The sequence below is a fragment of the Sphingomonas sp. NFR15 genome, from assembly GCF_900103265.1.
GTDB lineage: Bacteria > Pseudomonadota > Alphaproteobacteria > Sphingomonadales > Sphingomonadaceae > Sphingomonas > Sphingomonas pollutisoli.
Genome location: NZ_FMWX01000003.1, coordinates 517,357 through 565,170 on the forward strand (window position 1 = coordinate 517,357; position 47,814 = coordinate 565,170).

Genomic DNA, 47,814 nt, shown 5'->3' on the forward strand with positions numbered 1-47,814 from the left:
CATCGCGATTAGCCATGACGGGGTCGGCCTTCGCCCGCCGACGGTTCCAAGGGATTCAGGCGGCGCCGTGCGTACCAATACCGAATCGATCATGCGCCCGCACGGGCATCCGCCCGGCGCGGCCATGCCGCGCCATGATGCGGTGGAGCCTCCGCTCCGCGCCGAACGCGGACGTCCGCTCGCGATCCGGATCGGCAAACGGCTGCGCGGGGTTCTCGATCGGCTGATCGCGGCATCCTCGCTGGTGCCCAACGATCCCGTGCTCGACGTGCGCGATTTCGCCTGGACCGCGCCGCTGCGCGAAAACTGGCGCGCGATTCGGGACGAGGCGCTCGGCGTCGCGCTGCAGGGCGACGCCGCGCCGAGCCTCGCGACGATCTCGCCCGATCACCGCGCGATCGCGCGCGTGGGCCAGTGGAAGTCGTTCTTCCTGTCGGGCTATGGCTGCGCGATCGACGAGAATATCGCGCGCTGTCCCGCGACGGCGGCGGCGGTGGCGCGGATACCGGGCATCAACACCGCACTCTTTTCGATCCTCGCACCCGGCACGCACATCCCGGATCACCGCGGTGTCACCAAGGGGCTGCTGACCTGCCACCTCGGGCTGATCGTGCCGCGCGACGGCGATGTGCGGATGCGGATCGGCGACCGCATCGTGCGCTGGGCCGAGGGTGAGACGCTGGTGTTCGACGATACCTACAACCATGAGGTGTGGAACGACACCAGCGGAACGCGCGTCGTGCTGCTGATCCAGTTCGCCCGGCCGCTGCGGCGCCCCGGCAGGATCGTCGCGGATCTCGTGCTGCGGCTGATCCGCCGTTCGGCCTTCGTTCAGGAGACGCGCGACAACATCCTGAGCTGGAACGAAACGATCAAGAAGACGAGCTTCTGATGTGGCCGTGGGGCACCAACCGGAAAGACAAGCTTTCGCAAACGCGCCTTGATCCCGCCATCACGCCACGCCACATGCACCGCATGTTGATCGAAACCGAAGCGACACCCAATCCCGCGACCCTGAAGTTCCTTCCGGGCCGTATCGTGATGGACAGCGGCACGCGTGATTTCGCGACGCCCGAAGAAGCCGAAGCCTCGCCGCTCGCCGATGCGATCTTCGGTCTCGGCGATGTCACCGGCGTCTTTTTCGGCCGGGATTTCATCTCGGTAACCGCGGGGCCGGGGACCGATTGGGCGCAGTTGAAGCCCGATGTTCTAGCGCTGCTGCTCGATCATTTCAGTGCCGGCATGCCGCTGTTCCGGGGTGGCAGCGCCGCCGGGATCTCGGTTCCGGCGGAAGACGACTTCGCGGAAAACCCGGAGGACGCCGATATCGTCGCGCAGATCAAGGATCTGATCGAGACGCGCGTGCGCCCCGCCGTCGCCAATGACGGCGGCGACATCGTCTATCGCGGTTTCGACAAGGGCAAGGTGTTCCTCCAGATGCAGGGCGCCTGTTCGGGCTGTCCGTCGTCCTCGGCGACGCTCAAGAACGGCATCGAGCAACTGTTGCGCTACTACGTGCCCGAAGTCACCGAGGTGCGTGCGGTCTGACGACCGGCGCACCAGAGCCTTTTTTCATCCAGCATCACCGAGGAATCTTCATGGCCGCCAAGCTGTCCGATGACGCTCTGGACACGATCTTCCGGTCCGCGCGCAGCTATAACGGCTATACCGATGCCCCCGTCACCGAAGCCGATCTGCACGCGATCTGGGATTTGATGAAGTTCGGGCCGACCTCGGTGAACATGCTGCCGGCGCGGCTGGTCTGGTGCATGACACCCGAATCGAAGGAGAAGCTCGCCGCGCTGTCGAGCGGCACCAATGCCGGCAAAATCCGCAAGGCGCCGGTAACCGTCATCATCGGCATGGATTCGGATTTTCACGAACATCTGCCGACGCTGTTCCCGCATGCCGATGCCCGTGCCTGGTTCGCGGGCGACGACAAGGCGGCGCTGCGCAGGGAAACCGCGCTCCGCAACTCGTCGCTGCAGGGCGCGTATCTGATCCTCGCCGCGCGCGCGCTCGGCTTCGATACCGGGCCGATGTCGGGCTTCGACAATGCCGCGGTCGACGCGGCGTTCTTCGCCGACACGCCCAACATCACCTCGAACTTCATCGCCACGCTGGGCGTCGGCGATCCCGCCACGGTGTTCGGGCGCTCGCCCCGGCCGCCGTTCGAAACCTTCAATCGGATCGTCTGAACCGGCTTGCGGACGCTCGTCATCGAAACCGCGACCGCCGCCTGTTCGGTCGCCCTGCTGGAAGATGGCATCGTCGTGGCCGCCGCGCACGAGGTGGTCGGGCGCGGCCATGCCGAGCGGCTCCTGCCGATGATCGCGGCGCTGCCCGATGGCGGACGCGCGGGGCGCATCCTCGTCGATTGCGGCCCCGGCAGTTTCACCGGCGTGCGGGTCGGGATCGCGGCGGCGCGCGCACTGGCGCTCGGCTGGGGTGCCAGTCTCGACGGCTTCTCGTCGTTGCCGCTGCTCGCCGCCGCGGCGTTCGTGCGCAACCCGGGTGAGCACACGCTCGCGACCATCATCGAGGGCGGGCATGGCGAGGTCTTCATGCAGACCTTCGATGCCCCGCTTCGCGCGCGAAGCGAACTGGTTTCGCTTCGCCCCGAGGCCGCGCTCGCCGCGCTTGAGGGCCGTTTCGCGGTCGGCAGCGGGGTGCGGCTGCTCGCCGCCGTCGATCCGGGGCGGGGCGATGCCGATGCGCTGCCCCGCGCCGCCGACGCGCCGTTGCTGCCCACCGCTTTCACCACGCTCGCGGCCGTCCCGCTATATGGCCGTGCGCCCGACGCGAAGCCGATCGCGGCATGAGCACGATGCTGACCCGGATCGATCTGCGCGGCGGCGGTGCCGTCGATCTCGGCACCGTCGATTCGATCATGCAGGCGGCGTTCGATCCCCGCTTCGGCGAAGCCTGGACCCGTAACCAATGCCTCGGCATCCTTTCGACGCCCGGCGTCTGGCTGACGATCGCGTCGATCGACGACGAACCCGCCGGTTTCGCCCTGTCCCGAATTATCGTCGACGAGGTCGAACTGTTACTGCTCGCGACGGTGCCCGGCTTGCGGCGGCGCGGCGTCGGATCGGCGTTGTTGCGCTCGGTCGTCGCCGAAAGTGTCGGTCGCGGCGCGAAAAGTCTGCATCTTGAAGTACGTGACGGTAATGCCGCGATCCGGCTGTATGCCGGTTCGGGCTTCGAGAAGGTCGGCGAACGCCGCCGTTACTATCGCGGTTCTGATGGCCAGGCCTTTGATGCTTTTACATTTCGTCTCGAATTAGCCTGAAACGGCCGATACGTGACGAAATTGTTGCTTGCGCTGACGGCCTTTAGCGCGAATAGAAAAAATCACGGCCGCGATAACAGTGGCTCAGACAAGGGTCGAAAGGTCATCAATGGATACGCAGTTGGAACTTCAGGAAACGCTTGTCACCCTCACGGCGGATATTGTCGCCGCCCACGTCAGCAACAATAGCGTTGCGGTCTCGGATCTTCCGGTTCTCATCGCCAATGTTCATGGCGCCTTGTCCGGTCTCGGTGGACCGGCGCCGGCCCCCGAAGTAAAGCAGGAGCCTGCGGTTTCGGTGCGCTCTTCGATCAAGCCCGACTATATCGTCTGCCTTGAGGACGGTAAGAAGCTCAAGATGCTCAAGCGGCATCTGATGACGCATTATCAGATGACCCCCGAGCAATATCGCGCCAAGTGGAATCTTCCCGCCGACTATCCGATGGTCGCACCGAGCTACGCCGAACAGCGCCGCTCGCTCGCTAAGAAGATCGGTCTGGGCACCAAGCGCCGCAAGACCGCGACGCGCTGATCCGAACGGGCGGCGGCCGGCCTGTGCCGGCGCCGCCCTTTTCGCGTGCGGGAAGAATCCGACGCGCCCCCTTTATCCGTGGCCGCGAAGCGCTTAGAACGCGGGCATGCCCCGCAAAATCGACATCGAAGCCCTGTGCAATGAAAAGGGCCTTCGCATCACCGAACAGCGGCGCGTCATCGCCCGCGTTCTTTCGGAAGCCGACGACCATCCCGACGTGGAGCGCGTCTATGAGCGCGCGTCGGCGATCGACCCAGGCATCTCGATCGCCACCGTCTATCGCACCGTGCGGCTGTTCGAAGAGGCGGGCATTCTCGACCGGCACGATTTCGGCGACGGTCGCTCGCGCTACGAGCCCGCGCCCGAGGCGCATCACGACCATTTGATCGACGTGGAGACCGGCAAGGTGCTCGAATTCGTCGATCCCGAACTCGAACAGTTGCAGAAGGCGATCGCCGAGCGGCTCGGCTTCCGCCTCGTCGATCACCGCATGGAATTGTACGGCGTCGCGATCGACCGCAAGGCCTGAGGTCACCCCTGCTGAGCCGGGAGCGCCTCGCCGCCGCCGCCGGGCGGCCCGTCCCGCTGAACATGGCCGGCAAGGTCCGGTTGTGGCGACGCATCTTGATGCTGATCGCTCTCGCGCTGGTGATGGTGCCGCTGCACTATCTCTGGCGGCTGCTGCGGCTGTCTTCGCCGTGGCCCCGCATTTTCCTCGCCGGGGCGGGGCGGGTGAGCGGCGCGCGTGTTCGCGTTGCCGGCGTGCCGCTCAAGCGCGACGTGTTCTACATCTCGAATCACGTCAGTTGGATCGACATCCCGGCGATCGCCGGGGCGAGCGGCACGGCCTTCGTCGCCAAGGCCGAGATCCGCGACGCGCCGGTGGTGGGGTGGCTCGCGTCACTCAACCGCACCGTCTTCGTCGAGCGCGAGAACCGGCTCGGCGTGGCGGGGCAGATCAACGCGCTGCGTGAGACGCTTGCCGAGAATTGGTCGGTGACGGTCTTTCCCGAAGGCACCACCGAGGACGGCCGCTCGTTGCTGCCGTTCAAGACCTCGATGCTCAAGGTGCTCGAACCGCCCCCGCCGGGCGTGATGGTCCAGCCGGTAGTGATCGATTACGGCGATGTCGGCGTGGAGATCGGCTGGCTCGGCGACGAAAGCGGCAAGGACAATGCCGCGCGCGTGCTGGCCCGGCGCGGCAGCTTCCCGGTCGTGGTGCATTTCCTCGAACCCTTCCATCCGCGCGACTTCCGCGGCCGCAAGGGGATCGCGGCGGAGAGCCGGCGGCGGATCGAGGCGGCGTTGGCGGACCTGCTCGGCCATCCCGTCCCGGTTTTCGCGGGCCACGACGCCTGGGCGCGGATGGCCGATCAAGCCCCCGTGCTGCCATGATTTGTGCGTAGGCGCCGCGACGAGTATGAAGCGCCCATCATGAAATCCCCTCCCAAGACCTTTCACGTCAAGTCGTTCGGCTGCCAGATGAACGTCTATGACGGTGATCGCATGGCCGAGATCATGGCCGAACAGGGCCTCACCGCGACCGACGACGCCAATGCCGCCGATCTCGTCGTGCTCAACACCTGCCATATCCGCGAGAAGGCGACCGAGAAGGTGTATTCGGACATCGGCCGGATTCGCAAGGAAGCCCGCAGCAAACATGGCACCGATCCGGTGATCGCGGTCGCCGGTTGCGTCGCGCAGGCGGAAGGCGCGGAGATCGTGCGGCGCGCGAAGGTCGATGTGGTGGTCGGCCCGCAGGCGTACCACAACCTGCCCGACCTGGTCGCGCGCGCCGCGCGCGGCGAGTCCGCGCTCGATACCGACATGCCCGTCGATCTCAAGTTCGGCCACCTGCCGCCGCGCCGTCGCGTTAGCCCGAGCGCGTTTCTGACGGTGCAGGAAGGCTGCGACAAATTCTGCACCTATTGCGTCGTGCCCTATACGCGTGGCGCCGAGGTCTCGCGCGGCTGGGTGCAGGTGGTCGACGAGGCGAAGGCGCTGGTCGATGCGGGCGCGAAAGAGATCACGTTGCTCGGCCAGAACGTCAATGCGTGGGAAGATGACGGACGCGGTCTGCACGATCTGATCGCCGCGCTCGCCGACATCGCCGGATTGCACCGTATCCGGTACACCACCAGCCATCCCAACGACATGGCGCAAGGCTTGATCGAGGCGCACCGCGACATCGCGAAGCTGATGCCGTTCCTCCACCTGCCGGTGCAATCGGGCAGCGACCGCATTCTCAAGGCGATGAACCGCAGCCATACCCGCGATTCCTATCTGCGTCTGCTCGACCGGGTCCGCGCGGTGCGCCCCGACATCGCGCTGTCGGGCGATTTCATCGTCGGCTTCCCCGGCGAGACCGAGGCGGATTTCGCAGACACGCTGAGCCTGGTCGATGCGGTCGGCCATGCGCAGGCGTTCAGCTTCAAATATTCGCCGCGCCCCGGTACGCCAGCCGCCGGCATGGCCGATCAGGTCGCGTCCGAGGTGATGGACGAGCGGCTCCAGCGCCTGCAAGCCGCTCTCAACCGCGATCAGGCCGCGTTCAACGCCGCCAGTGTCGGCCGCCGCTGCACCATCCTGCTGGAACGCATGGGCAAGCTGCCCGGCCAGTTCATCGGTAAAAGCCCGTGGTTGCAATCGGTTCACGTCGTCGGCAAGGCCGCGATCGGCGATCTCGTCGACGTCACGATCGTCGCCGCCGGCCCCAATTCGGTAACAGGCGTAATGATAGAACAGGGTGAGGGTGCGGATGAAGCCTTCCAGCGTGCAAAGCTCGATGTCGCCGCATAGCGACAGCCAGATGTTCCTCGCCGAGGACGCGCGCGCCGGCTGGCGGCGCACGCCGTTCGGCCTCTGGTTCTATGCCGGGCTGGGCGCGCTGCGGATCATCCTGTCGGGGCTGTCGATCGTGCTGATCCGCCGCTGATGCTCGCGTTCGCGCTGTGGAGCGTGGGCGCGCTGATCGCGGCGGCCTATTGCATCGTGCGGGGCATCGGCGATCTGCGGCGCAAGAAGTATATGGCCGGTGTGATCGGATTGGGCAGCGCCGCGATTTTCCTGCTGACGCCGATCCAGACGCATGCCGTGAACATCGATTTGTCGGCGGCGGCCGGGCGGTAACGGCGCCATTCTCGCTGACAGAGATCAGCCGCGCGCTTTCCCACTGTGCGATCCGCGCGCGATCTGCCAAACTCCCCGGCGGATGCAGCCCAGCCGCCCCTTCCGCCGCCAGCCCCCAAGCGCCCCGCGCACCGGCTGCTGGCGTCGGCGCGCTCTCCCCCTCCTGAGTGAAGGAACCGCATGAGTCGAAAGCCCGTCCCCGCCCAAGCCGGCGAGCGCAGCCGCGCCGAAGTCGTGTTCGACCGCCCGCAATTGATGGCGCAACTGTTCGGAGAGTTCGACCAGAATCTGTTGCTGCTCGAAAGCCGGCTCGGCGTGTACATCACCGCGCGCGGCAACAAGGTCGGGCTGGAGGGTACCGCCGAGGCGGTCGCGTCGGCGCGCGATGTTCTGAACGCGCTCTACAACCGCATCATGCGCGGCGAAGTCGTCGATGCCGGACTGGTCGAGGCGGTGATCGCGATGTCGGCGGAACCGACGCTCAGCGGCATCATCCGCGCCGAGGATCGCGGCGGCCCGCCGCAGATCATGATCCGCACGCGCAAGAAGACGATCGTGCCGCGCACCGTCGCGCAGGCGCATTACATGCGCGAGCTGCTCGACCACGATATCATCTTCGCGCTCGGGCCGGCCGGTACCGGCAAGACCTATATCGCGGTGGCGCAGGCGGTGGCGCAGCTCATCACCGGCAGCGTCCAGCGGCTGATCCTGTCGCGCCCCGCGGTCGAGGCGGGCGAGAAGCTCGGCTTCCTGCCCGGCGACATGAAGGAGAAGGTCGATCCGTACCTGCGTCCGCTCTACGACGCGCTCAACGACTGCCTGCCCGCCGAGCAGGTCGAGCGGCGTATCGCCAGCGGCGAGATCGAGATCGCGCCGATCGCGTTCATGCGCGGGCGCACGCTGGCGGATGCGTTCATCATCCTCGACGAGGCGCAGAACACCACACCGGCACAGATGAAGATGTTCCTCACACGCTTCGGCGAGAACAGCCGCATGGTGGTGTGCGGCGATCCCAAGCAGACCGATCTGCCCGGCGGCATGGCCGCGAGCGGGCTCAACGATGCGGTCAGGCGGCTGGAGGGCGTCGAGGGGCTATCGATCTGCCGCTTCGGCGCCAGCGACGTGGTGCGGCATCCGATCGTCGGCCGAATCGTCGAGGCCTATGAGGGCGTGGATGCTTGAAAGTAGGATATCCCGAATTATATCCGGGATATCCTGCGGAGGTTGAGATGGCGTCGCTCTATATCAAGGATGCGAAAACCGCCGCGTTGGTGACACGGCTCGCGAAACGATCCGGCATGACCAAAACCGCGCTGGTTCACGCTCTGGCAACCGCCCGCGAAGCGGAACTCGATCGTGAAATATCGCGACCATCGGTTCGGGACGTTCTCGAACAGATATGGGCCGAACATCCCGGGTTGCTGGAAAGCACCGGTCTTGAGGCCGACAAGGCCTTCTACGACAGCCTCAACGATGAGGACGAGGATTGAAGCTCTTTGTCGATGCCTCGGCGCTTGTCGCGATCATGACGCAGGAACAGGGTTACGAAACGTTGATGGACACGCTCGATCGGTATGAGGACAGATTGTATTGTGCGACCGGAACGTGGGAAGCGGTCAGGGCGATCTCAAGGATCCGCATGATCGACATCGTCGAAGCGAGCGACGCGCTTCGTGGGTGGCTCGAAAATCTTGGTTTCCAACCCGCGGTGATCGGTGACGCCGAGGAGCGATTCGCGGTCGAAGCACATCGTCTTTACGGCAAGGGCACCGGCCACCCGGCCCAACTCAACATGGGCGATTGCTTCGCTTATGCCTGCGCCAAGACGAACGGTGCCCGCCTGCTCTACAAGGGAGACGACTTCTCCCATACGGATCTTGCCTGATGCTTGAAATCGCCCTCTCCACCGAAGACGTGTGGCCAAGCCACGATTGGGACGCGCTCGCGCTCCGCGCCGCGACCGCCGCGATCGAGCGGACGCCCAATGGCGAAATCCTCACCACCGCGGCCATCTTCGAAGTGTCCGTCCGCCTCGCCGACGATGCCGAGGTCCGGCACCTCAATGCGCAGTATCGCCAGAAGGACAAGCCGACCAATGTGCTGTCCTTCCCGATGGTGCAGCCCGATCTGCTCGAAACGGTCGGGCAGAACAGCGACGACGGCGAGGTGCTGCTCGGCGATATCGTGCTCGCTTACGGTGTCTGCGCGGCGGAAGCCGAGGAGCGCGGGATCCCGCTCGCCGATCACGCGACGCATTTGATCGTGCATGGCACGCTGCATCTGCTAGGATACGACCATATGGTCGAGGATGAGGCCGAGGCGATGGAGGCGATCGAGACCGATGCGCTGGCCTCACTGGGTCTCGCCGACCCATATTTGATACGAGAGGACTGAAACGACCGCCATGTCCGACGGCCCCAGTACCGGTACGAGCCATAGTACCATCAGCACCGGCGCGCAGGCCGGCGACCCCGCCCAGCATGACGGCGGCATCTGGAAGAATCTCAAGGCGTTGATCTTCGGCGATGCGGGCGACGACTCGCTCCGCACGCAGATCGAAGAGGTGATCGACGCGCACGAGGGCGATCCCGCCCCCGACGCCACCGGCGATCTTTCTCCGCTCGAGCGGCAGATGGTGCGCAACCTGCTCCACTTCGGTGAACGCGACGCCGGTGATATCGGCGTTCCCCGCGCCGACATCGTCGCGGTCGAGGAACGCACCAGCTTCGCCGATCTGGTCAAGCTGTTCGCGGAAGCGGGGCATAGCCGCATCCCGGTCTACAAGGAAAAGCTCGATACGATCACGGGCATGGTCCACATCAAGGACGTGTTCAACATCCTCGCGACCGGTGCGCCGCATCCTGAAACGATCACCGGGCTGCTGCGCGAGCCGCTCTACGTGCCGATGTCGCGCGGCGCGCTCGATCTGCTCGCCGACATGCGGACCAAGCGCGTCCATCTCGCCGTCGTGCTCGACGAATATTTCGGCACCGAGGGTCTCGTCACGATCGAGGATCTGATCGAGGAGATCGTCGGCGACATCGAGGACGAGCATGACGAGGCGCCCGCCGCGCTCCTGGTGCCGATCGACGGCGGCGGCTGGGAGGCCGACGCGCGCGCCGAACTGGAGGATGTCGGCGAAGTGATCGATCCGCGCCTCGCCGAAGTCGATGGCGATATCGATACGATCGGCGGGCTCGCGGCGGTGCTGGCCGGGCATGTGCCCGAGGTCGGCGCCTGCATCGCGCATCCGAGCGGCTGGACGATCGAAATCACCGAGGCCGACACCCGCCGTGTCGAGCGGCTTCGCCTGCACCCCCCGCGCCCCGAGCTCGCGGACGCCTGAGCCGGCGGGCGACGCCTAGACGCGCCCGATCCGGGTCACATGCCCCATCTTGCGCCCCGGCCGCACCTCCTTGCCGTACAGGTGGAGGTGCGCGCCGGGTTCGGCGAGAATCTCGGCCCAGCCGTTCGCCTCGGCGCCGATCAGATTGTCCATCATCACGCTCGGTGCGGTGAGGCCGGTATCGCCCAGCGGCAGGCCGCAGATCGCGCGGATGTGGTTCTCGAACTGCGACGTCACCGCGCCCTCGATCGACCAATGCCCAGAATTGTGGACGCGCGGGGCCATCTCGTTGAAAACCGGGCCGTCGGCACCGGCGAAAAACTCGCACGCGAGCACGCCGACATAGCCGAGCCGGTCGGCCACGCGCCCCGCCAGTGCAGCGGCCTCGCCCCATTGCGCGGCGATTTCGGCGGGCGCGGGCAACGAGGATCGGGCGAGGATGCCATGCCGATGCTCGTTCCATGGCGGCGGATAGCTGACCATCGCGCCGTCCGCGCGCCGCGCCAGGATGATCGAGAATTCGTGGCTGAACGGCACGAAGCCTTCGAGGATCGCCGGCCGGCCGCCGATCGCGGCCCAGGCCGCTTCCGCTTCGTCGGCGCGATGGAGCCGGACCTGACCCTTGCCGTCATAGCCGAGTCGCAGCGTCTTCAGGATCGCCGGCGTGCCGATCGCGGCGACGGCGGCGTACAGGTCGTCGAGGCTTTCGACCTTCGCCCACGGCGCGGTGCGGCCGCCCAGTTCTCCGACGAAGCTCTTCTCCTCGGCACGGTCCTGCGCGACGCCGAGCGCCGCGGGGGCGGGGTGGACCGGCACTTTGGCCGCCAGATACACGATCGGATCGAGCGCGATGTTCTCGAACTCATAGGTGACGACGTCGGTGATCGCGGCGAACTCGTCGAGCACGATGCGGCTGTGATAATCGGCACGGGTGAAGCTCGACGCGGTCTGCGCGGCGACGCTCTCCGCGTCGGGCGCGAGCACATGGGTGCGATAGCCGAGCTGCGCCGCAGCCGCGGCGAGCATTCGCCCGAGCTGCCCGCCGCCGAGGATGCCGATGGTCGAGCCGGGGGGGAGGGGAGTCATGCGCGCACCACTTCAGCGTTCCTATGCTTCAACATCCGTTCGTTCCGAGCGACGTCGAGGAACCGGCATGTGCCCCCTTCGGCTTCGCTCGGAACGAACGGACCTTGCCGAAAATCACGCCGGATCGGTCGCCACGCCGTCGGTCTGTGCGGCGCGCCATGCCTGGAGCCGCGCCGACAACGCTGCGTCGCCAAGCGCGAGGATCGCGGACGCGAGCAGCGCCGCGTTCTTGGCGCCGGCCTTGCCGATCGCGAGCGTGCCGACCGGTATCCCCGCCGGCATCTGGACGATCGAATAGAGGCTGTCGAGCCCGCTCAGCGCCTTGGATTGCACCGGCACGCCGAGCACGGGCAAATGCGTCATCGCGGCGGTCATGCCCGGCAGGTGGGCCGCGCCGCCGGCGCCGGCGATGATGACCTTGAGGCCGCGGTCCGCCGCCGTGGCCGCATAATCGTAGAGACGCTGGGGCGTGCGGTGGGCCGACACCACCTTGGTCTCGTGCGCGACGCCGAGATCGCGCAGCAGATCGGCGGCGTGGTGCATCGTCTCCCAATCGGAGGTGCTGCCCATGATGATGCCGACCTGCGGTTCCATCCCGTGCCCCTAGCGAGGCGAGACGGGCAGGGCAACGCCGAACGAACCGGTCGCCGGCACTTCGATGCCTCAGAGCAGGTCGCGATATTCCGGGTGCCGCTCGATATAGGCGGCCACGAACGGGCATTGCGGAATGACCTTGAGCTTGCGGTCGCGTGCCGAATCGAGCGCGGCGCGGATCAGCCGCGATCCGACTCCGCGCCCTTCGATCGCTTCGGGCACGACCGTGTGCGTGAAGACGATCGTGTCATCCTCCATCTGATAGGCGGCCACGGCACGGTGGCCGTCGACGACGAGTTCGAACTCATGTTCGGAGCGGTTGTCGGTAACGTCAGGCATGAGGCCGTGTCGCATAAACCGCCCGCATTCGAAAGGGCGGCATCAGGCCGCGGCATGCCCCGCCTCGATCCGCGCGCGTGCCGACAGGAACGGCCCGCGCGGATCGCGCGGCGGCGCGAAATGCCCGAAGCCCACGGGCGCGGGCATATCGACATAGATGCCTTCCATCCCGCCGCGCATCCGATACGCCTCGTGCCAGAAGCCGGCCCCGCCGCTGTCGCGCAGGAACTCGCGCCACCAGGTGGCGTGCGGCTCGCTGCGCGTGAAGCGTTCGAGGCTCTCGTAATCGCGCCAATATTGGCGAATGCCGACATGCGTCAGCGAGTAGAAGCATTGCTCGTCGTGGAGCAGCCCGTCCGGCCTGTGCTGCCGGATGGCCGATAGGCCGCGCCCGATCCGTAAGATCGACAGCACGCCGCGCCAGCGGCGCACGCGGAAGCCGAGCATCACCACGACGAGATCGGGCAGGGCGGACAGATCGATCGATTCACGCTTCACCGAATTTTGCATGGCGACGGCTCCAATGTATATGCCGTACACATAGCTCGCAAAGTGTACGATGTAAACATGGCTACCACCTATCATCATGGCGATCTGCGCGCGTCGCTCGTTTCATCCGCTTTGAGCTTGCTCGAAGCCGGCGACGCCCCGCCGAGCCTGCGTGAGGTGGCGCGTGCCGCCGGCGTTTCCGCAATGGCGCCGTACCGGCATTTCGCGGATCGCGCCGCCCTGCTCGCAGCCGTCGCCGACGAAGGTTTCGCGGCGTTGCGCGCGCGATTGCTGGCGGCCGACGATGTGGCGGATTCGCGCGCCGCCCTGGTCGCGCAAGGCCGCGCCTATGTCGATTTCGCGTTGTCGCACCCGGCATTGTTCCGGCTGATGTTCTCACGCGAGAAGGTCCGTGGCGTGCCCGAGGGAGAGACGGCCTACACCGTGCTCGCCAACCGCGTCGCGCGGATCGCGCCCGATCGCGCCGAGGTGGCGACGCTCGCCGCCTGGGGGCTGGTCCACGGCCTCGCCACGTTGTTGCTCGACGCGAACGGCGGCACGCTGGACCGCGCCGCGGTGGAGGCGACGCTGGACTTGCTGGTCGATGGCATGATGTCACGGGACGCGTGATCGCTTGTACCGACCTGGCGTTACGCGTAACGTCACGCCATGAACGTCGAACGCCCCCTGACCGGTGCCGAACGCGCCCGACGATGGCGCGAATCGATGCGCGCCAAGGGCCTGCGTCCCAAGGTGTTCTGGGTGCCCGACACCTCCTCGCCCGAGTTCATCGCGCGCGCCAAGCGCGACACGGAGGCGTTGAATCGATGGTATGCTGACAATCCGGACGAAGTCGCCGACGTGATGGCGATGCACGATTGGCCCCAGGACGACCCGGCCTGAGATGGAAGACGAGATTCTGCGCGGCGACGTCGTAAGCGCCGCCATCGGGAGCGGCTTCGGCGGGAAGCCGCGGCCCTTCATTGCGGTCCAGTCTGATCGTTACCCAACCGACCGCGTGATCCTGGTCGGCTGCACCTCGGTGATTGACGCGCAGTTCCCGTTCCGTCCGGTGTTGCTGCCGCTCCCGACCAACGGGCTCGAACTGCGCTGCCAAGTGATGATCGATATCCCGGTGTCCAGCTATCGAAGCAAGATCAGCCGGAGGATTGGTCGTTTGAACGCGAGTGAACTGGCGGAGATCGACAGCGCGCTGCTGATCGTGTTGGGGTTCGCCGACGTATGATCGATCCGCTCCCCATCCTTCAATCCACCTTCGGTTTCCCCGGGTTCCGCGGCGTGCAGGAACAGGTGGTGACGCGCGTGCTGCGCGGCGCCAACACGCTCGCGGTGATGCCGACCGGCGCGGGAAAGTCGCTGTGCTACCAGCTTCCTGCCGTCGCGATCGAGGGCACGTGCGTCGTCGTCTCTCCGCTGATCGCGCTGATGCACGACCAGCTCCGCGCGGCAACCGCGATCGGTATCCGCGCCGCGACGCTCACCTCGGTCGATACCGACCAGATGGAGACGATCGCGCGCTTCCGGCGCGGCGAGCTCGACCTGCTGTATGTCGCGCCCGAACGCGCCTCGAACGAGTCGTTCCGCAATCTGCTCGGACAGGCACCGCTCGCCTTGTTCGCGATCGACGAGGCGCATTGCGTCTCGGAATGGGGGCATGATTTCCGCCCCGACTACCGGCTGCTGCGAACGATGCTCGGCGCGTTCCCGCACGTGCCCCGGCTCGCGCTCACCGCGACCGCCGACGCGCATACCCGCGCCGACATCCTCGACCAGCTCGGCATTCCGCACGACGGCATGATCGTCGCCGGGTTCGACCGGCCCAACATCCAGTACCGCATCAGCCCCAAGGACAATATCACCCGTCAGATCGCCGATATCGTCGCCGAGCAGCCCGGACCGGGCATCGTCTACGCGCAGACTCGCAAGAGCGTCGAGCAACTCGCCGAGCGACTCGCGTCGACCGGGCGGAAGGTGCGGCCCTACCACGCCGGGCTCGATCCGGCGGTGCGCGCGCGCAACCAGGCCGATTTCGTCGCGAGCGAGGATATGGTGATCGTCGCGACGGTCGCGTTCGGCATGGGCATCGACAAGCCCGACGTGCGCTTCGTCGCGCATGCCGGGCTGCCCAAGTCGATCGAGGGCTATTATCAGGAGACCGGCCGTGCCGGGCGCGACGGCGATCCCTCGATCGCGCATCTGTTCTGGGGTGCCGAGGATTTCGCCAAGGCGCGCCAGCGCATCGGTGAGGTCGAGCCGCACCGCCAGGCGGGCGAACGTGCGCGGCTCACCGCGCTCGGCGCGCTGGTCGAAACGCCGACCTGCCGCCGCCAGATCCTCCTACGCCATTTCGGCGACCCGGCTCCCGACAATTGCGGCAATTGCGACAACTGCCTCAACCCGCCCGGCGCGATCGATGCGACGGAGGTGGCGAGGAAATTCCTCTCCGCCGTGTTTCGCACGGGCCAGAGCTTTGGCGTCGGCTATATTGAAAGCATCCTGACCGGCCAGTCGACCGAGCGCAGCCTGATGAACGGGCATGAGGCGCTCGGCGTGTTCGGCATCGCCTCGAGTCCAGAGGAGGCGGCGCTCATCAAGCCGGTGTCGCGTGCGCTGCTGCTGCGCGACGCGCTGCGCACCAACGATTTCGGCGGGCTCGAATTCGGCCCCGAGGCGCGCGGCATCCTCAAAGGCGAGACCAAGGTCTCGCTGCTCGTCCAGCCCAAGCGTGAACGCCGCCGACGCGGCGCGGCGGCGGAGAACCCGGCCGGCGATCCGTTGTTCGAGGCGCTGCGCGCGAAGCGGCGTGAGCTCGCGCAGGCCGCGCAGGTGCCGCCTTATGTGATCTTCCACGATTCGGTGCTGCGCGAGATGGCGGCGCTCAGGCCCACCAGTCGCGCCGCGCTCGCGCACATCACCGGCATCGGCGCGCGCAAGCTGGAGACCTATGGCGACGCCTTTCTCGAGGTGTTACGCGGGTGAACGAGAGGAAAGGTTAGCCGCATGATACGTAAGATGGACGACTCGGTTTCGGTCGCTCCGCAAATCACTCCCGAAGACGTGGCGGATATCGCCGCCGCCGGCTTCGTCGCGATCGTCAACAACCGTCCCGACGGCGAGGATCCCGGCCAGCCCGAGGGCGCGGCGGTGCGCGCCGCCGCCGAGGCGGCCGGACTCGCCTATACCGAGATTCCGGTCACGCAGGCTGGCTTCTCGCATCCGCAGATCGATGCGATGGTGCAGGCGTTGGAAGAGGCCGGCGGGCCGGTGCTGGCGTTCTGCCGCTCGGGCACGCGCTCGTGCAACCTGTGGGCGCTCGCGCAGGCCAAACAGGGGCGTGACCCCGACGTCCTGATCGCCAAGGGTCGCGAGGCGGGCTATGATCTCAACGGTCTCCGCCCGCTGCTAGAGGCGCTGTCGGGCAAGGCGTGAAAGGAGCCTGATGGATTTCCTGCTCGGCCTGCGCTGGTATCAGATCGCCGCCGCGCTGGCCGCGGTGGCCGCGCTCGCATGGTACGCGCGCAAGCTCCGCCGTGACGAGGGCAGGCTTAAAGACGTGGAGACGGCGCGGAGCATGGCCGAGGAGCGGCTCGCCGGCTTCATCGCCCGCGCCGCGCTCGTTAGCGGCGACGGCGCCGCGGCGATCGTCGCGGGCAACGGCACGATCGCGGTGTTGCGGCATCGCGGCGTGCGCGTCGAGGCCCGCCGGCTGCTCGCCCCGCTCGCGCTCAGCACCTCGGTCGAAGGCGTGCGGATCGAGACGGGCGAGAGCGTGCTCGGCAATGTCACTCTGTTCGGCGTCCTCGAAGCCGATGTCCGCCGGATCGAGGGCATCGCGCAGGCCGGCAACGTCGTCGATCTCCGCCAATTCCGCCCGCATTGAGCGGTCGCCAACCGCGTTAACAATACTGAACGGTAGTTGCACGGTCAGTTCAGAACCGTTTCAGTCGCGAGTCGCTAGAACGTCTCCATCACATGCAAGGAGACGTACGATGATGAAGCAGAAGTTCGCCGCAGCCGCCCTCGCCGCCGCTGCGATCATGCCGATGACCGTGGCGGCACCCGCGCAGGCGCAACGTTATGGATATTACGATCGGACGCAATATCAGCGCAGCTATGACGATGGCCGCTATTATCGCGATCACCGTGGCGATCAGCGCCGCTATTACCAGGATTGCCGCCGTTCCAGCGGCACCACGGGCCTGATCGCCGGCGGCGCGGGCGGTGCGGTGCTCGGCTCGGTGCTCGGTGGCGGCACGCTCGGCACCGTGCTGGGTGCGGTCGGTGGCGGCCTGCTCGGCAAGAGCCTCGACCAGAAGCACGATCGCGCGCAGAACTATCGTAACGGCTGCTGATCCTGACGCGGGTGGCCGGTCGCCGACCGGCCACGCCGTCGCCTGATTACTTGCGCCTGCCGATTTGCAGCGCGCCCACGCAGCTCGCGCGGTCGATCGGGCTGCCGTCGGTCTGGCGGGCATCGACGTAAGTGACCACCGGCTCGCCTCTGCCCTTGGGGTAGAGATAAGCGTCGAGCACGCAGGTCGCATTGCCATATTGCAGCTTGCGCGCGTCGCCTTCGCGCACGTCGGCGGCCGGCGCGCCGAACATCGCGGTCAGCGCGGCGCCGGTCTGGCCGATCACCCGCCCCAGCGTAGCACCGCCGCCGCCCGGCACCGGTGCGAACGTCGCCGGGCGCGCGGCGGGCACGACCCCGCCGGAGCAGCCGCCGAGCGCCGCCGCCGCGAGCAGGGTCGTCGTGATTCTGGGGGGAAATCGTGTCATGCTTTCTTTCCGTGGAACAAATGCGTCGCCATCGCCGCGCCGAGCACCGGCGCCGCGAGGTTGAGGATCGGAACCATGAACAGCCCGGTCCCGGCAACCCCCAGCGTGAACCGCTCGAGCCGCGTCGACGCGCGCCAGCCACGCATCGCCGCAGCGGGCAGATGCCGCGCCGCGACCATCTCGGCGAGGTCGCGCCCGAGCAGCCAGCCGTTGACGACGAGGAACAGCGCGAGCGTACCGACGCCGGTGACCAGCAGCACGATATAGAGCGGCAGAACGACGATATTGAGAATGATCGCGCGCGCCGCCGAGGCGAGCCCCATCACCGCCGCGCGGCCCACGCCGACATGCCGCGCCTCGGCGAGCGCTTGGGGGTAATGTTTGCGCTCGACGGCGACGACGATCTCCTCGACGAATACCATCATCACGCCGATCGCGATCGCGCGGAACAACAGCCAGCCCGCCGCGAACACCGCGAGCAAGGCGGCGAACCCGGCGAGTGCCGACAGCCAGCCGTCCGCCCCTTGCGTCGCGGCGAGGTCTTGCGCCCACAACCAGGCGCCACCGCCGAGTACCGCGAACAGCGCGAAGGTGAGGGCGAGCGATTTGGCGAACACGATCAGAAAGGCACGGTCGCCGAACTGGCCGATCGAAAGGAAGAAGGCGCGGATCATCCGCCCGTCGTGCGGGCGGATCGCGCCCGCGTCAACGCGGTTGCGCGGGCGAACGCGGGGCCCTAGGCGGCAGGTTTAGCCAATTCCCCGGAGAATCCCTTGAGCGCCCCAACTTACGACGTCGTCGCGATCGGCAACGCCATCGTCGATGTGCTTTCCCAGGCCACTGACAGCTTCATCGTCGAGGCGGGCATGAACAAGGGGTCGATGGCGCTGGTGTTCTCGCCCGAGGAGGCCGACGCGCTCTACGCCAAGATGGGGCCGGGGATCGAGGCGAGCGGCGGATCGGCGGCGAACACCGTTGCCGGCATCGCCGCGCTCGGCGGCAAGTGCGGCTTCATCGGCCAGGTCGCCGACGACGAGCTTGGCCAGATCTTCGCGCACGACATCCGCTCGGTCGGGATCGATTTCACCACCGCGACCCGCGCCGGCGAGCCGACCACCGCACGCTGCCTGATCTTCGTCACGCCCGATGGCCAGCGCACGATGAACACCTTCCTCGGCGCGTCGCAATTCCTGCCCGAGACCGCGCTCGACCGCGAGATGATCGCCGCTGGCGCGATCCTGTATCTGGAAGGCTATCTGTGGGATCCCGAGGAGCCGCGCGCCGCGATGCGCGCCGCGATCGAGATCGCGCGCAAGGCGGGCCGCAAGGTCGCCTTCACCTTGTCCGACACGTTCTGCATCGGCCGCCACGGCGCCGATTTCCGCGATCTGATGGCGAAGGATCTGCTCGACATCATGTTCGCCAACGAGGCCGAACTGCTCGCGTTGATGCAGACCGACGATTTCGACGCGGCGGTCGCGGCGGCGGCGGCGCAGGTGCCGATGCTGGTGGTCACGCGCGGCGCGCACGGCGCGATCGCGGTTTCGGGCGGCCAGACCGTCGGCGTCGCCGCCGAGCCGGTCGCGCGCGTCGTCGACACCACCGGCGCGGGCGACCTGTTCGCGGCGGGCTTCCTCCACGGCCAGGCGCAGGATCTGAGCGTCGCCGAATCGCTTCGCCTCGGCGCGATCTGCGCGGCGGAGATCATCTCGCACTACGGCGCGCGCGCGCAGGTCGATCTCAAGGCGCTGATGGCGGAAAAGCTAGCGGGATAAGCCGCTACGCCTACACCACCCCCGCCCCCTTGCGTCACCCCAGCGCACGCTGGGGTCTCCTGCGGCTCTCGTCCCGCGCGAGCAACGGGGAGATGCCAGCTTGCGCTGGCATGACGGGAGTGGCGCGAACAGCCCGCGCGCTGGTAGCGCCGCCTCGCACCGCGTAGCGTAGGGGAGATGGCCGCTTTTCTCGCTTCCCTGCGCCGCCGGATTGGTGTGCGCACGATCGATGAGGCGGAATGCGTCGCCTCGGTGCTGCTGGCGATCCTCGCGGCGCACGCGATCGGCGCGACCAACGTCTCCTGGGCGGCGTTCGCCGGCTATATGGTGATGCGCGGCCATGTGCTCGAGACGGTCCAGCGTGGTCTGTTGCGCGTCGTCGGCACGCTCGCGGGCGGGCTGCTCGCCTTGACGGCGATCCCGCTGCTCGCGCCGCACTGGTGGCTCGCCGCGCTCGGCATCTTCGCGCTCGGCACGGTGACGCTGTACAAAGCGATCACCGCGAAACGCGCCTATGCCTGGCTTTTCGTCGGCCTCACGTTCGCGATGGTGCTGTACGACGCGCTTCATGATCCCGCGATCCCGCTGGTGCGCTTCGTTCAGACGCGCATCCTTGAAACGGTCGCGGGCACCGTGGCCTGCGTGGCGGTCAGCCTGCTTTCGGCGGTGACGCTGCGGCGGCTGTGGCCGGCCGAGCGCAACGCTTCGACCGGTATCGCCGGGTGGAGCTGGCCGGCGCTGCGCCACGCGGCGCAAGGCGGCCTCGCGCTCGCGCTGCTGGTGATAGTGTCGGCCTCGTTCGACGTGCCCGCGCTGTCGGCGGGCGCGATCACGGTGATGGCGGTGATGCTGGTGCCGGTGGCGGGGATCGGCACGAGTGGGTTCGCGCCGGTGAGCTGGCGGCTGTTCTACCGGCTGATCGGGGGGCTGGCGGGAGCGGCTTTCTCCGCGGGGTTCCTGTTCCTGGGCGCGGGTTCGGCGCCGCTGCTGATCCTGGGTACCGCGCTCGGCGTGGCGGCCGGGCGCCACATCGAGAACGGCGATCATGCCTACCGCTACGCCGGCACCCAGTTCACGCTGACGGTGCTGGTGACGCTCGTCCCCGACAGCTACGCCGGTGCGGTCATCACGCCGGGGCTGGAGCGGCTCGCGGGGACGCTGGTCGGCATGGCGATGGTCGAGCCGGTGCTGCTGCTCTGGCACCTGTTCGCGCCGCGCAGCGCGAAGATCCCCTCCGAACGCAGCGAACCCGGCGGCGTTTGATCCTCCCCGCAAGCGGGGAGGATCAGCTCGAATAGCCGTTCAGTTCGTTCCCGACGATCCGCACGACGTGCAGCACGTTGGTCGATCCCGGCGTGGCGAACGGCACGCCCGCCATGATGATGACCCGGTCGCCCGCCTTGGCGAGACCATGGCGAAGCGCCATCCGCTTCGACTTGGAGACCATCTCCTCGAACGAGGTCACGTCCTTGGTGAGGATCGGATAGGCGCCCCACAGCAGCCCCGATCGCCGCGCCGTCTCGGGCTTGGGGGTCAGCACCATCAGCGGCACGCCCGGCCGTTCGCGCGCGATCCGGCGCGCGGTCGATCCCGAGGCGGTGAAGCAGATGATCGCCACCGCCGACACCGTCTCGGCGATGTTCTTCGCCGCTTCCGCGAGCGCGTCGGCGGTGGTCGGGTCGGGCCGGGTGACGGTGAAGTGGATGCGGTCGCCGTGTGTGGGATCGCGTTCGACCGAGGTGCCGATCGCGTCCATCATCGCGACCGATTCGATCGGCCACGCGCCCGACGCGCTCTCCGCCGACAGCATGATCGCGTCGGCGCCGTCGTAGATCGCGGTCGCCACGTCGGATACCTCGGCGCGCGTCGGCGAAGGCGACGTAATCATCGATTCGAGCATCTGCGTCGCCACCACCACCGGGCGGCCGAGCCGGCGCGACACTTCGATGATGCGCTTCTGGAGCGGCGGCACCGTCTCGGGCGGCAGCTCGACGCCGAGATCGCCGCGCGCGACCATCACGCCGTCGCACATCTCGACGATCTCCTCGAGCCGCTCGATCGCGCTCGGCTTCTCGATCTTGGCGAGCAGCGCGGCGCGCCCCTCGATCAGCTTGCGCGCCTCGGCGAGATCCTCGGGGCGCTGCACGAACGACAGCGCGATCCAGTCGACGCCCTGGTCGCACGCGAACGCGAGGTCGCTGCGGTCCTTCTCGGTCAGCGCCGCCATCGGCACGACCACGTCGGGGACGTTGAGGCCCTTGTTGTTCGACAGCCAGCCGCCGACGATCACCTCGGTGACGATGCGGTCGGCATCATGCTCGGTCACGCGCAGCACCAGCTTGCCGTCGTCGAGCAGCAGCCGCGCGCCCGGTTCGATCGCGGCGAAGATCTCGCGGTGCGGCAGTTCGGCGCGGGTGGCGTCGCCCGGCTCGGCCGAACGATCGAGAACGAAGGTCGCGCCCTTGACCAGTTCGACGCGGCCGTCGGCGAACTTGCCGACCCGCAGCTTCGGCCCCTGCAGATCGGCGAGGATCGTGGTCGGGCGGCGGTAGATCGTCTCCAGCTCGCGAATCGCCGCGATCACACCGACCTTGGATTGCTGGTCGCCGTGGCTCATGTTGATGCGGAAGGCGTCGGCGCCCGCCTCGTACAGAGCGGCGATCTGCTCCGGGCTACTGCTGGCCGGGCCGAGCGTGGCGAGGATGCGGACTTTGCGCGAACGCGGGCGGATGGTCTTCGTCATGGCTGTTCCCATCGGTTTGCGCGTGTCCCTCTAGCCGCTATCTACCGCCGATCAACCACGGAAAGACAGCAATGACGACGATCGAAGACCTTGACGACACGGTTGCGGCCGCCGCGTTCCGCCGGTTGGTCCACCATCTGCGCCACCGCAGCGACGCGCAGAACGTCGATCTGATGGGGCTGGCGGGCTTCTGCCGCAACTGCCTGGGCGACTGGGTTTCCGAGGCGAGCGGCGGCGAACTCGACAAGGAGGCCGGCCGCGCGCTGGTCTATGGCATGCCCTATGCGCAGTGGAAGGCCGAACACCAGACCGCCGCCACCCCCGAACAGATCGCGCGCATGCAGGAGAGCGTGGCGAAGAACGCCTGACGCGAGTCCGGGGGGTGACGCGCGCGCGCGGCTCGCCTAAAGGCGCTCGCTTTCAGCCATTCACACCTTCGGGGAACCATTCATGAGCGAGACCATCGCCGCCGACCAGCTTCGCCTTCTCATCGAGCGTATCGAGCGCCTTGAGGAAGAGAAGAAGGGCATCGCCGACGACATCAAGGACGTGTACGGTGAGGCCAAATCGACCGGCTTCGACGTGAAGACGATTCGCACCATCGTCCGCCTGCGCAAGATGGAGAAGCATCACCGCGACGAGGCGGAGATGCTGCTCGAGACGTACAAGCAGGCGCTGGGGCTGGCGTAAGCCCGGCGCGGCTACTCGCTTTTTCCGTTCGTCCTGAGTAGGGGCTGAGCCTGTCGAAGACCCGTATCGAAGGACGGAATGCGTGGTACATCCTTCGATAGGCGCCTTCGACTTCGCTCAGTCGCTACTCAGGACGAACGGGCCAAGATCATCAGGCGCGTGAGAATCATTCGGGACGTTTCCAATGGCAGGCCATTCCAAATTCAAGAACATCATGCACCGCAAGGGTGCGCAGGATAAGAAGCGCTCGGGCATGTTCTCGAAGCTCAGCCGCGAAATCACCGTCGCGGCGAAGATGGGCCTGCCTGATCCGGACATGAACCCGCGCCTGCGCGCCGCCGTCAACGCGGCCAAGGCGCAGTCGATGCCCAAGGACAATATCCAGCGCGCGATCGACAAGGCGAGCCGGGGCGATGCCGAGAATTACGAGGAAATCCGCTATGAGGGCTTCGGCCCCGGCGGCGTCAGCCTCATCATCGAGGCGCTCAGCGACAACCGCAACCGCACCGCCACTAATGTGCGCGTCGCGGTGTCGCGTAACGGCGGCAACCTTGGCGCGTCGGGCTCGGTCAGCCACGCGTTCGACCGGGTCGGGCTGATCAGCTACCCGGCCGAGGTCGGCGATGCGGAGAAGGTGTTCGAAGCCGCACTCGAGGCGGGAGCCGAGGACGTCACCTCGTCCGAGGACGGCCACGAGATCTGGACCGCGCAGGGCGATCTGCACGAGGTCGTCAAGGCGATCACGCCCGTGCTCGGCGAACCCGAGGGCGCCAAGCTCGCCTGGAAGCCGCAGACGACGGTCGAGGTCGGCGAGGAAGACGCGGCCCTGCTGTTCAAGCTGATCGACACGCTCGACGACGACGACGACGTCCAGACCGTTTGGGGCAATTACGAAGTCTCCGACGCGGTGATGGAGAAGCTCGCGTGAACGCATTCCCCTCCCGTTTGCGGGAGGGGCTAGGGGAGGGCCTGCCCTCTTTCATGCGGCCGATGCGATACCGACGGGCCCTCCCCCGACCCCTCCCGCAAGCGGGAGGGGAGATTTGACGATCATCCTCGGCCTCGATCCGGGGCTCGCCACCACTGGATGGGGGCTGATCCGTGCCGAGGGCAACCGCCTGTCGCACCTCGCTAACGGACGCCTCAAGACCGACAGCGCGGCGCCGCTCGCGCGCCGGCTCACCCATCTTGACACGATGCTGTCGGCCCTCATGTTCGATCACGCGCCCGACGCGGCTGCCGTCGAGGAAGTGTTCGTCAACGCCAATCCGCAATCGACGCTCAAGCTCGGCCAGGCGCGCGGCGTGGTGATCTGCGCGGTCGCGCGCGGCGGCATCGACGTCGGCGAATATGCCGCACGGCTGGTCAAGAAGGCGGTGGTCGGCACCGGCGCGGCCGAAAAGACGCAGGTTCACGCGATGGTCGCGCGGCTGCTGCCCGGCGTGAAGATAGACGGCGCCGATGCCGCCGACGCGCTCGCGGTGGCGATCTGCCACGCGCATCACCTCGCCAGCGCGCGGTCTTTGGCGGGGCGTTGAGGCGCGCAGAGGAAAGATAATCCGTTCCCCCGCGAAAGCGGGGGGCCAGAGCCACGAGCGATTCTGTGCGTGGCTCTGGACCCCGCTTTCGCGGGGGAACAGGATACGGATAAAGCGTAAGCGTCTGTAGGCGCCCCCCGCGCGAACCGATCTTTTCGCTTTCCTCGGTCGCGCCGTTCCGCATATGTACCCCAATGCAGCGGGCACCTCTGACATGATCGCGCACCTGAAAGGCCGGCTCGATTCGACCGGGCTCGACCATGCCATCGTCGATGTCGGCGGGGTCGGCTATCTGGTCGGCGCCTCGACGCGCACGCTCTCCGCGATTGGGCCGGTCGGTGAAGTGGTGATGCTCCACACCGAGATGCTGGTCGGCGAGGATTTCCTGCGACTCGTCGGCTTCGCGACCGCAGCCGAACGCGACGCGTTTCGCTTGCTCACCGGGGTGCAAGGCGTCGGCGCCCGCGTCGCGTTGGCGATCCTGTCGGCGCTCGATCCATCCGAACTCGCCCGCGCGATCGCCGCGCAGGACAAGGCGATGGTGGCGCGCGCCAATGGCGTCGGCCCCAAGCTCGCCGAACGGATCGTGCGCGAATTGAAGGATCGGATCGGCGGAGTCGTGCTCGGCGGCGCGGCGGCGGTTGCGGCGCCGGTCGGCGCGGGGGCGGACGCGGTATCGGCGCTGCTCAACCTCGGCTTCCGCCCGGCCGAGGCCGCAAGCGCGGTCGCCGCTGCGGAGGAGGAGCTTGGCGCGGGCGCGACGCTGGAGGCACTCGTCCGGCTCGCGCTGCGCAAGGCCGCGAAATAGAAGCCGAGGCGATGGGCTCATAGCGTCGACCGCCCGCCGCGCACGGCGGGCGGTCTCGCGGATCAGCGTCCGCCGCCGGCGGTGGCGGTGCCCCAGCGCGTGTTCAGTTCTTCCATCGCGGTGCTGTAGCTCTCGCGGAAGCAGGGCGACTGGCGAACCGCGTACCGATATTCGGCAAGGCTGCGCTCATCCGAGCCGCAGGCGCTCTCGGCCGCGCGCGCGATGCGCTGCCGCAGCGCGGCATGTTCGGCCGGCGTCGCCGGCGGCGTCAGATTCGCCACGCGGATGCTGGTGATGACGTCGATCGGATCGGCGAGCGCCGGGGTCGCGACCGCCGCCGCGCCGAACAGCGCGCACGCGGAAACCGCACCCCGGCCGATCGCCGCAGTTCTGAAAGTTCCGGACATTGCATCATACTCCTGCGCGCCGCATGCTATGCCGGTGCCGTGCGGACGGGGGCGCTGCGCGGCAGCGTCCTCCTCATGGTCAGCCGCCGGCCCGCGACGCGAGGGTCCGCGGCTGCTCCATGAGACCGGGCGGTCGCATTACGCCTGTGTCGCGAGAGCGACAAGGCCATTCGGCACGGGTGATGGTGTCATAAATCTGAACCGATTTGGATGTAACCATTCCGGGGTCGCAACATTTGTAATAAAAAGATTGTATAACAAAGCCGTGTCGATTCTAATGAAGCCGCTTTGCGCTGTGATCGGTCACCGGCGCTCGCGACGCCGCGTGTGGAATGACGGCGTTGATCTCCGCTCGGTCTGTGTCCGGTGCGGCACGCCGCTCATTCGCAGCGTCGATAAGGGCTGGCGCCCCTTGTTGGCGAGCGACGAGCATCCTGACCGCATCACCCGCGATGCCTATCGCGAGCAGATGAAGCGCGAGACCGAATTGAACACGGCCACGCCCGACGATCCCGAGCAATGGGCGCGCCTGCTGATCTCGACATACGGCGATGCCGGACGGCCGCGCGCGGTCGATCCCGCCACGTTCTTCGACCGGCTGATCGCCGATCTCGACAAAGAGCCCACTTTCGTCGAAGCCGTCGCGACGGGGCGGCTTGATCTGCACGCGCGAACCGTGATCGGTTCCGTCTGCGGTCGCCTGATCGGTGCGACGCGCCCGCTGTCCTTGCCCTATGTCGATCCGCTGGCACGCTACGTACTCACCCGCGCGCAAGCGGCGCGAGCGGGCACGCAGGGCTGACGCCGGATATTGACCGCTCGACAGGGTCGGTGGTGAACAGGTAGGGAACGCGGGATGGATGATCCCGACCGCCTGCTCGCGCCCACGCGCCGCCCCGAGGATGTCGATGCCGCGCTGCGCCCCAAGTCGCTCGACGATTTCGTCGGGCAGAAGGCGGCGCGCGAAAATCTGCGCGTCTTCATCGCGGCGGCGCGCGCGCGCGGCGACGCGCTCGATCATGTGCTGTTCTTCGGGCCGCCGGGGCTCGGCAAGACGACGCTCGCGCAGATCATCGCGCGCGAGATGGGGGTGGGGTTCCGCGCCACCTCCGGCCCGGTGATCGCCAAGTCGGGGGATCTCGCCGCTTTGCTCACCAATCTCGAAGATGGCGACGTGTTGTTCATCGACGAGATTCACCGCCTCCAGCCCGCCGTCGAGGAGGTGCTGTATCCGGCGATGGAGGATCGCGCGCTCGATCTGATGATCGGGGAAGGGCCATCCGCGCGGTCGGTGCGGATCGACCTTCCGCGCTTCACCCTGGTCGGCGCGACGACGCGGCAGGGGCTGCTCACCACGCCGCTGCGCGATCGCTTCGGCATCCCGGTGCGGCTGAGCTTCTATACCGTCGATGAACTGGAACGCGTCGTCACGCGTGCCGCCGCGTTGCTCGGCCTCGCCATCACGCCCGACGGCGCGCGCGAGGTCGCGCGGCGCTCGCGCGGCACCCCGCGCATCGCCGGGCGGTTGCTGCGCCGCGTGCGCGATTTCGCGCATGCCGCCGGGCGCGACAGCGTCGATGCGCGCGCCGCCGATAGCGCGCTCAACCGGCTCGAAGTCGATGCGCTCGGACTCGACGCGATGGACCGGCGCTATCTGATGATGATCGCCGATATCTATCGTGGCGGCCCGGTCGGGGTCGAGACGCTGGCGGCGGGCCTGAGCGAGCCGCGTGACACGATCGAGGAGGTGATCGAACCTTATTTGATCCAGCTTGGACTTGTCGCGCGCACCGCGCGCGGGCGGTGCCTCAACGCCGGCGGGTGGAAGCATCTCGGTCTCAACCCGCCGGCCGGCAACCAGGACGATCTGTTCGACGGATGATTCCCCCACATCCGCAATCATTTGTTGTGCGCCGCACGATGGATCGCCTTGCGGCATTCTGATAGCGGATCGTACATGCTCACCGCCGTTGCCTCCGCGCGCGAAATCCTGGTCCGCCTCCATGATGTGATGGCGTCGCGCACGCCCGCACAGGCGAAGCTCAATTCGGTCGTCCAGATCGTCGGCGAGGCGATGGCGAGCGAGGTCTGTTCGATCTATCTGCTGCGCGACGGCCTGCTCGAATTGTTCGCCACGCGCGGGCTCGCGCAGGAGGCGGTGCACGTCACCAAGCTCGCACCGGGCGAGGGGCTGGTCGGCACGATCGCGAACAATGTCGAGACGCTCAATCTCGACGAGGCGGCGTCGCACCCCGACTTCGCCTATCGGCCGGAGACGGGCGAGGACAAATATCACAGCTTCGCGGGCGTGCCGATCATCCGGCGCGAGCGCGCGGTCGGCGTGCTGTGCGTCCAGCATGCCGATCCGCACCGCTACGACGATGTCGAGATCGAAGCGTTGCAGACGGTGGCGATGGTACTGTCCGAACTGATCGCCAATGCCGATCTGGTCGATGGCGCTGGCGCCGGCGCGGCGCGAATCCAGCCGACCGCGCCGATCCGTATCTCGGGCCTCAAGCTGGTCGATGGCATGGCGAGCGGCTTCGCGGTCTATCATCAGCCGCGCATCGTCGTCGAACACACCGTCGCCGAGGACGTCGAGGCCGAGCGCCACCGCGTCTATGCCGCCTTCGACAAGATGCGCGAGCAGATCGAGCGGATCGCGCGCGAGGCGGAGTTCGGCATCGGCGGCGAACATGAGGAAGTGCTCGAAACCTACAAGATGTTCGCCTACGACGAAGGCTGGGCACGCCGCATCAACGAAGCCATCGACAGCGGCCTGACCGCCGAGGCCGCGATCGAGCGCGTCCAACAGCGCACCCGCATGCGCATGCGCCAGATCGACGATCCGCTGCTCGCGGACCGGATGCATGACCTTGAGGATCTTTCGAACCGTTTGCTCCGCATCGTCTCGGGCCAACTCGGCACCGCCGCGCAAATGGGCTTGCGCCAGGACACGATCCTGATCGCGCGCAATCTCGGCCCCGCCGAACTGCTCGAATATGACCGCCGCCGGCTGAAGGGCGTCGTGCTGGAGGAAGGCTCGCTCACCGCGCACGTCACCATCGTCGCCCGCGCGATGGGTGTGCCGGTGCTCGGCCGGGTCAAGGGCGTGCGGCGCCTGATCAGCGAAGGCGACGCCCTGCTCCTCGACGTGACGGCGGGGCATGTGTTCGCCCGGCCCTCAAGCTCGATGGAAGAGGCCTTCGAGGCCAAGCAGGAATTGCGGCAGAAGCGCCGCGCCGCGTTCGCCTCGCTGCGCAACGAACTGCCGATCACCAAGGACGGCCACCGCGTCACGGTCATGGTCAACGCGGGTCTGCGCGACGACGTCGCGGCGCTCGATCTGACCGGCGCCGACGGCATCGGGCTGTTCCGCACCGAGTTCCAGTTCCTCGTCTCCTCGACATTGCCCGCGCGCGAACGCCAGCAACGCCTCTACCGCGATGTGCTGGAGAGTGCTGGCGAGCGCGCGGTGATCTTCCGCACCGTCGATATCGGCGGCGACAAGGCGCTGCCGTATCTCAGCAAGGACGAGGACGAGGAAAACCCGGCGATGGGCTGGCGCGCGTTGCGGCTGGCGCTCGAACGGCCGGGGCTGATGAAGGCGCAGGCGCGCGCGCTGCTCGAGGCGGCGGGTGGCCGCACGCTCAACGTGATGTTCCCGATGGTGTCCGAGCCGTGGGAGTTCGATGAGGCGCGCGCCTTGTTCGAGGCGCAGCGCGCTTGGCTGGTGCGGCGCGGCAAGATGATGCCGCAGGCGATCCGCTATGGCGCGATGCTCGAAGTCCCCGCGCTCGCCGAGCAACTCGACCTGCTGCTGCCCAGGCTCGATTTTCTCTCGGTTGGCACCAACGATCTGACCCAATTCCTCTTCGCCGCCGATCGCGCCAATCCCAAGCTCGCCGAGCGCTACGATTGGCTCAGCGCGGCGATCCTTCGCTTCTTGCGGCGGCTCGTCGAACCGTGCCGCGCGGCGGGGGTGCAACTCGGCGTCTGCGGCGAGATGGGGGGGCGCACGCTTGAGGCGATGGCGCTGATCGGCCTCGGTATCGATCGCCTCTCGATCACGCCGGCGGCGGTAGGGCCGGTCAAGGCGATGGTGCGTTCGCTCGACCACGCCGCGCTGATCGCGAAGATGGAGAGCCTCCTCGCCGCGCCGCCGCGTGACATGCGCGCCGCGCTCTCGGAGTGGGCGTCCGGGCAGGGCGTCGAACTGGCGTAACCTCGGCGATCAGCGCCCGGCGAGAACGCCCGCCACGGCGAGCATCACCTCGGCACGCCATTGCACGCCGATGTGGCTGCTGCGCACCTCGATCGCGCGGGTTTCCCCCGCGTGGCAGATCTCGCCGGCGACGAGGCCGTCGCTGCGGCTCCAGATCGCGGTCTCGGGGACTGGCAGCGGCGTCGCGGCGAGGGTCGCCTGCGCGCGGACGTGATCGTCATCGATGCGGTCACCGGTGAAGAATTCGAATGAGCGCCACACGTTGGTCGCGCGTGCCGAGCCGGCATAGGGCGAACTGATCGTGATGACCTCGCGCACCGAACCCGGCGCGCGGTGGGCCGCGATCCGGGCCATGATACCGCCCAAGCTGATGCCGATCAGCGTGACGGGTTCACCCGTTTGACGGTGAAGCGCGACGATGCGCTGCATCAGCACCTCGCCTTCGCGGCCGATCGCGCGGGTGCCGAGATTGCGGCCGAGCCCCCAGCCTTCGACGCGGTAGCCGAGCCGGCGCAGGAAGCGCTGCAGCAAAAGGTTCGACCGGTCGGTGTTGACGAGGCCGGGCAAGATCATAACCGGGCGGCCATCACCTTTCGGCGCGCTCTTGAGCCGAGCGCGCGCACCGAGCAGTTCGGCGAGGCCCCACACTCCGCGCGGCAGTTCGGCGGCCCAGAGCAATTTCGAAGGGGGAAGCGCCGCTACGTCTTGAACCATTGCATCACCGTCACCGGAAACGGCGTCCACGCACCGATGCGGACGCCCGCATATCTCAACGCGTCGCCCGTCCATGTGTTGCATGTCCGCAGTGCGTTGTAGCGGCCGCGCGCGGCGTAGAAGGCGTCGTTCCTGCCGTAGCCGGTACGGTGCCAGCCGCGCGGGGCGAAGCTTGCGCGGATGAAGGCGGCGAGGCGGCGATACTCTTCCGGGCGCAGCGTGACGACGCGGCTGTCGGCGTCGGGCACAGGCCAGGGAAGGTGATCGACGTGCGCCACCGTGCGCTCCGAACCGATGGCCGCAGCGAGGACGGTGAGCGGCTTCACATCGGCCCAGCTCGGGGTTTCGAGGTAGAAGGCGCGCTCGCCCCAGCCGATTGCGATTGCCGGATACTCCGCGTAGCGCGGATCGGCGAGATCCTCGGGGCGGAGCATGCCCCGCCAGTCCACGCCCGCAGCCACGACGGGCACGATGAAACCGGTGTGGACGCCGTTGCTCGACACCTGGATTCGTACCCCCGCCGCAGGCTCGCGCCAGCCCGCGTTGGTGGGGATCGCGCCGCCGATCAGCCCGGCGGCGGCATAGCCGAGCATGAGCAGCACCAACGCCGCGATGCCACTTCGTAGCAAATGCAACCAGAATCGCCGCACGCATGTTCCCCGCCACCTAAGCGCGTGATACGCTATCGTCGTGACCGACGAAATGCACCTCCAGCCCCCCGAGGGCGCCGCCGCCGACTGGACCGTTCCGCAGAACTGGGCGCATTACACGCCCGAAGACCATGCGGTGTGGGACACGCTGTTCGCGCGGCAGGCCAAGCTGCTGCCCGGCCGCGCGTCCGAGGCGTATCTGCGCGGACTCGACGTGCTGCGCCTCTCCAAGCCCGGCATCCCCGATTTCAAGGAACTGTCCGACCGGCTGATGAAGCTGACCGGCTGGCAGGTCGTCGCGGTGCCGGGGCTGGTGCCCGACGACGTGTTCTTCGAGCATATGGCCAACCGCCGCTTCGTCGCGGGCAATTTCATCCGCCGCCGCGATCAGCTCGATTACCTCCAGGAACCCGACGTCTTCCACGACGTGTTCGGGCATGTGCCGATGCTCGCCGATCCGCGGTTCGCCGAGTATTTGGTGGCGTACGGACAGGGGGGCTTGCGCGCCAATGGGATGGACGCGCTCAAATATCTCGCGCGGCTCTACTGGTACACGGTCGAGTTCGGGCTGGTCGCCGAGCCCGAGGGGTTGCGCATCTACGGCGCTGGCATCGTTTCGAGCTTCGCCGAGAGCCGCTTCGCGCTGGAGGATGCCAGCCCCAACCGGATCGGCTTTGATCTCGAGCGGGTGATGCGCAGCGCCTATCGGATCGACGACTTCCAGCAGACTTACTTCGTTATCCCGAGCTTCGACGAGCTGCTGCGCGTGACGGTCGAGACCGACTTCGCGCCGTTGTACGAGGCAATCCGCGGGCAAGCGGATATCGCGGTGGGCGAGATCGTGCCGGGCGATACCGTGCTGACGCTGGGGACGCAGGATTACGCGCGGGGTAAGGTGCCGGCCTGAAGGACCGGCGTGCCGCGTCGCGATTCTCGGGATGCAGGTATCCTGCAACCGCTGAATGTCGCGGATCGCCGCTGGCGCGACAATTACCCGTGGCATTCGGGCGCGGGTAGCTCGTCATCCGTGCCCAGGTGGGGGAGTGAACTCACGAGCGAACAAACCTCTCCGCTTATCTACCCGCTGGCAATGCCGTATCGCCACACCGCCTGCACCACCGCTGCATCACTTGGCGCCATGCCCCCCGTCATGACCCTCCGCCTCCCCTACGCGTTCGCAACACTCGCGTTCCTCACGATCGAGGCGGCCATCGTCCTCTTCGTACATGACCGCTTCGTCCGCCCGCATGTCGGCGATGCGCTCGCGGTGGTGCTGGTCTATCTCGCCCTTCGCACTGTCACTCGGCTGCCGCGTACCGGCGCGGTGCTCGCCGCGTTCGCAATCGCCTGTGCGGCCGAACTTGGGCAGGCATATGATCTGGTCGGGCGGCTTGGCCTTGCCCGAAGCACCGTCGCGCGCGTCGTGCTGGGGACCGGGTTCGATCCGTGGGACTTTCTCGCTTATCTGGCCGGCGCGGCGATCGCGTCTGCGGGCGATCCTCGCGCGTCAGCCCCTCACCAGCTTCCGAAACCGGGCGCATCGTTGGCGCCGCCCGGCCCCAGCCGGGTCACACGCGCGGCGCCGTAGCGGGTGCGTTTGCGCAAGGTGAGCGTCGGCCAGTCGCCGATCGCCTTGGCCGAGACGGGCATCAGCCCCTGGCGGCGATAGGCTTGGGTCACCGGCTTGGCCTGCCAGTCGAGCAGCCCGGCAAGCACCAGCGTCCCGCCCTCGGCGAGCGCCATCGCGATCGTGGGGGCAAGGCCGATCAGCGGGCCGGCGAGGATGTTGGCGACGATCAGGTCGTAGGGCGCACGGTCGATCAGCAGCGGATGCTCGAGCCCCGGTGCCGCCGCCAGCGCGAGCGCGCCCGGTCCCTCGCCGAGCGCGATGCCGTTCACCGCGGCATTTTCCTCGGTGATCGCGATCGCCGCCGCATCGATGTCCGAAGCGGTGGCATAGGCACGCGGCCATAGATGCAGCGCGGCGAAGGCGAGCAGCCCGGTGCCGGTGCCGAGATCGAGGATGTTGCGAAAACGCTTCCCTTGCACCTTCATCGCGTCGAGCGCGAGTAGGCAGCCGGTGGTGGTCTGGTGGTGGCCGGTGCCGAACGCGCGGCTCGCCTCGATGTGGAAGGCGTGCGCGCCGGGTGGCACGTCGCCCTTATTGGCGCTGGTGTGGACGTAGAAGCGCGCGGCGTGAACCGGCTCGATCCCCGCCTGGCTGAGCGTGATCCAGTCCTCGTCGGGGACGCGTTCGGCCTCGGCCGTCACATCGGCGGAACTCGGCGCGAGCGCGCGCACCGCCGCGACGACCGCTGCATCGGGCTTGCCGCTGAAATAGGCATCGAGCCGCCAACTCAGCGGATCGTCTTCGATCTCCTCGCTGGTGATGATGACGGGGGAGGGATCGAACCCCTCCAGCCCTTCTCCCATGTCGATCGCCTCGGCCTCCGCGCGGGTGCAGGGGAGGGTGAGCTTCCAGCTTTCGGTGGGATCAGCGGACATAGCTCGCCCCGTTGACGTCGATCACTGCGCCGGTCATCGACGGCGGCGCTTCGAGGGCGAGGAATTTGACCGTGGTGGCGACCTCGGCGGGGTCGGCGACGCGGCCGAGCGGGATGTCGGCGAGGAGTTTGTCGCCGCCACGGCTGGCGAGATAGTCCTCGGCCATGCCGGTCATCGTGAAGCCGGGGCAGACCGCGAAGGCGAGGATGTCCTCGCGCGCATAGCCGCGTGCGATCGTCTTGGTCATCGCGACCATCCCCGCCTTGGAGGCCGCGTAATGCCAGTGCGCGGGGCTGTCGCCGCGATAGGCGGCACGGCTCGCGACGTTGACGATCCGGCCGCCCACGCCGCGCGCCTGCCAATGCAGCACCGCGAGGCGGCACAGTTCGGCGGAGGCGGTGAGGTTGATGCGGAGCGTACGCTCCCACCCAGAGACCCAGTCGTCGCCTTCCAGCGGATTGGCCTCGAACACGCCGGCATTGTTGACGAGCACGTCGATCTGGCCATCGAACCGGTCGAGCGCGGCCTGCCAGAGTGCCTGCGGCGCGGCGGGATCGGCGAAGTCTGCGGCGATGGTGTTCGCGTCGGCGCTGCGGGTCGCCTGGCCGATCAGCGCGACGCCGGGCAGGTCGAGCACGGTGACGATCGCGGCGCCGATCCCGCGCGACGATCCGGTGAGGAGGATGTTGGTCATGCGGCCTCCTAGAGCAACGCCCGGCTCAGGGGAACCTCGTCGGAACGCGCGGAAGCGCGCCGGCCCCGCTACGCGCGCGAGCGCGTCAAACAAGCCCTCAAACCACGTCGAGCACCAGCCCGAGATCGCGCGCCTCCTCCGCCTCGATATACCAGTTGGCGGGCGCCTTTTCGCGCAGCGTGTCGAAATCGACGCTGCTGCCGCGCACGAGATCGCGGAAGCCTTCCTCTTCGATCAGGATCGAATGTTCGATCTCGTGGAGCGCGGCCTTGATCGAGGCGACGCACATCCTGAGCGGGCCGTTGATGTTGAGCTGCTTCTGGATCAGCCGCTCGTGGATCATCAGCCGCGTGTGGCGGGTGAGGAAGCGGCGCTCGACCGGGAAGGCCGACATGAAGGTCGCGCCGGCCGAATAGACCGCGACCTTGCCGAGAAACAGAATCTCGCGCCCGTCCTGCTCGGTGAGCAGCCGAATATCGTCGGCCATCGTGCGCGCGACCTCGGGATCGCCGCCGAGCGTGGTCATCGCGATGACGATCGTCCCCTCGCTCGGACAGGCGTCCAGCATCTGGCGGAAGGTCGCATACATGACCTGATCGACCGTGCCGGACAGGCGGATGTGCGGGCGGGCGAGCAAAGGATAGCGGGTGATGGACATGCGCGCGCAAACCGCCGAGGCGCGCGAGAGTTCCCGACCCGTGCGCGCGTTCAGGCGGGTTTGCGCGCGAACAGGCTGGTGGCGGGGCGACCGACCGGGGCGCTCGCCGGCCTGGGCAGGCGGCGTTCGAGCGGGCCGAGCCAGCGCGGCGCGCGCGCGCCGATCGCGAGCCTGGGGTTGGAGGCGCGCAGCTTGCCTTGCGCCTCCCACCGCGCGATCAGCGTCGTCGCATCCTTCGCGGCGGCGGCGAAGGGCTGGTTCTTGCGAAGCGCGTGGTTGATGAGCGCGTCGCCGAAGAAGGTCCAGTCGCTGTCCGCCTCGCAGCCGAACGAGGAGCGGTCCGCGCTCGCGGCGGTCATCACCACGCCGTCGGCCGTGGCGAGTGCGGGGACGAATACGCCGGAATAGCAGGCGCTGACGATCACCAGCCGGCGCTTCAACCCGAGCGTGGCGAGCATCGCTGCCAGCCGCGCGGGCGCGACCGCGCCGACCCCGGCGTCGCCGTCCTGATAGACGATGCCATAGGGCGCGCCGTGGCTGGTGGTGTAGAGCACCAGCACGTCCTCGCTCTTGTCGATGGTCTCGGCGATATGGGCGAGCGCCGCCGCGATATTGTCGGGCGAGCCGCGCGCGAGCGTGTCCGCGCCGCGCCCGTCGGGACCGGCGAGGACGATCGTGCGCCCGGCGGCATCGTAGCGCCGGGCGAGCACGCGCGCGGCCTCGCGCGCCTCGCGCCCGAAGACGGGATCGCTATCGAGCCCCGCCACCAGCACATAGGCGTCGACCACGCCCGTGCGCTGCGGCTGCAGCGCGGTCAGCGCACGGTCGAGCCGGCGATGCTCGGCGAGCTGCCAACCAGGTTCGCGGCCATGTTCGAGCTGGAAGCCCTCCGCCGCATAGTCGGCGAAGGCGTCGTCCTCCTCCTGCGCGGCCGCCGGGGGGCGCGGCTTGGCGGGCCGTGGCGGCTGCGCCGAGGCGGCGACCGAGAGCAGCAGGGCCGAGAGCAGCAACGCGCGGAACGGACGCAGGGGCATTCGGGAAATCCCATCGGGTGTGCGTGATCGTCGCGCGCGGCGCGCGCGCCGTCAATGCGATCGCGCTTGAAACATGGCGGCCCGGCGCTCTACGCCGTTACATTCGAAACAAAAAGGGTTGCTTCATCTATGCGCGCCAAGCTCTTCCTGCTCGCTGCCACCGCCCTCGCGCTCAGCCCCGCCGCCGCGCAGGTCGGCGATAAGAGCCCGCCGGCCCCTGGCGGCGACATTCCGGCCAAGTTCACCCAGCCCGAGGCGGCGCGCGATTACGTCAAGCGCGAGGTGATGATCCCGATGCGCGACGGCACCAAGCTCTATACCGTCATCGTCTATGCCAAGGGCCTCACCAACGCGCCGATCGTGCTGACCCGCACCCCGTACAACGCCAAGGGCCGCGCCAACCGGATGGACAGCCCGAGCGAACTCTCGACGCTGCCGCTCGCCGACGAGATGTTCGTCAAGGCGGGCTATATCCGCGTCTATCAGGACATCCGTGGTAAATACGGGTCGGAAGGCCAGTATGTCGTGACGCGGCCGGTGATCGGCGCGCTCAACCCGACCAAGGTCGATCACACCACCGACGCCTATGACACGATCGACTGGCTGGTGAACAAGGCGAACCTGCCCCAATCGAACGGCAAGGTCGGCATGATCGGCTCGTCCTACGAGGGCTTCACCGTGGTGATGGCGCTGCTCCACCCGCACCCTGCGCTCAAGGTCGCCGCGCCGCAGAGCCCGATGATCGACGGCTGGATGGGCGACGACTGGTTCCATTACGGTGCGTTCCGGCTCGCCAACATCGGCTGGATCGGCTCGCAGACCGGCTACAAGGGTGAGGGCAAGGTGCCGCGTTCCGGCGGCTACGACGATTACGAGAATTTCCGCAATGTCTCAGCGGGCGATTGGGCGAAGATGTCGGGGTACGACCAGTTGCCGGCGTGGCAACGGATGGTCGCGCATCCCGCCTATGACGCCTTCTGGCAGGGCCAGGCGCTCGACGCATTGCTCGCGCAGAGCCCGTCGGACGTGCCGACGCTGTGGGAGCAGGGCCTGTGGGATCAGGAGGATATGTGGGGTGCGATCCACAGCTACGAATCGCTCGTCAAGGCCGGCAAGGGCGCCAGCAATTACATCGTGATGGGGCCGTGGCGGCACAGCCAGATCAACCGCGAGGGGCGCAGCCTCGGCGCTTTCCAGTGGAATGGCGACACCGCGCAGCAGTACCGCGAGGACATGGTGCTGCCGTTCTTCAACCAGTATCTGAAGGACGGACCCGCGGTGACGCTGCCGCCGGCGGCAATCTACAACACGGCTGAGAACCATTGGGACCGTTTCTCGCGCTGGCCGCTATCCTGCGACAAGGATTGCGCGACCCCGCTCACACCGCTGTATCTGCAGACCGGTAAGCGGCTGGGCTTCGAAAAGGCCGCGAGCGGCGGCGATTCCTATGTGTCGGACCCGGCCAATCCGGTGCCGCACCTGCCGCGCCCGGTCAACTTCAAGGACGGGCGCTGGGGCGACTGGCTGGTCTCCGACCAGCGCTCGGTCGATGGGCGCACCGACGTGATGACCTATACGACGCCCGCGCTGACGCAGACGGTGCGCGTGTCGGGCGTGCCGTGGGCGGACATCTTCGCCAAGACGACCGGCACCGACGGCGATTTCGTGGTGAAGATCATCGACGTGTTCCCCGACGAGAATGCGAGCGATCCCAAGATGGGCGGCTATCAACTGCCGATCAGCCTCGACATCTTCCGCGGCCGCTACCGCGACAGCTTCGCCAAGCCCACCGCGATTCCGGCGGGCAAGGTGCAGGAATACAAGTTCCGCCTGCCGGCCGTGAACCATGAGTTCCTGCCCGGCCACAAGATCATGGTGCAGGTCCAATCGTCTCTGTTCCCGCTCTACGATCGCAACCCGCAGACGTTCGTACCCAACATCTTCCTTGCCGAGCCAGGCGACTACCGCGCCGCGACCGTGACGATCGAGCACGGCGCGACCGGTGCGAGTTCGGTGCTGCTCCCGGTGGTGCCGATCGATCCGTCGGCGGCGATGGCCAAATAAGTTATAACCTTGTGGCAACACTCCCGCTGCGCTATCTAGGCGCCGGGAGATGCCATGCGCGCATTGCTGAGAAAGATCGGAAATTCGACCGGACTGATCGTACCGCGCGCTTTGCTCGCCGAGATCGGCGTCGCGAACGGTGCGGAGATGGACTTGCGCGTCGAGAACGGCAGGTTGATCGCAACCCCGGTCGTAACCGCTAAGCGGGCTGGCTGGGCGGAAGGCGCGGCCAGCATCGCCAACGAGAATCATGGCGATTGGCATGGCTTCGGCAATGAGGGCGACGCCGACCTGACATGGTGAGTTCGGCGGTGAAACGGGGCGAGGTCTGGCTGGCGGCGCTCGATCCCACCGTCGGCAGCGAGATCCAGAAGACGCGACCGTGCCTGATCGTCTCGCCCGACGAGATGAACGCGCATCTTCGCACTGCGACAGTGGTGCCGATGACGACGGGTAGCCGGGTCGCCCCCTTCCGTGTCGCAGTGCGTTTCAAAGGAAAGGATGGGCTGTTGCTGCCCGACCAAATGCTTACGCCTGATAAAGCGCGACTGGTAAAGCGGCTCGGGCAGATCGACGCGCCAACACTTGCTGCGGTGCTGACGATTCTGCGCGAAATGTTCGAGGTTTGATTGGGCGGATCGCGTGGACGCCAGCCGCTTCATTCTCGATTTTCGGCCACCGCCCGTTTGCCCTTGGTGCGGCTGGTAAGATGGAACTGAAAACACCGGTCGCAGCGATAGCAGCGTAGCGCGATGGTGGCGCGCACTGCGACCTGCAGCGCTTCGCGTTCCGAGCCGAAGCGCGTCTTCTTCCGACAGACGCTGAGCCGCGTTCGCACCATGCGTGATCAGGCGGCGGGCGGGTTGAGCAGCACCCAGAGCCGTGCGATGCGGCCGTCCACAAACTCCGCGACATCCGCGCCCGTCACCGCGATCGGGCCGTCCTTCGGGCCGGCGTGCCAGCGCAGCGTGCCGAGGCCGTGATGCCCGACCGCCGGGGCATCCGGCGTGAAGACGAAGTCCGGCCCGAACCGCTCGAGCAGCGCGCCCGCCACGGCGGAGATCGCGGCGCGGCCTTCGACGATCGCGTCGGGTTCGTACATCACCGGCTCTTCGACGAACAGCTCGGCCAGCGCCGCCGCGCGCGCTTCACCGTCGCGCTCGTTGAACACGCGTTCGAGGTTGGCGCGGAGCAGGTGATCGTAATCGGGTTCGGCGGCGTTCGGCATCATCGGTCTCCCTCGGGACGGTGCGATCAGCGGCTGCGCGCGCGGCCGGCCATGACGGCTTCCACGAACGCTTCGAAATCGGCGCTGCTCGGCATCATCGAGCGCATGACCGAATGTTTGCCCGCGCGGTGGCGGATGATGAGAAATTTGTGCGAATGAACCTGTTGGATGCGCAGATCGGTGATGCTCGCGAACGGGATCGTGACCGTGTCGCTCGACCAGCGACCCGCTGGCAGCGTGACGCCGGTGCGATCGACCATCACCTCGCGCGGCTCGCGTAGCGAGGTGACGACACCGAACAGGCCGGCGGCGACGAAGCCGATGCTGAGCGCGCACAGTACCCAGTAGATGATCGATGCTTGGCCGGCGTCGAGCGAGAGTATCCCGTCGATGAGCAGCCCGCGATCATTGTCGTGCGCCGTGTAGCCGAGCACCACCGCACAAACGGCGAAAAACAGCCCCGCCAGCGCCATCACCCACGTCTTGGGGCGATAGGGATAGCGGAGCGTCTCCATCGGCTGCCGCCTTAGTAAACTCGCTTCTTCGGCTTGATGTACTCGGCGTCGTCGGTCAGCGTGTAATCGTGGACCGGGCGGTAATCGAGCGTGACGTTGCCGCCCGAGCCGCCCCAGCCGTCGAACCAACTGATCGTGTGCTTCATCCAGTTGGCATCGTCGCGCTCAGGGAAATCCTCGTGCGCGTGCGCGCCGCGCGATTCCTTGCGGGCTTCGGCGCTGGTGATCGTGGCGACCGCCTGGCTCATCAGGTTGTCGAGTTCGAGCGTCTCGACCAGATCGGTGTTCCAGATCAGCGAGCGGTCGGTGACGCGGACGTCCTGAAGGCGCTTGTTGACCTGCTGCATCTTGGCGACGCCTTCGCTGAGCAGCGCGCTGTCGCGGAACACCGCAGCGTGCTTCTGCATGGTGCGCTGCATGTCGAGCCGGATTTCCGCCGTCGTCGAGCCGCCGTTGGCGTTGCGATAGCGATCGACCCGCGCGAGCGCGAGGTCGGCCGAATCCTTCGGCAGCGGCGCCTGCGTGGCGTTGGGCTTGAGCGTCTCCTTGAGGTGCAACCCGGTGGCGCGGCCGAACACGACGAGATCGATCAGCGAGTTTGACCCGAGCCGGTTGGCGCCGTGGACCGAAACGCAGGCGGCTTCGCCGACCGCGAACAGGCCGGGCACCGCCACCTCGGGATCGTCGCCGACCTTGGTGACGACCTGACCGTGATAGTTACACGGGATACCGCCCATGTTGTAATGCACCGTCGGCGTGACGGGGAGCGGCTGGCGCGCGAGATCGACGCCGGCGAAGATCTTCCCGCTCTCGGTGATACCGGGGAGCCGCCCGGCCAGCACCTTGGGATCGATATGATCGAGGTGCAGGAAGATATGGTCCTTATGCTCGCCGACGCCGCGGCCTTCGCGCATCTCCAGCGCCATCGAGCGCGAGACGACGTCGCGCGAGGCGAGATCCTTGGCGGAGGGGGCGTAGCGTTCCATGAAACGCTCGCCCTCGGAGTTGGTGAGATAGCCGCCTTCGCCGCGCGCGCCCTCGGTGATGAGCACGCCCGCGCCGTAGATGCCGGTCGGGTGGAACTGGACGAACTCGAGGTCCTGCAAGGGCAGGCCGGCGCGCAGCACCATGCCGCCGCCGTCGCCGGTGCAAGTGTGCGCGGAGGTGGCGGAGAAATAGCAGCGGCCATAGCCGCCGGTCGCGAGCACCACCGCCTGAGCGCGGAAGCGGTGGATCGCGCCGGTTTCCATGCAGAGCGCGATCACGCCGCGGCAGACCGGCACGCCGTCGGCACCTTTCTCCATGATGAGATCGAGCGCGAAATATTCGATGTAGAAATCGGCGTCGTACTTGAGGCTCTGCTGGTAGAGCGCGTGGAGCATTGCGTGGCCGGTACGGTCGGCGGCGGCGCAGGTGCGCTGCACGGGGGGGCCTTCGCCCATGTTCTGCATGTGTCCGCCGAACGGGCGTTGGTAGATCGTCCCGTCCTCGTTGCGGCTGAACGGCACGCCGGCATGTTCGAGCTCATAAACGGCGGCGGGCGCCTCGCGGACCATGTACTCGATCGCGTCCTGGTCGCCGAGCCAGTCGGAGCCCTTGACGGTATCGTACATATGCCACGTCCAATGGTCGGGCGTGTTGTTGCCCAGGCTCGCGGCGATGCCGCCCTGCGCGGCGACGGTATGGCTGCGCGTCGGGAACACCTTGGTGATGCAGGCGGTGCGGAGGCCCGCTTCGGCGCTGCCCATCGTCGCGCGCAGGCCGGACCCGCCCGCGCCGACCACGACGGTGTCGTAGGTGTGGTCGATGATCTTATAGGCGTCAGACATCAGGCGGGCACTCCGGCGGCGGCGGTGAACGCCACTTTGAGGATCGAGAAGATCGCGATCGCGGACGTCGCGACCACGAAGAAGTTGAGCGCGAACATCAGCGCGACGCGAGTCTCGGCGTGGACGTAATCCTCGATCACGACCTGGAGCCCCAGCCGGAAATGCCAGAACACCGAGACGATCAACAGAATCATCGGCACCGCGACCCACGCCGAGGCGAGCCACGGGCGGACGGTCGCATAATCATAGCCCGGCAGCCGCGCGACCGCGATGACGAACCACAGCATCAGGAACAGGTTCGAGGCCGCCGTGATCCGGTGCGTCAGCCAGTGGTGCGCGCCCGCCTTGGCGCTGCCGAGACCGCGGACGCGGCCGAGTTCCGTACCGCCACGCATCATTTCGCTCCCAACAAAAAGGCCCAGAACGCGATCGTCGCGAGCACCGAGAAGATGAACGTCGCGTTGGCGGCGCGCTTGGCGCTGTTCAGTTCATAGCCCGCGCCGGTATCGAGGATGAAGTGGCGGATGCCGCTCGCCATGTGCTGGAAGAACGACAGGGTCAGCCCGATCCCGAAGATGTAGCCGAGTACGCCCTTGCCGAATTCGGCGAAGACCATGTGGAACACCGCATAGCTCTGCGGGCCGCCGGCGATCGCCGCGAGCCACCACACGAGCAGCAGGGTGCCGACTGTCGCCATGCCGCTGCCGGTCACGCGGTGGAGAATCGAGACCGTCATGTGCGGCCCCCACCTCCAGATGCTGAGGTGCGGGCTTAACGGGCGGGCGGCGGGGCGTTGGCTGGCCAAGGGCGGATCCTCTTCGGGCTATGCGCGCCGTATTAGTCGGCACACGCCCCGATGCAAGCGCTGCGACGCAATATGGTGAGCTGGCATGGCCAGCACTGGAACCGAGGCCTCGGTCGTGCCCGTGGCGCGCGTCTGCACCGGCTCTGCATGCGCGGAGGACGGGAAGCCCTTTGGACGGGGCGCCAGACGCACCGTAGCGCGGGCTCTCCCCTGTCAGGAGATCTGTCATGCACGATGATGCCCAGCCGGCACGCACGCCGGCGAACACGCTGTTGCTCGCGATGCTGATCGCGGCGATGCTCGCGGTGCCACTCTTCGCCGTGTATCTGCTCGTCTACGACCGCCAGGCGCAGTCCCGCACCGCGCGCGATTCGATCGCCGAGGGGTGGGGCGGCGCGCAGGTGATCGCCGGCCCGGTGCTCGCCATCCCCTATGTCGCGCAGACGCAGGAGACGGTGAACGAAGGCGGCAAGCGCGTGACGAGGACCGCCAGTGTCCGGCGCACATTGTTGCTGGCGCCGGCGGCCGAGGCGATCGACTCGACGCTCGTCCCGCAGGTGCGGCGACGTTCGATCTACGAGATGGTGGTGTACGAGGCGCGCAATCGCGGCAGCGCGCGCTTCAGCCTGCCCGCCGATCTTGGCCGCTACGGCGTGGCGCGGGCGGCGCTTGCGCTCGACCATGCCGAACTGCGTTTCGGTGTGCGCGATTCGGGCGGGCTGGTCGGTGTGCCGCCCACCGTTACGGTCGAGGGGCAGCGGTTGACTCTGGAGCCGGGCAAGGGGCCGCGCGAAACCGGTGGTTCGGGCTTTTTCGCCGCGGTCGACGCGAGCGCGCTCGGTACGCAAGCGCTGCGCGTCGCGTATGCCTATCAGGTGCGCGGCAATGGCGGCATCGCGCTCGCCCCGCAGGGCGGCGATACCGCCTGGAAGGTCCGCTCGTCGTGGCCCAGCCCCAGTTTCCAGGGTGATTTGTTGCCGGGCGAGTCGCGCGTGTCCGCCAAGGGCTTCGCCGCGACCTGGCGGGTCGGCAACCTCGCGCTCGGACGGGCATCGGTGGCGACCGACGCCGATCAGGCCGGGGATGCGGCGCCGGTGATGCAGGCGCGAGTCGATCTGGTCACGCCGGTCAACGTGTACGATCAGGTCAACCGCGCGGTGAAATACGGCTTTCTGTTCATCGGCTTCACCTTCACGGCCTTCCTGATGTTCGATCTGATCGGTGGCGCGCGCGTGTCGCCGATCGAGCTTGGCCTGATCGGTGCGGGTCTCGTGCTGTTTTTCGTGATGCTGCTGGCATTCGCCGAGGTGACCGGCTTCGCCGTCGCCTATGTCGTCGCGGCGACGGCGATCATCGGGCTGCTGGCCACCTATTCCGCCGCCGTGCTGGGAAGCCGGACGCGCGCCGGGTTCATCGCCGCCTTGCTCGCCGCCCTGTACGGCGTGCTCTATGTGTGATCGGCCTCGAAGCCTATGCGCTGCTGATTGGATCGCTGCTGCTGTTCGCCGGGCTCGCCAGCGTGATGTATCTCACGCGGGCGATAGATTGGGGTCCGAGCGCCTGAGCGCAGTGGGGCATGCCCGCACGGCATGCCCCCGGTTTCGTCAGGCCGAGACGCCGCCGTCGACGTCAAGCGTCGCGCCGGTGATGAACGATGCCTCGTCGCTGGCGAGGAAGGCGGTGACCGACGCGATCTCCTCGGCGCGACCATAGCGGCCGAGTGGGATCATCTGGGTGAACTGCGCGGCCATCGCGCCATCGGCGGGGTTCATGTCGGTATCGACCGGGCCGGGCTGGACCACGTTGACGAGAATCCGCCGGCTGGCGAGGTCGCGCGCCCAGCCGCGCGCCAGCCCCGCGACCGCCGCCTTGGACGCGCCATAGGGCGCCAGACCGGGTGCGATCGCATGATGCGCGTTGATGCTGCCGATGATGATGATCCGCCCGCCATCGCTGATGCGCGGCACGGCGGCGGCGGTGCCGGCCTGCACGCCGCTGACATTGACCGCGAAGATGCGATCGAACGCGGCGTTGTCGGCTTGATCGACCGGCGCCATCTCGAACACGCCGGCATTGTGGACGAGGATGTCGAGCCCGCCGAGCGCGTCGATTGCCTGCCCGATCGCGGCCGCCTGCGCGGCGGCATCGCCCGCGTTCGCCTGGATGGCATGGCCGCGCCGCCCGGCGGCGGTGATCGCGGCGACGGTGACGTTCGCCGCTTCCTGGTTGCCGCCATAGGTGATCGCGACGTCGGCGCCTTCCGCGGCGAGGCGCTTGGCGATGGCGGCGCCGATGCCGCGCGAGCCGCCGGTGACGATCGCCTTCTTGCCTTCGAATCTGGTGCTCATGAGAACCTCCCTGTGCGGACCCTCCGGATGGCGGGTCTTTTCCGTGCTGCGGCGAAAGATGGCAGGGCGCGGCTGCGGATCAAGCCGCATCTTGGCGGCCCCCACACGGTCGTTTATGGAAAGAGCAAGCAATTTCATGCGTTTGCTATTTCGATCAAGATTATCTACCAATCGGTATAATATTTTACGTCTCGCGTTGCGTCGGCGTAGCGGGGCGCGACGGAATGTTTGCGAGGCGGCGCTTGCTTGTGTAACGGCATTGCAAGACCAGCGCGTCGTCGCTCACCAGCCACGGGACACCGATCACAATGGCCGAATTCTTCCTTCCCGCGAACAGCAAGCCCAAGGCGACCGGCAAGGTCCACAAGGCGTCGGCGGAGGCGAAGCGCGTCAAGACCTTCAAGATCTACCGCTACGATCCCGACACCGGCGAGAACCCGCGCTACGACACGTTCGAGATCGATCTCGACACCTGCGGCCCGATGGTGCTCGACGCGCTGATCAAGATGAAGTCCGAACAGGATTCGTCGTTGACCTTCCGCCGCTCGTGCCGCGAGGGCATCTGCGGATCGTGCGCGATGAACCTCGACGGCAAGAACGGCCTCGCCTGCACCACCGCGATCGAGGACATCAAGGGCGACATCCGCATCACGCCGCTGCCGCACATGGACGTCATCAAGGATCTCGTTCCCGATTTCACCCATTTCTACGCGCAATATTCGTCGATCAAGCCGTGGCTCCAGACGGTTACGCCCAATCCCGGCAAGGAGCGGCTCCAGTCGCCCGAGGACCGCGAGAAGCTCGACGGGCTCTACGAGTGCATCCTGTGCGCGTGCTGCTCGACCTCATGCCCGAGCTATTGGTGGAATTCGGACAAGTTCCTCGGCCCGGCGATCCTGTTGCAGGCCTATCGCTGGCTCGCCGACAGCCGCGACGAGATGACCGGCGAACGGCTCGACCAGCTCGAAGATCCGTTCCGCCTGTATCGCTGCCACACGATCATGAACTGCGCGAACGTCTGCCCCAAGGGGCTGAACCCGGCCAAGGCGATCGCCGAGATCAAGAAGATGGAAGCCGAGCGCATCCTGTAAGGCGCGCGGCATGAGTGGCGTTCTCGCGCGGTACAACGCGCTCGTCGCCTCGGGCGAGTTGCGCGTCGATGCCGAACAGGCGGCGGTGGCGGCGCGACTCGACTCGCTCGCGACCGAGCTCGAGGCGGTGCCCAAGCGCGGTTCGACCTTGTGGAAGATGCTCGGGCGCAAGCCCGATCCGGTGCGCGGCCTGTACATCTGGGGCGGGGTCGGGCGCGGCAAGTCGATGCTGATGGACCTGTTCTTCGACAGCCTCGCGATCCGCCGCAAGCGCCGCGTGCATTTTTCCGAATTCATGCTCGAAGTGCATCGTCGCATCGCCGCCGAGCGCGCGAAGGAAGTCGGCGATCCGATCGTCCCCACCGCGCGCGCGATCGCCGAGGAGACGCGCGTGCTCGCCTTCGACGAGATCATGGTGACCAACAGCCCCGACGCGATGATCCTGTCGCGGCTGTTCACGCAGTTGCTGGCCGAAGGCGTGACGGTGGTGACGACCTCCAACCGGCGCCCGAGCGACCTCTACAAAAACGGCCTCAACCGTGAGCATTTCCTGCCCTTCATCGATCTGATCGAGCAGAAGATGGACGTGCTGACGCTCAACGGACCGGTGGATTACCGGCGCGACCGGCTGGGCAAGATCGACACCTGGCTGGTGCCCAACGGTCCCAAAGCGACCGCGTTGCTGTCGGGCGACTTCTTCCGCCTCACCGACTTTCCGGTCGAGGACCGCGCGCACGTGCCCGCCGAGGACATTCCGGTCGAGGGCGGGCGCACGCTGCATGTGCCCAAGAGCATCAAGGGCGTCGCGGTGTTCTCGTTCAAGCGGCTGTGCGGCGAGGCGCGCGGCGCGGCGGATTATCTCGCGGTGGCGCGGCGCTATCATACCGTGATCCTCGTCGGCATCCCCAAGCTGGGGCCGGAGAACCGCAACGAAGCGGCGCGCTTCGTCGCGCTGATCGACGCTTTGTATGAGCATAAGGTCAAGCTGCTGGCCGCGGCGGATGCGGCGCCGGAGCAGCTTTACGAGAAAGGCGACGGCCGCTTTGAGTTCGAGCGCACGGTGAGCCGGCTCGAGGAGATGCAGTCGGACGACTATCTCGCGCAGGGGCATGGCTCGGCGGGAAGTTGAGGCGCGCCGGGCGGCTGTGGTCGCCCGCCTCAGTCGATCACGATCGATGCTTCAAAGCGTGTATTGCGGCACGCCGTCGTCATCATCCCAAGGTGGGTAGACGATCGGCTTGTCGCCGAAATGCCGAGCCACGATACGGGCGCGTCGGTCCAGACTGCCCTCGTCGGGGCCGACGGGCGGAATTTCGTCTGGATAGGTGTAGGTCGCGTTGAAGGTGTCGCTGCGGATCACGTATTCGATCTCCGCCCATCGTGGCTCGGATGTTTGTGTTTCCCATAAATCCAGCAGCGCATCGCCGATACGATCCAGGTCGGGGCGACGGTACAGGATGTGGTTGCCCCGATCCTTGAAGATCGAGGGTGCCACCATGTTATGGTCCAGTTGGGCGTAGAGCAGCGTTCCGTCTGAGCCGCTACCCGTTCTTGGACCACCCAGCCGGGTGTCATCCAGCTTCTACCGGCAGCGGCGGGCCATGTGCCGCTGACCGGTTCACCAGCGATATCGGCACCTTGTTGCCGATCGCGCTGTGTGGCCGCACCTCGTTATAGTCTCTACGCCAAGCCTCGCATTTTCGGACCGCGTCGTCGAGGCTCATGAACCAGTGCTGGTTCAGGCACTCCGCCCGGAACTTGCCGTTGAACGATTCGATGAACGCATTGTCGGTCGGCTTCCCCGGCCTACTGAAGTCGAGCACGACACCGCGGGTGTACGCCCACAGGTCCAGGTCGCGTGAGATGAACTCGCTGCCTTGATC

At 67.3% G+C, this 47,814-nt stretch carries 63 protein-coding genes and 1 pseudogene; 42 read left to right on the forward strand and 22 right to left on the reverse strand.

The window, feature by feature from the left end:
• Positions 1-67: 67 nt before the first annotated feature.
• From BLS81_RS10480 to BLS81_RS10550, 16 genes are all read left to right on the forward strand, one after another.
• A complete protein-coding gene (locus BLS81_RS10480; RefSeq protein ID WP_256326177.1) occupies positions 68-892 on the forward strand; it encodes an aspartyl/asparaginyl beta-hydroxylase domain-containing protein in 825 nt (274 codons plus the stop codon).
• An 83-nt stretch (positions 893-975) separates the two neighbouring features.
• Positions 976-1,548, forward strand: coding sequence for a NifU family protein (locus BLS81_RS10485; RefSeq protein ID WP_093223787.1), 573 nt, complete (start codon positions 976-978; stop codon positions 1,546-1,548).
• A gap of 50 nt (positions 1,549-1,598) precedes the next feature.
• The gene (locus BLS81_RS10490) at positions 1,599-2,198 is read left to right on the forward strand and encodes a malonic semialdehyde reductase (RefSeq protein WP_093223601.1); all 600 of its coding nucleotides are present in this window, start codon (positions 1,599-1,601) and stop codon (positions 2,196-2,198) included.
• 6 nt (positions 2,199-2,204) lie between these two features.
• Positions 2,205-2,822, forward strand: coding sequence for a tRNA (adenosine(37)-N6)-threonylcarbamoyltransferase complex dimerization subunit type 1 TsaB (gene tsaB, locus BLS81_RS10495; RefSeq protein WP_093223602.1), 618 nt, complete (start codon positions 2,205-2,207; stop codon positions 2,820-2,822).
• Positions 2,819-3,295, forward strand: a complete 477-nt coding sequence (locus BLS81_RS10500; protein WP_093223604.1) for a GNAT family N-acetyltransferase — start codon at positions 2,819-2,821, stop codon at positions 3,293-3,295. Before tsaB ends, BLS81_RS10500 begins: the two co-directional genes overlap by 4 nt.
• A gap of 109 nt (positions 3,296-3,404) precedes the next feature.
• The gene (locus BLS81_RS10505) at positions 3,405-3,827 is read left to right on the forward strand and encodes a Ros/MucR family transcriptional regulator (protein ID WP_093223606.1); all 423 of its coding nucleotides are present in this window, start codon (positions 3,405-3,407) and stop codon (positions 3,825-3,827) included.
• A 106-nt stretch (positions 3,828-3,933) separates the two neighbouring features.
• Complete coding sequence (locus BLS81_RS10510; protein ID WP_093223607.1) at positions 3,934-4,356, forward strand: Fur family transcriptional regulator; 423 nt, start codon at positions 3,934-3,936, stop codon at positions 4,354-4,356.
• A gap of 98 nt (positions 4,357-4,454) precedes the next feature.
• Positions 4,455-5,222 carry a lysophospholipid acyltransferase family protein gene (locus BLS81_RS10515; protein WP_371128273.1) on the forward strand — a complete coding sequence of 256 codons (768 nt, stop codon included), beginning with the start codon at positions 4,455-4,457 and terminating at the stop codon, positions 5,220-5,222.
• A 39-nt stretch (positions 5,223-5,261) separates the two neighbouring features.
• A complete protein-coding gene (gene miaB / locus BLS81_RS10520; RefSeq protein WP_093223610.1) occupies positions 5,262-6,626 on the forward strand; it encodes a tRNA (N6-isopentenyl adenosine(37)-C2)-methylthiotransferase MiaB in 1,365 nt (454 codons plus the stop codon).
• A complete protein-coding gene (locus tag BLS81_RS20755) occupies positions 6,613-6,762 on the forward strand; it encodes a hypothetical protein (protein ID WP_176787120.1) in 150 nt (49 codons plus the stop codon). The genes miaB and BLS81_RS20755 overlap by 14 nt, the downstream gene beginning before the upstream one ends.
• Positions 6,762-6,956: a hypothetical protein gene (locus BLS81_RS10525; RefSeq protein WP_093223612.1), complete on the forward strand. Its 195-nt coding sequence runs from the start codon at positions 6,762-6,764 to the stop codon at positions 6,954-6,956. The genes BLS81_RS20755 and BLS81_RS10525 overlap by 1 nt, the downstream gene beginning before the upstream one ends.
• 180 nt (positions 6,957-7,136) lie before the next feature.
• The gene (locus tag BLS81_RS10530) at positions 7,137-8,138 is read left to right on the forward strand and encodes a PhoH family protein (protein ID WP_093223613.1); all 1,002 of its coding nucleotides are present in this window, start codon (positions 7,137-7,139) and stop codon (positions 8,136-8,138) included.
• A 47-nt stretch (positions 8,139-8,185) separates the two neighbouring features.
• Entirely contained in the window at positions 8,186-8,446 is a 261-nt protein-coding gene (locus BLS81_RS10535; protein WP_093223615.1) for a type II toxin-antitoxin system VapB family antitoxin, read from the forward strand.
• Complete coding sequence (locus BLS81_RS10540) at positions 8,443-8,841, forward strand: type II toxin-antitoxin system VapC family toxin (RefSeq protein WP_093223617.1); 399 nt, start codon at positions 8,443-8,445, stop codon at positions 8,839-8,841. The genes BLS81_RS10535 and BLS81_RS10540 overlap by 4 nt, the downstream gene beginning before the upstream one ends.
• Positions 8,841-9,350, forward strand: a complete 510-nt coding sequence (ybeY, locus tag BLS81_RS10545) for an rRNA maturation RNase YbeY (RefSeq protein ID WP_093223618.1) — start codon at positions 8,841-8,843, stop codon at positions 9,348-9,350. Before BLS81_RS10540 ends, ybeY begins: the two co-directional genes overlap by 1 nt.
• Before the next feature lie 10 nt (positions 9,351-9,360).
• Entirely contained in the window at positions 9,361-10,302 is a 942-nt protein-coding gene (locus tag BLS81_RS10550; protein ID WP_093223620.1) for a hemolysin family protein, read from the forward strand.
• A gap of 15 nt (positions 10,303-10,317) precedes the next feature.
• On the opposite strand, the gene BLS81_RS10555 is transcribed toward BLS81_RS10550, so the two are convergent.
• The 4 genes from BLS81_RS10555 to BLS81_RS10570 all read right to left on the reverse strand — a co-directional run bounded on the left by BLS81_RS10555 (position 10,318) and on the right by BLS81_RS10570 (position 12,831).
• On the reverse strand, positions 10,318-11,388 hold the full coding sequence (locus BLS81_RS10555) for a 5-(carboxyamino)imidazole ribonucleotide synthase (protein ID WP_093223621.1): 1,071 nt from the start codon (positions 11,386-11,388) through the stop codon (positions 10,318-10,320).
• A gap of 114 nt (positions 11,389-11,502) precedes the next feature.
• Entirely contained in the window at positions 11,503-11,982 is a 480-nt protein-coding gene (gene purE, locus BLS81_RS10560; RefSeq protein ID WP_093223622.1) for a 5-(carboxyamino)imidazole ribonucleotide mutase, read from the reverse strand.
• Positions 11,983-12,051: 69 nt separating this feature from the next.
• Positions 12,052-12,321: a GNAT family N-acetyltransferase gene (locus BLS81_RS10565; protein ID WP_093223624.1), complete on the reverse strand. Its 270-nt coding sequence runs from the start codon at positions 12,319-12,321 to the stop codon at positions 12,052-12,054.
• A 42-nt stretch (positions 12,322-12,363) separates the two neighbouring features.
• The gene (locus tag BLS81_RS10570; RefSeq protein WP_093223625.1) at positions 12,364-12,831 is read right to left on the reverse strand and encodes a monooxygenase family protein; all 468 of its coding nucleotides are present in this window, start codon (positions 12,829-12,831) and stop codon (positions 12,364-12,366) included.
• Between the two features lie 57 nt (positions 12,832-12,888).
• On the opposite strand from BLS81_RS10570, the gene BLS81_RS10575 reads away from it, so the two are divergent.
• The 7 genes from BLS81_RS10575 (at position 12,889) to BLS81_RS10605 (ending at position 17,183) form a co-directional block, all read left to right on the forward strand.
• Positions 12,889-13,440: a TetR/AcrR family transcriptional regulator gene (locus BLS81_RS10575; RefSeq protein ID WP_093223626.1), complete on the forward strand. Its 552-nt coding sequence runs from the start codon at positions 12,889-12,891 to the stop codon at positions 13,438-13,440.
• A gap of 39 nt (positions 13,441-13,479) precedes the next feature.
• Positions 13,480-13,713 carry an antitoxin MazE-like protein gene (locus BLS81_RS10580; RefSeq protein ID WP_093223628.1) on the forward strand — a complete coding sequence of 78 codons (234 nt, stop codon included), beginning with the start codon at positions 13,480-13,482 and terminating at the stop codon, positions 13,711-13,713.
• Between the two features lies 1 nt (position 13,714).
• Positions 13,715-14,056, forward strand: a complete 342-nt coding sequence (locus tag BLS81_RS10585) for a type II toxin-antitoxin system PemK/MazF family toxin (RefSeq protein WP_093223629.1) — start codon at positions 13,715-13,717, stop codon at positions 14,054-14,056.
• A complete protein-coding gene (gene recQ / locus BLS81_RS10590; protein ID WP_093223631.1) occupies positions 14,053-15,810 on the forward strand; it encodes a DNA helicase RecQ in 1,758 nt (585 codons plus the stop codon). The genes BLS81_RS10585 and recQ overlap by 4 nt, the downstream gene beginning before the upstream one ends.
• A 21-nt stretch (positions 15,811-15,831) precedes the next feature.
• Positions 15,832-16,260: a TIGR01244 family sulfur transferase gene (locus BLS81_RS10595; RefSeq protein WP_093223632.1), complete on the forward strand. Its 429-nt coding sequence runs from the start codon at positions 15,832-15,834 to the stop codon at positions 16,258-16,260.
• 10 nt (positions 16,261-16,270) lie between these two features.
• Positions 16,271-16,711: a hypothetical protein gene (locus BLS81_RS10600; RefSeq protein WP_093223634.1), complete on the forward strand. Its 441-nt coding sequence runs from the start codon at positions 16,271-16,273 to the stop codon at positions 16,709-16,711.
• A gap of 109 nt (positions 16,712-16,820) precedes the next feature.
• Positions 16,821-17,183, forward strand: a complete 363-nt coding sequence (locus tag BLS81_RS10605; protein WP_338061557.1) for a hypothetical protein — start codon at positions 16,821-16,823, stop codon at positions 17,181-17,183.
• A gap of 46 nt (positions 17,184-17,229) precedes the next feature.
• Here the strand turns inward: BLS81_RS10605 and BLS81_RS10610 are convergent, their stop codons facing one another.
• Both BLS81_RS10610 and BLS81_RS10615 read right to left on the reverse strand, forming a co-directional pair.
• Positions 17,230-17,610, reverse strand: coding sequence for a hypothetical protein (locus BLS81_RS10610; RefSeq protein ID WP_093223637.1), 381 nt, complete (start codon positions 17,608-17,610; stop codon positions 17,230-17,232).
• On the reverse strand, positions 17,607-18,284 hold the full coding sequence (locus BLS81_RS10615) for an EI24 domain-containing protein (RefSeq protein ID WP_093223638.1): 678 nt from the start codon (positions 18,282-18,284) through the stop codon (positions 17,607-17,609). The genes BLS81_RS10610 and BLS81_RS10615 overlap by 4 nt, the downstream gene beginning before the upstream one ends.
• A 99-nt stretch (positions 18,285-18,383) precedes the next feature.
• Here BLS81_RS10615 and BLS81_RS10620 point away from each other — a divergent pair, with 99 nt between their 5' ends.
• On the forward strand, positions 18,384-19,385 hold the full coding sequence (locus BLS81_RS10620; RefSeq protein WP_093223639.1) for an adenosine kinase: 1,002 nt from the start codon (positions 18,384-18,386) through the stop codon (positions 19,383-19,385).
• Positions 19,386-19,601: 216 nt separating this feature from the next.
• Complete coding sequence (locus tag BLS81_RS10625) at positions 19,602-20,648, forward strand: FUSC family protein (RefSeq protein WP_256326178.1); 1,047 nt, start codon at positions 19,602-19,604, stop codon at positions 20,646-20,648.
• Positions 20,649-20,670: 22 nt separating this feature from the next.
• On the opposite strand, the gene pyk is transcribed toward BLS81_RS10625, so the two are convergent.
• Complete coding sequence (gene pyk / locus BLS81_RS10630; RefSeq protein WP_093223641.1) at positions 20,671-22,128, reverse strand: pyruvate kinase; 1,458 nt, start codon at positions 22,126-22,128, stop codon at positions 20,671-20,673.
• 71 nt (positions 22,129-22,199) lie between these two features.
• Between pyk and BLS81_RS10635 the strand changes: the two genes are divergently transcribed.
• From BLS81_RS10635 to ruvA, 5 genes are all read left to right on the forward strand, one after another.
• Complete coding sequence (locus BLS81_RS10635) at positions 22,200-22,496, forward strand: DUF1244 domain-containing protein (RefSeq protein WP_093223643.1); 297 nt, start codon at positions 22,200-22,202, stop codon at positions 22,494-22,496.
• Between the two features lie 82 nt (positions 22,497-22,578).
• Positions 22,579-22,818 (forward strand): DUF2312 domain-containing protein, encoded by a 240-nt coding sequence (locus BLS81_RS10640; protein WP_010160912.1) that lies wholly within the window; start codon positions 22,579-22,581, stop codon positions 22,816-22,818.
• Positions 22,819-23,002: 184 nt separating this feature from the next.
• Positions 23,003-23,746 (forward strand): YebC/PmpR family DNA-binding transcriptional regulator, encoded by a 744-nt coding sequence (locus tag BLS81_RS10645; RefSeq protein WP_093223644.1) that lies wholly within the window; start codon positions 23,003-23,005, stop codon positions 23,744-23,746.
• 115 nt (positions 23,747-23,861) lie between these two features.
• Positions 23,862-24,356: a crossover junction endodeoxyribonuclease RuvC gene (ruvC, locus tag BLS81_RS10650; protein ID WP_256326179.1), complete on the forward strand. Its 495-nt coding sequence runs from the start codon at positions 23,862-23,864 to the stop codon at positions 24,354-24,356.
• A gap of 214 nt (positions 24,357-24,570) precedes the next feature.
• A complete protein-coding gene (gene ruvA, locus BLS81_RS10655; RefSeq protein ID WP_093223646.1) occupies positions 24,571-25,164 on the forward strand; it encodes a Holliday junction branch migration protein RuvA in 594 nt (197 codons plus the stop codon).
• A 62-nt stretch (positions 25,165-25,226) separates the two neighbouring features.
• Here the strand turns inward: ruvA and BLS81_RS10660 are convergent, their stop codons facing one another.
• Complete coding sequence (locus tag BLS81_RS10660) at positions 25,227-25,571, reverse strand: UrcA family protein (RefSeq protein WP_093223648.1); 345 nt, start codon at positions 25,569-25,571, stop codon at positions 25,227-25,229.
• Between the two features lie 415 nt (positions 25,572-25,986).
• Between BLS81_RS10660 and BLS81_RS10665 the strand changes: the two genes are divergently transcribed.
• From BLS81_RS10665 to ptsP, 3 genes are all read left to right on the forward strand, one after another.
• A complete protein-coding gene (locus BLS81_RS10665; RefSeq protein ID WP_176787121.1) occupies positions 25,987-26,373 on the forward strand; it encodes a hypothetical protein in 387 nt (128 codons plus the stop codon).
• Between the two features lie 54 nt (positions 26,374-26,427).
• Positions 26,428-27,453: a Holliday junction branch migration DNA helicase RuvB gene (gene ruvB / locus BLS81_RS10670; RefSeq protein ID WP_093223651.1), complete on the forward strand. Its 1,026-nt coding sequence runs from the start codon at positions 26,428-26,430 to the stop codon at positions 27,451-27,453.
• A gap of 75 nt (positions 27,454-27,528) precedes the next feature.
• Complete coding sequence (gene ptsP, locus BLS81_RS10675) at positions 27,529-29,796, forward strand: phosphoenolpyruvate--protein phosphotransferase (protein ID WP_093223652.1); 2,268 nt, start codon at positions 27,529-27,531, stop codon at positions 29,794-29,796.
• Between the two features lie 9 nt (positions 29,797-29,805).
• Here ptsP and BLS81_RS10680 read toward each other — a convergent pair whose 3' ends face one another.
• Entirely contained in the window at positions 29,806-30,510 is a 705-nt protein-coding gene (locus BLS81_RS10680) for an esterase/lipase family protein (protein WP_093223654.1), read from the reverse strand.
• Positions 30,495-31,103 (reverse strand): TIGR02117 family protein, encoded by a 609-nt coding sequence (locus tag BLS81_RS10685; RefSeq protein WP_093223790.1) that lies wholly within the window; start codon positions 31,101-31,103, stop codon positions 30,495-30,497. Before BLS81_RS10685 ends, BLS81_RS10680 begins: the two co-directional genes overlap by 16 nt.
• Before the next feature lie 109 nt (positions 31,104-31,212).
• On the opposite strand from BLS81_RS10685, the gene phhA reads away from it, so the two are divergent.
• On the forward strand, positions 31,213-32,067 hold the full coding sequence (gene phhA, locus BLS81_RS10690; RefSeq protein WP_093223791.1) for a phenylalanine 4-monooxygenase: 855 nt from the start codon (positions 31,213-31,215) through the stop codon (positions 32,065-32,067).
• A 243-nt stretch (positions 32,068-32,310) separates the two neighbouring features.
• Complete coding sequence (locus BLS81_RS10695; protein WP_093223655.1) at positions 32,311-32,748, forward strand: ribosomal maturation YjgA family protein; 438 nt, start codon at positions 32,311-32,313, stop codon at positions 32,746-32,748.
• On the opposite strand, the gene BLS81_RS10700 is transcribed toward BLS81_RS10695, so the two are convergent.
• The 4 genes from BLS81_RS10700 to BLS81_RS10715 form a co-directional block, all read right to left on the reverse strand.
• Positions 32,676-33,665, reverse strand: coding sequence for a 50S ribosomal protein L11 methyltransferase (locus tag BLS81_RS10700; RefSeq protein ID WP_093223657.1), 990 nt, complete (start codon positions 33,663-33,665; stop codon positions 32,676-32,678). The two genes, BLS81_RS10695 and BLS81_RS10700, sit on opposite strands and share 73 nt — an antisense overlap.
• Positions 33,655-34,359 carry an SDR family NAD(P)-dependent oxidoreductase gene (locus BLS81_RS10705; protein ID WP_093223658.1) on the reverse strand — a complete coding sequence of 235 codons (705 nt, stop codon included), beginning with the start codon at positions 34,357-34,359 and terminating at the stop codon, positions 33,655-33,657. The genes BLS81_RS10700 and BLS81_RS10705 overlap by 11 nt, the downstream gene beginning before the upstream one ends.
• A 97-nt stretch (positions 34,360-34,456) precedes the next feature.
• Positions 34,457-35,017, reverse strand: a complete 561-nt coding sequence (locus BLS81_RS10710) for an ATP-dependent Clp protease proteolytic subunit (protein ID WP_093223660.1) — start codon at positions 35,015-35,017, stop codon at positions 34,457-34,459.
• A gap of 50 nt (positions 35,018-35,067) precedes the next feature.
• A complete protein-coding gene (locus tag BLS81_RS10715; protein ID WP_093223661.1) occupies positions 35,068-36,051 on the reverse strand; it encodes a C13 family peptidase in 984 nt (327 codons plus the stop codon).
• Between the two features lie 129 nt (positions 36,052-36,180).
• On the opposite strand from BLS81_RS10715, the gene BLS81_RS10720 reads away from it, so the two are divergent.
• The 3 genes from BLS81_RS10720 to BLS81_RS10730 are packed head-to-tail and all read left to right on the forward strand — an operon-like array spanning position 36,181 to position 38,744.
• Entirely contained in the window at positions 36,181-38,115 is a 1,935-nt protein-coding gene (locus BLS81_RS10720) for a CocE/NonD family hydrolase (protein ID WP_093223663.1), read from the forward strand.
• 54 nt (positions 38,116-38,169) lie between these two features.
• Entirely contained in the window at positions 38,170-38,418 is a 249-nt protein-coding gene (locus BLS81_RS10725) for an AbrB/MazE/SpoVT family DNA-binding domain-containing protein (protein WP_093223664.1), read from the forward strand.
• The gene (locus BLS81_RS10730; RefSeq protein WP_093223666.1) at positions 38,412-38,744 is read left to right on the forward strand and encodes a type II toxin-antitoxin system PemK/MazF family toxin; all 333 of its coding nucleotides are present in this window, start codon (positions 38,412-38,414) and stop codon (positions 38,742-38,744) included. Before BLS81_RS10725 ends, BLS81_RS10730 begins: the two co-directional genes overlap by 7 nt.
• A 218-nt stretch (positions 38,745-38,962) precedes the next feature.
• Here the strand turns inward: BLS81_RS10730 and BLS81_RS10740 are convergent, their stop codons facing one another.
• From BLS81_RS10740 to sdhC, 5 genes are read right to left on the reverse strand one after another with little or no spacing between them, the layout of a single operon-like run.
• The gene (locus tag BLS81_RS10740) at positions 38,963-39,343 is read right to left on the reverse strand and encodes a nuclear transport factor 2 family protein (protein ID WP_093223793.1); all 381 of its coding nucleotides are present in this window, start codon (positions 39,341-39,343) and stop codon (positions 38,963-38,965) included.
• Between the two features lie 26 nt (positions 39,344-39,369).
• Positions 39,370-39,858, reverse strand: coding sequence for a hypothetical protein (locus BLS81_RS10745; protein ID WP_093223669.1), 489 nt, complete (start codon positions 39,856-39,858; stop codon positions 39,370-39,372).
• A gap of 11 nt (positions 39,859-39,869) precedes the next feature.
• The gene (gene sdhA, locus BLS81_RS10750) at positions 39,870-41,687 is read right to left on the reverse strand and encodes a succinate dehydrogenase flavoprotein subunit (RefSeq protein ID WP_093223670.1); all 1,818 of its coding nucleotides are present in this window, start codon (positions 41,685-41,687) and stop codon (positions 39,870-39,872) included.
• Positions 41,687-42,082, reverse strand: a complete 396-nt coding sequence (gene sdhD / locus BLS81_RS10755) for a succinate dehydrogenase, hydrophobic membrane anchor protein (RefSeq protein WP_093223794.1) — start codon at positions 42,080-42,082, stop codon at positions 41,687-41,689. Before sdhD ends, sdhA begins: the two co-directional genes overlap by 1 nt.
• The gene (gene sdhC, locus BLS81_RS10760; RefSeq protein WP_093223672.1) at positions 42,082-42,492 is read right to left on the reverse strand and encodes a succinate dehydrogenase, cytochrome b556 subunit; all 411 of its coding nucleotides are present in this window, start codon (positions 42,490-42,492) and stop codon (positions 42,082-42,084) included. The genes sdhD and sdhC overlap by 1 nt, the downstream gene beginning before the upstream one ends.
• A gap of 296 nt (positions 42,493-42,788) precedes the next feature.
• Between sdhC and creD the strand changes: the two are divergent.
• Positions 42,789-44,056, forward strand: a pseudogene (creD, locus tag BLS81_RS10765) (cell envelope integrity protein CreD).
• Between the two features lie 40 nt (positions 44,057-44,096).
• On the opposite strand, the gene BLS81_RS10770 reads toward creD, so the two are convergent.
• Positions 44,097-44,840 (reverse strand): SDR family NAD(P)-dependent oxidoreductase, encoded by a 744-nt coding sequence (locus BLS81_RS10770; protein WP_093223675.1) that lies wholly within the window; start codon positions 44,838-44,840, stop codon positions 44,097-44,099.
• A 27-nt stretch (positions 44,841-44,867) separates the two neighbouring features.
• Between BLS81_RS10770 and BLS81_RS20760 the strand changes: the two genes are divergently transcribed.
• The 3 genes from BLS81_RS20760 (at position 44,868) to zapE (ending at position 47,060) form a co-directional block, all read left to right on the forward strand.
• Positions 44,868-45,020, forward strand: coding sequence for a hypothetical protein (locus BLS81_RS20760; protein WP_176787122.1), 153 nt, complete (start codon positions 44,868-44,870; stop codon positions 45,018-45,020).
• Positions 45,021-45,148: 128 nt separating this feature from the next.
• Positions 45,149-45,931, forward strand: coding sequence for a succinate dehydrogenase iron-sulfur subunit (locus tag BLS81_RS10775; RefSeq protein ID WP_093223676.1), 783 nt, complete (start codon positions 45,149-45,151; stop codon positions 45,929-45,931).
• A 10-nt stretch (positions 45,932-45,941) separates the two neighbouring features.
• On the forward strand, positions 45,942-47,060 hold the full coding sequence (gene zapE, locus BLS81_RS10780) for a cell division protein ZapE (protein WP_093223678.1): 1,119 nt from the start codon (positions 45,942-45,944) through the stop codon (positions 47,058-47,060).
• Between the two features lie 51 nt (positions 47,061-47,111).
• Here the strand turns inward: zapE and BLS81_RS10785 are convergent, their stop codons facing one another.
• Entirely contained in the window at positions 47,112-47,429 is a 318-nt protein-coding gene (locus tag BLS81_RS10785) for a hypothetical protein (protein ID WP_093223679.1), read from the reverse strand.
• A gap of 73 nt (positions 47,430-47,502) precedes the next feature.
• A partial coding sequence (locus BLS81_RS10790; RefSeq protein WP_143023347.1) for an integrase core domain-containing protein occupies positions 47,503-47,814 on the reverse strand: 312 nt, incomplete at its 5' end.

What these genes read in the sequence shown, in the direction of transcription:
- BLS81_RS10485 (WP_093223787.1), top strand. Translation starts at nt 976, where the DNA reads ATGTTGATCGAAACCGAAGCGACACCCAATCCCGCGACCCTGAAGTTC.
- BLS81_RS10490 (WP_093223601.1), top strand. Translation starts at nt 1,599, where the DNA reads ATGGCCGCCAAGCTGTCCGATGACGCTCTGGACACGATCTTCCGGTCC.
- BLS81_RS10500 (WP_093223604.1), top strand. Translation starts at nt 2,819, where the DNA reads ATGAGCACGATGCTGACCCGGATCGATCTGCGCGGCGGCGGTGCCGTC.
- BLS81_RS10505 (WP_093223606.1), top strand. Translation starts at nt 3,405, where the DNA reads ATGGATACGCAGTTGGAACTTCAGGAAACGCTTGTCACCCTCACGGCG.
- BLS81_RS10510 (WP_093223607.1), top strand. Translation starts at nt 3,934, where the DNA reads ATGCCCCGCAAAATCGACATCGAAGCCCTGTGCAATGAAAAGGGCCTT.
- BLS81_RS10515 (WP_371128273.1), top strand. Translation starts at nt 4,455, where the DNA reads ATGCTGATCGCTCTCGCGCTGGTGATGGTGCCGCTGCACTATCTCTGG.
- miaB (WP_093223610.1), top strand. Translation starts at nt 5,262, where the DNA reads ATGAAATCCCCTCCCAAGACCTTTCACGTCAAGTCGTTCGGCTGCCAG.
- BLS81_RS20755 (WP_176787120.1), top strand. Translation starts at nt 6,613, where the DNA reads ATGTCGCCGCATAGCGACAGCCAGATGTTCCTCGCCGAGGACGCGCGC.
- BLS81_RS10525 (WP_093223612.1), top strand. Translation starts at nt 6,762, where the DNA reads ATGCTCGCGTTCGCGCTGTGGAGCGTGGGCGCGCTGATCGCGGCGGCC.
- BLS81_RS10530 (WP_093223613.1), top strand. Translation starts at nt 7,137, where the DNA reads ATGAGTCGAAAGCCCGTCCCCGCCCAAGCCGGCGAGCGCAGCCGCGCC.
- BLS81_RS10535 (WP_093223615.1), top strand. Translation starts at nt 8,186, where the DNA reads ATGGCGTCGCTCTATATCAAGGATGCGAAAACCGCCGCGTTGGTGACA.
- ybeY (WP_093223618.1), top strand. Translation starts at nt 8,841, where the DNA reads ATGCTTGAAATCGCCCTCTCCACCGAAGACGTGTGGCCAAGCCACGAT.
- BLS81_RS10550 (WP_093223620.1), top strand. Translation starts at nt 9,361, where the DNA reads ATGTCCGACGGCCCCAGTACCGGTACGAGCCATAGTACCATCAGCACC.
- BLS81_RS10555 (WP_093223621.1), bottom strand. Translation starts at nt 11,388, where the DNA reads ATGACTCCCCTCCCCCCCGGCTCGACCATCGGCATCCTCGGCGGCGGG.
- purE (WP_093223622.1), bottom strand. Translation starts at nt 11,982, where the DNA reads ATGGAACCGCAGGTCGGCATCATCATGGGCAGCACCTCCGATTGGGAG.
- BLS81_RS10565 (WP_093223624.1), bottom strand. Translation starts at nt 12,321, where the DNA reads ATGCCTGACGTTACCGACAACCGCTCCGAACATGAGTTCGAACTCGTC.
- BLS81_RS10570 (WP_093223625.1), bottom strand. Translation starts at nt 12,831, where the DNA reads ATGCAAAATTCGGTGAAGCGTGAATCGATCGATCTGTCCGCCCTGCCC.
- BLS81_RS10575 (WP_093223626.1), top strand. Translation starts at nt 12,889, where the DNA reads ATGGCTACCACCTATCATCATGGCGATCTGCGCGCGTCGCTCGTTTCA.
- BLS81_RS10580 (WP_093223628.1), top strand. Translation starts at nt 13,480, where the DNA reads ATGAACGTCGAACGCCCCCTGACCGGTGCCGAACGCGCCCGACGATGG.
- BLS81_RS10585 (WP_093223629.1), top strand. Translation starts at nt 13,715, where the DNA reads ATGGAAGACGAGATTCTGCGCGGCGACGTCGTAAGCGCCGCCATCGGG.
- recQ (WP_093223631.1), top strand. Translation starts at nt 14,053, where the DNA reads ATGATCGATCCGCTCCCCATCCTTCAATCCACCTTCGGTTTCCCCGGG.
- BLS81_RS10595 (WP_093223632.1), top strand. Translation starts at nt 15,832, where the DNA reads ATGATACGTAAGATGGACGACTCGGTTTCGGTCGCTCCGCAAATCACT.
- BLS81_RS10600 (WP_093223634.1), top strand. Translation starts at nt 16,271, where the DNA reads ATGGATTTCCTGCTCGGCCTGCGCTGGTATCAGATCGCCGCCGCGCTG.
- BLS81_RS10605 (WP_338061557.1), top strand. Translation starts at nt 16,821, where the DNA reads ATGATGAAGCAGAAGTTCGCCGCAGCCGCCCTCGCCGCCGCTGCGATC.
- BLS81_RS10610 (WP_093223637.1), bottom strand. Translation starts at nt 17,610, where the DNA reads ATGACACGATTTCCCCCCAGAATCACGACGACCCTGCTCGCGGCGGCG.
- BLS81_RS10615 (WP_093223638.1), bottom strand. Translation starts at nt 18,284, where the DNA reads ATGATCCGCGCCTTCTTCCTTTCGATCGGCCAGTTCGGCGACCGTGCC.
- pyk (WP_093223641.1), bottom strand. Translation starts at nt 22,128, where the DNA reads ATGACGAAGACCATCCGCCCGCGTTCGCGCAAAGTCCGCATCCTCGCC.
- BLS81_RS10635 (WP_093223643.1), top strand. Translation starts at nt 22,200, where the DNA reads ATGACGACGATCGAAGACCTTGACGACACGGTTGCGGCCGCCGCGTTC.
- BLS81_RS10640 (WP_010160912.1), top strand. Translation starts at nt 22,579, where the DNA reads ATGAGCGAGACCATCGCCGCCGACCAGCTTCGCCTTCTCATCGAGCGT.
- BLS81_RS10645 (WP_093223644.1), top strand. Translation starts at nt 23,003, where the DNA reads ATGGCAGGCCATTCCAAATTCAAGAACATCATGCACCGCAAGGGTGCG.
- ruvA (WP_093223646.1), top strand. Translation starts at nt 24,571, where the DNA reads ATGATCGCGCACCTGAAAGGCCGGCTCGATTCGACCGGGCTCGACCAT.
- BLS81_RS10660 (WP_093223648.1), bottom strand. Translation starts at nt 25,571, where the DNA reads ATGTCCGGAACTTTCAGAACTGCGGCGATCGGCCGGGGTGCGGTTTCC.
- ruvB (WP_093223651.1), top strand. Translation starts at nt 26,428, where the DNA reads ATGGATGATCCCGACCGCCTGCTCGCGCCCACGCGCCGCCCCGAGGAT.
- ptsP (WP_093223652.1), top strand. Translation starts at nt 27,529, where the DNA reads ATGCTCACCGCCGTTGCCTCCGCGCGCGAAATCCTGGTCCGCCTCCAT.
- BLS81_RS10680 (WP_093223654.1), bottom strand. Translation starts at nt 30,510, where the DNA reads ATGGTTCAAGACGTAGCGGCGCTTCCCCCTTCGAAATTGCTCTGGGCC.
- BLS81_RS10685 (WP_093223790.1), bottom strand. Translation starts at nt 31,103, where the DNA reads ATGCTCGGCTATGCCGCCGCCGGGCTGATCGGCGGCGCGATCCCCACC.
- phhA (WP_093223791.1), top strand. Translation starts at nt 31,213, where the DNA reads ATGCACCTCCAGCCCCCCGAGGGCGCCGCCGCCGACTGGACCGTTCCG.
- BLS81_RS10695 (WP_093223655.1), top strand. Translation starts at nt 32,311, where the DNA reads ATGACCCTCCGCCTCCCCTACGCGTTCGCAACACTCGCGTTCCTCACG.
- BLS81_RS10700 (WP_093223657.1), bottom strand. Translation starts at nt 33,665, where the DNA reads ATGTCCGCTGATCCCACCGAAAGCTGGAAGCTCACCCTCCCCTGCACC.
- BLS81_RS10705 (WP_093223658.1), bottom strand. Translation starts at nt 34,359, where the DNA reads ATGACCAACATCCTCCTCACCGGATCGTCGCGCGGGATCGGCGCCGCG.
- BLS81_RS10710 (WP_093223660.1), bottom strand. Translation starts at nt 35,017, where the DNA reads ATGTCCATCACCCGCTATCCTTTGCTCGCCCGCCCGCACATCCGCCTG.
- BLS81_RS10715 (WP_093223661.1), bottom strand. Translation starts at nt 36,051, where the DNA reads ATGCCCCTGCGTCCGTTCCGCGCGTTGCTGCTCTCGGCCCTGCTGCTC.
- BLS81_RS10720 (WP_093223663.1), top strand. Translation starts at nt 36,181, where the DNA reads ATGCGCGCCAAGCTCTTCCTGCTCGCTGCCACCGCCCTCGCGCTCAGC.
- BLS81_RS10725 (WP_093223664.1), top strand. Translation starts at nt 38,170, where the DNA reads ATGCGCGCATTGCTGAGAAAGATCGGAAATTCGACCGGACTGATCGTA.
- BLS81_RS10730 (WP_093223666.1), top strand. Translation starts at nt 38,412, where the DNA reads ATGGTGAGTTCGGCGGTGAAACGGGGCGAGGTCTGGCTGGCGGCGCTC.
- BLS81_RS10740 (WP_093223793.1), bottom strand. Translation starts at nt 39,343, where the DNA reads ATGCCGAACGCCGCCGAACCCGATTACGATCACCTGCTCCGCGCCAAC.
- BLS81_RS10745 (WP_093223669.1), bottom strand. Translation starts at nt 39,858, where the DNA reads ATGGAGACGCTCCGCTATCCCTATCGCCCCAAGACGTGGGTGATGGCG.
- sdhA (WP_093223670.1), bottom strand. Translation starts at nt 41,687, where the DNA reads ATGTCTGACGCCTATAAGATCATCGACCACACCTACGACACCGTCGTG.
- sdhD (WP_093223794.1), bottom strand. Translation starts at nt 42,082, where the DNA reads ATGCGTGGCGGTACGGAACTCGGCCGCGTCCGCGGTCTCGGCAGCGCC.
- BLS81_RS10770 (WP_093223675.1), bottom strand. Translation starts at nt 44,840, where the DNA reads ATGAGCACCAGATTCGAAGGCAAGAAGGCGATCGTCACCGGCGGCTCG.
- BLS81_RS20760 (WP_176787122.1), top strand. Translation starts at nt 44,868, where the DNA reads ATGGCGGGTCTTTTCCGTGCTGCGGCGAAAGATGGCAGGGCGCGGCTG.
- BLS81_RS10775 (WP_093223676.1), top strand. Translation starts at nt 45,149, where the DNA reads ATGGCCGAATTCTTCCTTCCCGCGAACAGCAAGCCCAAGGCGACCGGC.
- zapE (WP_093223678.1), top strand. Translation starts at nt 45,942, where the DNA reads ATGAGTGGCGTTCTCGCGCGGTACAACGCGCTCGTCGCCTCGGGCGAG.
- BLS81_RS10785 (WP_093223679.1), bottom strand. Translation starts at nt 47,429, where the DNA reads ATGGTGGCACCCTCGATCTTCAAGGATCGGGGCAACCACATCCTGTAC.